Raw genomic sequence first — 57,671 nt, forward strand, 5'->3', positions numbered from 1 at the left:
GGCAAGGCCGAGTTAATAAAACCCAGCTTCAGATAATGCAGCCAGTTTTGCCGCCAATGCAGTTTTTTATGCAACAGCAGGGCTATCACCGACAAAAAGAGTGCAGCAAATAGCACCCGGCCAGACATCAACAGTGAAGGACCCAGAGCCGGCACTGCAATGCGGATAAATAAAAACGAAGCGCCCCAGATAGCAGCCAGTAACAACAAACGCCCGATATTGATTAACGACATCCGTTAACTCCGTGACCAGCAGCTCCTCGATGCTCAGAGGCTGCGCAGTTTGTGGTAAATATGCAGTAAAACTGCAATCTTCTGCAAAAACCCACTTGCATGACTTCGCAGTTTTATTGCATAATCACCACGCTTCATTTTTGCTTTATTGCTTCCGCCCATGCATTTTTGCATGGGCTTTTTCATTTTGGCCTGGCGCTAAATAAACTCAGCGGCCGGTTTTATCATCCTGATTAATCCGACTGGCCACTGCACCGGTTTGTTGCTGATACTTGGCATCTGTTCTTTTGTTGTAAGGGCGGTCTGCTGCGCCCGTCATCAGCTCAAAATTCAATGCACCAATTTTCATACCAGGGCGCAGCGCCAGCGGTAAACGGCCGCTGTTATAAAATTCCAGCACTATATTGCCAGACCAACCCGGATCAATACGGTGTGCAGTGACATGCACCATTAAACCAAGCCGCGCCAGGCTGGAACGACCATCCAGCCAGCCCACAATATCCGCCGGTAAAGTGACAGACTCGAGCGTGACAGCCAGTGCCAGCTCACCGGGGTGCAGATAAAAGGCTTCATCGTCAGCAAGCACCAGTTCTTCACTCATCACTGAATCCAGTGCTTGTTGTACTTCTTCCCTCGGGCCGCTTAAATCAATAAAAGGTGCGGCGTAAGCGGTAAAACTTCTGAATTTATGGCCCAGGCGGATATCTACGCTCACCCCACTGATCATGTCGCGGGACGGCATAGGTTCAATACAAATTTTGCCTTCAGCCAGGTAGCGTTCAATGTCGCGGTCACACAGTCTCATGTTAATCGTCCGTTATAATAATTTGCGGTTGTTGGGCAATTTTGTGCTGGGCTTGCCAGTATAAAGCGAAGATCAGTTGCCTGGCTATTTTCTGATAAATTTCAGCACATTGTTCACTTTCATTCAGCACTATTGGCATACCTTCGTCACTGTGCTGCCGGATTTGTTTTTGCAGTGGCAACTGGCCAAGCACCGGCACCTGATAACGTTCTGCTAACGCAACACCACCTTGTGAGCCAAAAATATCGTCGATATGACCGCAGCTGCTGCACTGGTAATAACTCATATTTTCCACAAGGCCCAGTAGCGGAATATTCACCTGACGGAACATGGCTATGCCTTTTTGTGCATCAGCCAGCGCCACGTCCTGCGGTGTTGTCACTATCACAGCACCGGCCACCGGCAACTTTTGCGACAACGTCAGCTGAATATCGCCGGTGCCCGGCGGCATATCGACCACCAGATAATCAAGCTCAGGCCACAGGGTTTCATTTAAAAGTTGCAGCAGCGCCTGGCTGGCCATAGGACCACGCCAGACCGATGCGGCCTGTGGGTCAACCAGAAAACCGATAGATTGCATAAAAATGCCAAATTTATGCACGGGGGCTAAGTGTTTGTCATCAGGTGAGGTAGCTTTGGTGCCAACCAGTCCCAGCATAGTCGGAATGGAAGGACCATAAATATCGGCATCCAATAATCCTACTTTGGCGCCTTGTTGTGCCAGCGCTATGGCGAGGTTCACAGCGGTGGTGGATTTACCTACGCCACCCTTGCCGGACGCTATCAAAATCACCTGACGGATGTTACCAAGGCTTGCTGGTAAGGGGTTTTGATACTTCAGCACCACTTCCCCGCTAAAACCTGCCCCAGCCAACGCCTGCTGTAATGAAGGCAACATTGCATCGGCGGCAAAAGGTAACTGGATAATAAGACGGTTATTATCAAAGGCTATATCAGTGGCGAGCTGTGATAAGGCCACCGGCATTTCTTCGGTTTGAAAATTTTCCAGCACCTGTTGTTGGGCACTGCTGAGCTTTATTGTGTTTTTGTTTTTCCACCAACCAAACATCGGATACCTGCGTTTAAAAACCAGTTTATGCTCTGGAGTTTTTGCCTGTGCCACAGCTGTGACAGATAAAAACTAAAAATGCGACTTGCTGCCTGCAGAAAAGCCGGTAGAACTACCGCTGCGGGAGTGCGCTTTAACGGCCGTTATTGTATCATGTTGTCATCTCTTTTCAGTTATTTATGCATTCAGAGTTCTATTTGATGACACAACGTAAAATTTTGATCACAAGCGCCCTTCCATACGCCAACGGCCCTATCCATTTAGGCCACTTATTGGAATATATTCAGACCGACATCTGGTCGCGTTTTCAAAAGGCGCGCGGTCATCAGTGTTTTTACGTCTGTGCGGATGACGCTCATGGCACCCCTATTATGCTCAAAGCGCAGCAATTGGGTTTAACACCTGAGCAAATGATTGCACAAACTTCAGTAGAGCATCAGGCTGATTTTAAAGACTTTCTGATTGGTTTTGATAACTACCACAGCACCCACAGCGACGAAAACCGCACTTTTGCCAGTGAAATTTATCAAAAGCTGGACGCCGGTGGTTATATCAAACGTAAAACCATCAGCCAGCTGTTTGACCCGGAAAAACAAATGTTCCTGCCGGACCGTTTTGTCAAAGGCGACTGCCCAAAATGTGGTGCTGTGGATCAAAACGGTGACAGCTGTGATGCCTGTGGTGCGACGTACAGCCCGACTGAACTGAAAAACCCACGTTCTGTGGTATCAGGCGCCACACCGGTATTAAAAGACTCCGAACATTATTTCTTTGACTTACCGGCCTTTGAGCAAATGTTGCAGGACTGGACCCGCGGTGGTTCGCTGCAAAGTGAAATGGCCAACAAGTTACAGGAATGGTTCAAAGAAGGCCTGCAGCAGTGGGATATCAGCCGCGACGCGCCTTATTTTGGTTTTGAAATTCCAGGTGCGCCGGGCAAGTTTTTCTACGTTTGGTTAGATGCGCCTATTGGTTATCTGGCCAGCTTTAAAAACCTCTGTGATAAAACCGGTATCAACTTTGATGATTTCTGGAAACTCGATTCTGACGCCGAGGTCTATCACTTTATCGGCAAAGACATTATTTATTTCCACAGCCTGTTCTGGCCTGCCATGTTAGACGGTGCCGGTTACCGCAAACCAAGCAGCGTCTTTGCGCATGGTTTTGTTACCGTAAACGGCGCCAAAATGTCCAAATCGCGTGGCACTTTTATTAAAGCCCGCACTTACCTGGATAACTTAAACCCTGAGTATCTGCGTTATTATTTTGCGTCAAAACTCACCTCTGGCATTGTTGACCTGGATTTGAACCTCGAAGATTTTTCGCAAAAAGTGAACGCCGATTTAGTGGGCAAAGTGGTGAATATCGCCAGCCGCTGCGCCAGCTTTATCAGCAAAAAATTCGACAGCACCTTATCTACTGACATTGCCGAGCCTGAATTACTGGCTGACTTTGTGGCACAAGGTGAAAGCATTGCAGCTTCGTTTGAACAACGTGAATACGCCCGTGCCATTCGCGACATTATGGCGCTGGCTGACAAAGCCAATCAGTATATTGACGCTAAAGCACCCTGGGTGCTGGCCAAGGATGAAAGCAAACAGCTGGAAACCCATCAGGTTTGCTCTATGGGGATCAACCTGTTCCGCGTGTTGATGCATTATTTAAAACCTGTACTGCCGGCCATGGCCGCTGAAGTAGAGGCCTTTTTAAATATTGAACTGCGCTGGGATAATTATCAGGCAGCGCTTAAAAATCACCGGATCAATACTTTTAAAGCGCTGATGCAGCGGGTTGACCCGGTAAAAGTGCAGGCCATGGTGGATGCATCCAAAGAAAATTTACAAGCCGCTGAGCCTGAAAAAACCACAAGCAAAAATGCGGCAAAAGCCGATGCAGCAGTAACAGCGGCAGATGCAGCAGCTTATGAACCTTTAGCACCGATGATTCAGTTTGATGATTTTGCCAAACTCGACTTAAGGGTCGCACGAATTGTCAGCGCCGAACATGTCGAAGGTGCCGACAAACTGGTGAAACTGCAACTGGATTTAGGTTTTGAAAGCCGTCAGGTGTTTGCCGGTATTAAATCTGCTTATGACCCAGCCGATTTAGTCGGTCGCTTAACAGTGATGGTGGCCAATCTGGCGCCGCGCAAAATGCGTTTTGGTATGTCAGAAGGCATGGTGATGGCAGCAGGCCCTGGCGGCAGCGATATTTTCCTGCTGACGCCGGACGATGGTGCAACACCTGGCATGCAGGTAAAATAAATGAATCGGGGCGCTGCACAACACAGCGCCCTTTTTTATTAGCTTATTGTTGATTTTATTGATGTAAATTCAGTTCCCCAAATTTGTTTTTGTTAGAATAAGCAAATTCCGACAGGCTTAAGGACAGCAGATGTCTGCCACTATCCGCTCATTTTCTTCGTTATACCTCGCCACTTTACTGATGGTACTGGCGGCAGGTTTGTTAACCACTTATCTGGGTTTACGCCTGGCGGCTATTGATGTGTCCAAAATCTGGATAGGTGCCATGATGTCGGCTTATTACCTTGGTCTGGTAGCTGGCTCGAAAATTGGTCATCGCCTGATTGCCAGAGTGGGTCATATCCGCGCTTTTGTCGCCACCGCAGGCATAGTGACGGCCTCGGCGCTGGGTCACGCATTAATTGATGATTTAAACGTCTGGCTGCTGCTTCGGCTGATGGTCGGTATTTGTATGATGTGCCAGTACATGGTGCTGGAAAGTTGGCTGAACGAGCAGGCCGATAGCAAAAACCGCGGTACTGTGTTTGCAAGTTACATGATTGTGTCGTATCTCGGCCTGGTACTGGGTCAGGGCGCAATGAGTTTAAACCCGGAACTGACCATTAAACCCTTGTTACTGGTCGCTATTTGTTTTGCACTTTGTATTGTACCTTTGGCACTGACCCGCCGTATTCACCCGCAGCCAATGCGCCCTGCACCATTAAAAATTAAGACGTTCTGGCTGAAAGTGCCACAGTCCTTAACCACTATTGCGCTGGCCGGCATGATTGTTGGTTCTTTTTATGGCCTCGCACCGGCTTTTGCCGCAGCACAAGGCATGAATACGGAGCAAGTCGCAGCTTATATGGCAACCACAGTGGTTGCAGGCCTACTGGCGCAGTGGCCGATGGGTAAATTATCGGACAGAATACGCCGCTCGCGTCTAATCCGCACCAACACAGTGCTGCTGGGTATATTGGTACTGGCGATGGCCGCACTGCCGCTGTCAGGATACCTGCAGCTTGCTTTTACCTTCTGTTTTGGGGTGTTGGCTTTTACGCTATATCCGCTGGCGACTGCACTTGCAAATCAGAATATTGAGCAGGATGAACGGGTGGCGCTGTCGGCAACTATTTTGCTGACCTTTGGCCTTGGCGCCAGCACGGGCCCGCTGATTGCGTCTGCTTTTATGCAGTTTGGCGGCAGCCGCATGTTATATGCCTTTATGGCGTTGGTCGCTGCTTTGTTGTTCCTTCGCTTAACCCAGGTGAATTATCAGCAAAAACAACAGGAAAAATCCCAACCAAAAGATTATGTGATGGCATCGGGCGACTTAGTGTCGTCGCCGCTGGCGGCTGCTTTAGATCCAAGGGTTGATCAGGCCACAGCTCAGCAACAACTGATGGCTGACCCTGAGCTGGTGGTTGTTGAACCTGGTCAGGGCGTGCAGCAGGAGCTGGTATTTGAAACTGAGCCTGTTGCCGAAGCAGATGAACAGGTCCCGTCCCAGAGTGGACAAACAACAACATCTGTCGACAGCAAAATATCCTGAACCAGGCAGCGCACAATAAACCTCAGCCCTGCTGCGGGCTGAGACTTAATACCAGTTTACCAACCACCGCATTGCTGGCGAGTAACTGATGCGACTGCTCTGCCTGTTGCCAGTCCAATACCTGAGCTAATACGGGTTTGATGGTCCCGGAAGCCAAAGCTTCGCCAAACTGCTGGTGAAAGGCACGGCAAAGCGCGGTTTTATAATCGTCACTGCGGTTTCTGAGGGTTGAACACAAAAGCTGGCCACGCTTTTTAAACATCGGCGCCAGATCAAAAGCCGGCACCTGCCGCCCGCCCATCATCGCCAGCACTACAATACGGCCGTCCTGCGCTAACAGCTGCACATTTTTAGGAATGTAGTCACCTGCTACCGGGTCAATGATCACATCAAACCCCTGAGGCACAGCTGCTTTAAGCTCAGTAACAAAATCTGCTTTTTTATAATTGATACAAAAGTCTGCGCCAAGTTTATAACAAGCATCAGCCTTGTCGTCTGAACCAACCGTCACAGCAACAACGGCATTTTGCAGTTTTGCCAGCTGAATTGCAGCTGTGCCAACACCACTGGCACCGGCATGAATAAGTACACAACTCTGCGCTTGTGAACGTCCGTGCTCTGTTAAACCACCGAGCTCAAACATCGCCTGATAAGCAGTTAAAAAAACTTCGGCTGTTGCAGCCGCTTCTACTGTGCTCAAAGTTTCCGGACGTTTTAGTAAATGACCACTGTGAAGCAGCGCATATTCAGCATAACCGCCGCCCGGCACCAAACCAAACACCTCCTGCCCCAGCCAGTGCGCCAGGGTGCTATCGCCAACAGCCACTACAGTGCCGGCCACTTCCAGCCCCAAAATCGGACTTTCACCCGCTGGCGGCGGATAAATACCGGCGCGCTGGGCTAAATCGGCGCGGTTTACCCCTGCAGCCACAACTTTCACCAGCACCTGACTGGCACCCGGCACAGGCACCGGCAGTTCTTTAAAAACCAGCCTGCTGTCAGAGCCCTGATTTTCTACATCAATGGCGCGCATTAAGGCGCTGACTGCACTTTTCTCAATCTTTGGTTCAGAACTTAAAACGGACATCAGAACTCCCTGGTTCACACTGGTTTTTTGCAACAGCTTCAGACTGTTATTAATTAAAACTGATCGCTGTTTGTGCTGATATATGGCCTAACATAAGGCCAGAGTGAGCAAACACCAAGCGACATCAGCGCTACCTCATAAGTTTTACTTTAGCTTTGTGCTTTTCGTGCTTAAAATGCGCGTCTTTTCTTTTCAGCCGGAAGCACCATTATGACCGCCAGTATCATTTTACAAAACGATCGTGACAAATCGTTAAAACGCCGCCATCCCTGGGTGTTTTCACAAGCCGTCAAACAGGTGCATGGCACGCCTAATGCCGGCGATACTGTGGATATTCTGACTGCAGATGGTAAGTTTCTGGCCCGCGGTGCTTATTCGCCTAATTCACAAATCCGTGCCCGTGTCTGGACCTTTGACCAAAACGAGCAAATAGATGCGGATTTTTTCCTGCGCCGTATCGCTCAGGCCTGGGCGGTGCGTCAGCAACTGTTTGATTTAAGCCAAACCAACGGCATCCGGGTGGTCGCGGCTGAGTCAGATTCATTACCAGGAGTGACCATCGATTTATACGCCGATGTTCTGGTCTGCCAGCTGCTCAGTGCCGGCGCTGAACGTCAGCGCAAACATATAGTCGCTGCGTTAAAACAACTGTTTGATGGTTATAGCATTTACGAACGTTCCGACGTGGACGTGCGCAAAAAAGAAGGTTTGGAGCCGCGCACCGGCTGGTTACATTTACCACGCGACAGCGGCGAAGTCGTGATTAAAGAAAATGGTCTGAATATTCTGGTGGATGTGGTCAATGGCCATAAAACCGGTTTTTATCTTGATCAACGTGACAGCCGTGCCGCTGCCGGCCGTTATGCCAAAGGTAAAACTGTGCTGAACTGTTTTAGCTACACCGGAACCTTTGGTCTGGCAGCTTTAACAGGTGGCGCCGCTCATGTGACTAATGCCGATTTATCTGAGCTGGCGCTGGAAACTGCCCGTCGTAATATGGAGCTGAACCAGCTGGATTTATCCAAAGCGACTATGACCAAAGCCGATGTATTTAAATTGCTTCGCCAGTACAAAGATGAAGGTAAACAGTTTGATATGGTGATTTTAGACCCACCTAAATTTGCCGAAAACAAAAGCCAGCTGGTAGGCGCCTGCCGTGGTTATAAAGACATTAACCGGGTGGCGATGCAAATTGTGAGGCCAGGTGGTTTGTTATTAACCTTTTCCTGCTCAGGTTTGATGGAAGAAAGTTTATTCCAGAAAGTGGTCGCGGACGCTGCTCTTGATGCCAACCGTGGTTGTTTATTTATTGAACGCTTAAGTCAGGCCACAGATCACTCTATCGCCAGCTTTTACCCTGAGGGTCATTATTTAAAAGGTCTGGTTTGTATTATCCAGTAAGCAGCTTGTTCTGCTGTCAGTGAAGCTGGAGCGCGCAACCTGCCACTCCGGCTTTTTTATCTCAGCGGTGGGACCAGCCACTCTTCATCACAGCGCCAGCACTTCCTTACCTACCTTTGATCTATCCATCGCAACAAATTGTACAAAACGGCAATTTTACTGGTTGTTGGCGACTGACTTGGTTACCATCAGCCAGCAATTGTTTCATTCTTGCCGACACAGGCAATTTATCATCTGACAGGAGTTGTTATGCGCTTACTTATCGCCGCTATTGCCCTTTCCACCACTTTTGCAAGCCAGGCCGCCTGGCAGCTGGAGCCAGCTCAATCTCAGCTTCGTTTTGTCTCTGTTAAAAATGGCACTGTGGCTGAAGTGCATAAATTCAGTCAGCTGTCTGGCAGCTGGGCAGATGATGGCAAGGTTATGGTGCAAATTCCGGTAGCAACTTTGGATACGCTGATCCCTATCCGTAACGAGCGGATGCTGGAACATGTACTGAACGCCAAAAGTTTCCCAAACATCAGCGCCAGCGCGCAAATTGAACCGAAATTACTGTCAGATTTAACTGTTGGTGCCAGCATGCAACATCAGACAGAACTGAGCTTAACGCTGCTGGATAAAACCCAGACTTTACCAGTGCAACTGACGCTGACTAAACTCAGTAACAACAAAATTCAGGCCAGCACCACAGCACCTGTTCTGGTGAATAGTGCAGCTTTTCAGCTGGATGCCGGTGTACGTAAGTTGCAGGACATTGCCAAGTTAAACGATATCAGCCTGCTGGTGCCTGTGACCTTTAACGTTGAATTTAGCCGCAAATAACACAGCGTTCCGGCGCTGAAGTGCAAAAAAAGACAAGCTTTGCTTGTCTTTTTTTGCTGCGCTTATATAACAAGGTCAAAATAATAGATGCGCCATACCGGCAATCACCGGCAAGGTTACCAAAGTGCGCAGCAGGAAAATCAGTAATAAATCCAATAAGGTGACCGGTATTTTACTGCCCAGTAATAACGCGCCCACTTCTGACATATAAATCAGCTGAGTCACCGACAAAGCTGCGATCACAAAACGGGTCATTTCACTGGGGACTTCGGCAATCAGAATCGAAGGCACAAACATATCGGCAAAACCCACCATCACAGCCTTTGATGCGTCCACGGCAAAAGGGATTTGTAACAATTCAAATAAGGGCACAAAAGGTGCGCCCAGCCAGCTAAAGATAGGGGTGTATTCAGCCACAATTAAAGCGCAAGTACCCACCGCCATAATCACCGGCAATACCCCAAACAACATATCTAAAACCGTTTCCACCCCTTCTTTGGCAGTGGCTTTGACACCAGGCGCCATACTTGCGCGGTGTAAACCATGGGAAAAGGCACGGCTCCAGACCGAAGTGCGGCTAAAATGGCCACCTTCGGCTTTCATATGATCATAACCGTCGATAAAAGTATCGGGTTTGTGGCGAAGCGGCGGCAGATAAGGCAGCACTATGGCTGCGACCACACCGGCCAGACAAATAGTGCCGTAAAACTGCACAAACATATGCTCAAGTTTTACCTGCCCCAGTACCACTAAACAAAAGGTTACTGAAACGGCGGAAAAGGTCGTACCAATCACAGCAGCTTCGCGTGCGGTATAAAAACCGGCTTCATATTGTTTACTGGTCAGTAGAATACCCACACTGCCATCACCCAGCCAGGAGGCAATACAGTCCACCGCCGAACGCCCCGGCAAGCGGAATACCGGACGCATAATTTTGGTCATCAGAGTGCCTATCATTTCCAGCAGACCAAAATTCAGCAGTAAGGGTAAAAACAATCCGGCAAACACAAACACACATAAAAGCACCGGCAATAAGTCATGAAACACCAAACCGCCGGTAGCACTGCTATGAATAGCAGCTGGCCCTGTGGCAAAAAGCGCCAGTACTATAAACACAGCCCCCATTAAACGCACCCAAAGCCAGACAGGGGCGGGTTTAAATAATTTTTGCCACAGTGCATGTTGCATAAAAGCGGCTGGTTTTAGCCGGGTCCAAACAGTACATAAAGCAGACGTTGTGACAATAAAAGCCAAAACCCAGGGCATAGCACTGCCCAATGTGGTTTTTAACCAGTTGGCCATTACAGCGACCGGAATGGTCAGGCCTTTTTCCGCCGGAATAGGGGTCATAAATAAAAAAAGTCCAAGCGCTGAGGGAATCATAAGAATGGCGAGATGACGCCAGCTGAAATAATTGATGGCTTTGGACTCTGACATAAAGGTTCTGGTTAACTCGATTAAAATTGCGGCAAGGGTAAAGGCTTTCGGGCTGGCTGTCATCCATAAAACACGTTCTTAACGCACAACTGCTGATTTTTTAACAGCATCAGGTCAGCGGTTTTATCACAAATTGGCCGTACAAATGTGGGATGCACCCCCACAATCAGCCAGCCGAATCGCTAATTCAGTTCAATAAACAGTAAACCCAACAGGTATAAATCTTCACCTTCCTGAGCGCAACGCACCACTTTGGCATGAGCGTCGAGCGGCGCCACACTGGGGTTATTCGAATCCAGCCGTACATGCAACATCATGCCCATTTCCAGTGGCTCGTCGACTTCAACCGACATGCCGGTGGCGCTTAAATCACGGCAGATGCCGTCAAGTTCCCTGCCTGACTCCGGATCGTTGATCAGGATCTGTACATCACAATTAATCATCATCCTAAAATAATTGCGTTTGTCGTTTCTGCTCAGCATACAATCCTCGGGCTTTGCGTGGGCTCTGCATTGTTATAATGCCAATAGCAGATGCTGTAAAGGCAATATTCCGCCACCAGGGCGATGCAAATTCCCTGTGCGGTTTATTTCAGCTCCTGCACCGCCAGCAATACCCTTTTGCCGGAAATCGGATAAGGCGTGCCCAGTTGCTGGGCAAATAACGACACTTTCAGCTCTTCCAGCATCCAGCGAATGGCCTCTACTTCGACTGGCACTGGCTTACCGGCAAATTTACCCAGCAGATTTTTATAGGCGTCTTCTGCTTTTTGATACTCGTGCATCATTAACCTGTCGCGCTGCGGGTCAACCGGTAACTTTTCCAGTCGTTTTTGCAGCGCCTGCAAATAACGACGCACATCATCCAGCTTTGCCGCGCCATGGGCTGACACAAAACCTTTAAATAACAGCGTATCAAGCTGCTGTTTTATATCGGCATTGGCATAAGCCAGGGCTAAATCCAGCCGGCCACGTAATTTTTTTGAAATCTCATGACCTATGGTAAGAATTTGCTCTACTTTGAGTGCAATTTGCAGAACAGTATCGCCAATCTCGGCGCGCACTTTGTCGCGCAGCTGTAAAAACTGTTCGTTATTTTCCGGCCAGGGGTTATTGGCGATTAATAAATCCACACCGGCGGCGATACAGTCATCAATCAGCTCCAGTACCTTACCAAAAGGATTAAAATACAGCCCCAGTTTGGCTTTATTCGGCAGTGAGTCCTGCAGGTATTTCACCGGTGACGGGATATTCAGCAGCAATAAACGGCGAAGCCCGAGTTTTGACAAAGCCTGTGCTTGCTCGGGGTTATCCAGAAGTTTGATAGCCACACTGTCTTTTTCATCGACCAATGCCGGAAAGGCTTTGATCTGATAACCGCTTTGTACCTTGATATATTCGCGTGGCAGCTCGCCAAAACTCCATTCGGTCAGCCTGTCCTGCTCTATACCCTGCTCTGCCACCGCACTTAAAGTTTGTTGAACTTTGCCCTGCAGCTGTTGTTTTAACAAAGCCAGCGACCGGCCTTGTTTGAGCGTGTTGCCTTTATCATCCACCACTTTAAAGTTAAATTTTAAATGTGCGTCTAATAAGTTCAGCTCCCAACTTTCATCAGGAATGGTGACTCCGCTCATTCGTTTTAACCGCTGTGCCACCACTGTCAGCAAAGGGCCATCTTCCGGCTTGATACTTTGCAGCAAAGCGTCGGCGTAGTTTGGAGCCGGCACAAAATTACGGCGCAGGCTTTTGGGTAAAGATTTAATCAATGCGACCAAAAGTTCATGGCGAAGCCCTGGGATCAACCAATCAAACCCTTCGTCTTTCAGTTGATTGAGTAAAGTCAGCGGCACTATCAGGCTGACACCATCATCGGGCGCGCCAGGAGAAAAATGATACTCCAGCGGCAGGGTTAAATTGTCCTGGCGCCAGAACTCCGGATAACTGTCGGCGGTAATGCTGTCAGCGCTGTGTTTACGCAACTGCTCCGGGTCAAAATTCAGATACTTCGGATCTTTTTGTTTTTGGGTGCGCCACCACTTTTGAAAATCCACTCTGTTATTGGCCCAAAGCGGCACTTTGTCGGCATAAAAACCGGCCAGGGTTTCTTCGTCGACCAGAATGTCACGCCGGCGCGATTTATCTTCAAGCTCAGTGACTTCGTCAATTAAGCGGGCGTTGTAAGCTAAAAAGGCTTCATTAAGGCCAAGCTCCTGATTCACCAGCGCTTCACGGATAAACAGCTGATGACACAAAGCTTCATCAATTTTGCTGTACAGCACCGGCCTTTTGGCAACGATCACCAGACCATACAAAGTGACCTGTTCGTAGGCAATCACAGCACCACGCTTTTTCTCCCAGTGCGGCTCGGCATAACTGCGGTTCACCAGATGCTGCGCCAGCGGTTCTATCCATTCAGGCTCAATTTTGGCCAGAGTTCTGGCATATAAACGGCTGGTTTCCACCAGCTCAGCGCTCATCACCCATTTTGGCTTTTTCTTAAATAAAGCACTGCCCGGGAATACGTAAAACCGGCTTTGCCTTGGCCCCAGATAATCGGCTTCAGTGTCACGCTGGCCAATTTGTCCGAGTAAACCGGTCAGAATGGCGCTGTGAATGCTGTGATAATCGGCATTTTGGCTATTGAGTTTAAACTGCAGCTCCTGACACACCTGCGACAACTGGCCAAATAAATCCTGCCATTCCCGCACCCGCAGATAATTTAGCAGCTCCATTTTGCACATACGGCGGAACTGATTATTACTCAGCGTATCTTGCTGCGCCTGCAGGTAATCCCAGAGTTTCAGCATTGAGGCAAAATCAGAATCCGGCTCGGTAAAACGGCCGTGTAATTCATCGGCTTTTTGCTGTTTATCCAAAGGCCTTTCGCGTGGGTCCTGAATTGACAAGGCAGCCGTGATCACCAGTACTTCGCGCAATGCGCCGTTACCGGCTGCTGCCAACACCATCCTTGCCAGTTTAGGGTCGACCGGCAGGCGGCTGAGCTGCTGACCAAGCGGCGATAATGTCAGTTTACCCTGCTGTGCAGTTTTAAGAGCTCCCAGCTCTTCGAGTAAACGAATACCGTCGTTAATAAAACGACTGTCCGGCTTTTGTAAAAACGGAAACTGCTGAATATCACCAAGCCCAAGCGCCAGCATTTGCAAAATAACGGACGCCAGGTTGGTGCGCAGAATTTCCGGATCGGTAAACTCAGGCCGGCCTAAAAAGTCTTCTTCACTGTAAAGGCGGATACAAATACCGGCCGCCACCCGGCCACAACGGCCTTTACGCTGATTGGCGCTGGCCTGACTGATAGCTTCAATAGGCAACTGCTGCACTTTGGAGCGGTAGCTGTAGCGCGATAACCGTGCTGTGCCCGGGTCTATCACATAACGAATGCCAGGCACTGTCAGCGAGGTTTCAGCCACGTTGGTGGCCAGCACAATACGCCGGCCGGCGTGACTTTGGAAAATACGGTTTTGCTCAGTGGCGCTTAACCTGGCGTACAACGGCAACACTTCGGTGTGCGGTAGTTTCAGCTTTTCCAGCGCGTCGGCAGTGTCGCGGATTTCACGTTCACCGTTTAAAAAAATCAGAATATCGCCTGGCGGTTCGCGGTACAGCTCTTCTACGGCATCAAAAATGGCCTGCAGCTGATCGGCATCTTTGTCATCGTTATCCACCGGCGCTCTGTATCTGACTTCCACCGGATAAGTCCGGCCCGATACTTCAATCACAGGGGCGTTGTTAAAGTGTTTGGAGAAACGCTGTGGGTCAATAGTGGCCGAGGTAATGATCAGTTTTAAATCGGGGCGGCGCGGCAACAGCTGCTTTAAATACCCCAGCAGAAAGTCGATATTCAGGCTACGTTCGTGCGCTTCGTCGATGATGATGGTGTCGTATTGATTTAAAAATCTGTCCTGCTGAATTTCTGCCAGCAAAATACCGTCTGTCATCAGCTTGATATGTGAAAGTGGCGAGCTGTGATCGCCAAACCGCACTTTATAACCAACCTGATCACCTAGCTGGCAGTTAAGCTCGTCGGCAAGGCGTTGTGCCACACTGCGCGCCGCTAAGCGTCTTGGCTGGGTATGACCAATAAAGCCTTCCACACCACGGCCAAGCTCCAGGCAAATTTTCGGCAGCTGCGTGGTTTTGCCCGAGCCTGTTTCGCCGGCGATAATCACCACCTGATGGGCTGCTATCGCAGCTTTAATATCGTCCCTCTTACCAACCACCGGCAGCTCGGCCGGATAACTGATATTAGGCACAGTGGCAAGGCGTCTTAATTTAAGCGCAGCAGAGCGGTCTATGTCTGCGGCAATTTTTTCCAGCACTTTTGGCAACGCATCGGCGGCGAGTTTTTCAGCGCCATGCAAACGCTTTTTCAGACCAAAACGGTCTTTTGGCATACAAGCGGCTAATTGGGAAAATAAAGCAGATACAGTTACAGCAGCAGTCAAAACAACGCCCTCACGACAAAGAGGGCGTTATGCTAACAAGTTTTATCAAGGCAAATCCAGCAAACTCAGCCCCAGGCTGCAAGATAAGCGTTCAGCCAAAGCCGAAGTGCCGAAAAAGCAAACAACAGAGCTTAACTAACGGCACGATAATGCGAATGTAATTCTTGATCGATGGCCCTTAGTACGTCGGTGCGGCTAATGACGCCAAGCAATACACCATTATCATCCACCACAGGATAAATTTTTGGTTTAGCCCCCAGCATCTGCTGCGCTAAATCAATAATGCCGGTATAAGGTTTAACCGTCAGCACTTCAGTACGCATCACGTCGCTGACATGGGCGCTGACCTGATCGTGATAAGACGACAACAACATCCGCGCCAGACAATCCTGCTCAGATAAAAAACCAACCACTTTATGATTTTTGTCAATTACAGGGCCACCTAACTGGCCGGATGCGGCCAGCCGGTCTACTGCAGTTTCTAGCGTCATGTCGGCAGCGAAAGTGACGGGATGGTGATTCATCTGGTCTGCCACTTTTAATAAGTTCATGCTTCCCCCTCAATTACAACACCACTGGCTTTTTAACAGCAGCAATGATTGTGCTGCTGTTAAAAAGCGTAGTGCATAATCGAAAGTTCAGCCTTGCTATTGTGACTTTTTCGCAAGGTCCTGAAAAATAGCTACTTCTGCCGGCTGACCTGCAGTTCGTTTTGCCCGGTACATACCTTCAGTATTAAATGGCCAACTGATATTACCTTTGTTATCCATCACTATGACACCACCCGTGCCACCGGCTTTAACCAGCTCCTGATGGATCACCTGATGAGCTGCCTCTGCTGCACTGACTCCGCTATATTTCACCCTGGCACAAATATCTGCAGCAACACGGTAACGGATAAAAAACTCACCATGGCCGGTGGCAGAGACGGCACAGCTTTGGTTATCGGCAAAATTACCGGCGCCAATAATAGGCGCATCCCCAATACGGCCATATCTTTTGGCGGTCATACCGCCTGTTGAAGTTGCAGCGGCCAGGTTACCGCTTTTATCAAGCGCCACAGCGCCCACTGTGCCCATATTCCAGGCTGGGTTCCAGCCCGGCAACAGACGAATTGAGGCCTGATGCGGGGTTTTGGGCTGCGCTTTTTCCATTGCTGCTTTGGCTTTGAGCAGTGCTTCATATCTGAATTGGGTATCAAAATGACGGTTATCCACCAGGGTTAAGCCCTGCAGTTTGGCAAACTCTTCAGCGCCTTTGCCGGATAACATCACATGATCCGACTTTTCCATCACAGCCCGTGCCAATAACACCGGATTTTTCACTGTGGTGACACCGGCCACAGCCCCTGCCGCAAGATTGTCGCCACGCATAATAGATGCATCCAGGTCATGGCCACCTTCATAGGTATACACTGCCCCTTTGCCTGCATTAAACAGTGGCGAGTCTTCCATCACCAACACCGCTTTTGTGACCGCATCAAGGCTGCTACCACCCTGTTCCAGCACCTGATAACCGGCATTCACCGCTTCGGTGAGCGCAGCTTCATAAGCTTGTTGCTGGGAAGCTGTCAGCGCTGCTTTGTTAATAGTGCCGGCACCGCCGTGGATCACAATGGCGTAAGGAGCTTTCGCCATTACACAGCTACTGACAGCTAGAGCAGTCAACGACAACATCAAAGTACAAAAACGCATATTTTCACCCGGGAATTGGTTATCAATAGCGCAGTGATACCCTGAACCCGTTCACAATTGCAATCGACGCACAAGCTGTTGCGGTCAATCAGCAAAAGCTTGCGTTAAATCAAAACAGTGCCTAACCAGGTTGTTAGCATGATGTCAGTACAACATCAACAGGCAGCCAGCCTGAATTAAGGGGTAAACACATGACATTAGAAAAACATAGTCTGGTGCAGGAGTTTCCGGAATATCGTGAACGTATTCATCAGTTAAAAACCACAGACCATCATTTTGCGCGATTATTTGCTGAGTACCACGATGTTGATCACGAAGTATTTCGAATTGAGCAAGGCACTGAAGTGAGCTCAGATGATTATCTGGAAGAGCGTAAAAAGCTGCGACTGAAATTAAAAGATGATTTATTTAGCGCGATTCAGAGCTAAAGACCGGCGTTCGCAGTGGGAGCATCCTCCGCACTCTGGCCAGAAAAAGCAAAAGGCGTATAAAAACGCCTTTTACTTTTTTGTGTTATGTCCGATGAAAGACTAATCCATACGTTTTTGCCAACAGACTTTTGCTAGTCACAATTTTTTGCTTTACGAAATCCAGCAGCAAGCGCTTGTTGTTCGTCACTAAACCACCGCTGATTTTTGGCGCTGACCTGGCTAAAACCGGGGCAAGTGGACAAGTGGTAAATTTTGCTGTTCTGATTCCCAAGTACCTGACGCTGAATATCCAGATTGCCCTGCAAGCTATCCTCTGCAACCTGCTGTGTTAGCGCTGAACCTGTCGTGTTTGCTTGGTGCTGAGTCGAGAACTCAGGCGGCAAACCATAGCCTGTTGGCTGATAACCCGGCAGCCAGTTGCGGGCGCCGGTCACAAAATAATTCGGATGCCCCATGTGCTGGGCAATCCGGCGGTTGATAAGTAGCTCTCTATCATCCACAGGGTCTTCTTGATGCCAGCTGATCAATAACTGCTGCTGCGCTTTTGACAGATTGAGCTTGTATTTATCCGCCATATAAAAATAAATCCGCGCTATATCACCGCGCACTTCCGAACGTGGCTCTGCCAGCTGGCGTTTAAAATCGACTTTAAATGGACAATCGCCGTACTGTGACGCTTGCGAAGGCAATAGCGCAAAAGCGAAATTGGCCCTGTCGCCATTTACTTCGCCAATAGCCGGTTTTAAGTTAAATAAATCCGCTTCCATCAGACGGAACTGCTGATCTGACTGTTGGCACTGATCGCGTCCGCCTTGCTGCCAGCAGCTCAGGCTTTTACCAAAATGATGGGCAGGCACCACATGCTCCCATTCAATCCGGCTGGCCCTTGGGCCGTTTTTTCTGACCTCGTAACCACAGGCTTTTAAATCCGGTATACCTTTGCCACCTTGCCAGCGCAGCGGACAAGCACAATAAAAGGTTTCAGTTTCATCGGCATAAATGCGCTGGGCTATTTTTTTTGCTTCGCTAAAATCATCAGGGGCGGCCATTAAGGGTGCACAGAGCATCAAACCAAATACAACAAAGCATAACCGCAACAACATAATACCCACTCTTGTTCAATCACAGACGACAGTGTCTTGCTAAAAAGCCCCGTATTATGCCACAGCAGCACCGGGTCAACAAAATCAAGGCATTGCATTTGCGACTGCGGCACTTTGCCTTATACTGCCGCCAGTTTTGCCTGTTACCGGGGTGTATTTTGCCAGCTACTTTTTATTTTCACGATTATGAAACCTGGGGCGCGGATCCAAAAAAAGACCGGCCGGCGCAGTTTGCCGGTATTCGTACCGATCTTGAGCTAACCCCCTGTGCAGAACCACAAATGTGGTATTGCCAGCTGGCACCAGACTATTTACCCCATCCGGTAGCCGCGCTCATTACCGGTATCAGCCCGCAGCTCTGTCAGAAAAAAGGCCTGCCGGAAGTCCGCTTTATGCAGCACATTCTCACTGAATTCAGCACTGCCGAAACCTGTGTGGTGGGTTATAACAACCTGCGGTTTGATGACGAAGTCACGCGTTACAGTTTATGGCGTAACTTTTATGATCCCTACGGCCGTGAATGGCAACAGGGAAACAGCCGCTGGGATCTGATTGATGTGGTGCGCGCCTGTTACGCATTGCGACCAGACGGCATCAACTGGCCAATGCATGACAACGGCAGTCCGAGTTTCCGGCTCGAGGATTTAACCAAAGCCAATGGTCTGGCGCACGAGCAGGCACACGATGCGTTAAGTGACGTTTACGCCACTATTGCCATAGCGCGGCTTATAAAAGAAAAACAGCCAAAACTGTTCCAGTATTTGTATGAACTTCGCAAAAAAACACAGGTACAGGCGCTGATTGATGTGGCGGCCATCATGCCGCTGGTGCATGTTTCGTCCAAATTTCCGGCCTTGCAGGGGTGTTGCAGCTGGATAGTGCCGTTGGCTTATCATCCAAATAATAAAAATGCGGTGATTTGTTTTAATCTGCAGGCAGACCCAAGACCGCTGTTGGAATTGCCTGTAGCCGAGTTGCATCAACTGCTGTATCGCAAAACAGCAGATCTGGCACCAGATGAGCAGCGCCTTGGGTTAAAACTGGTACATCTGAATAAATGCCCTGTGCTTGCCAACGCCAAAACCTTATCTGAGCAAAGAGCGGCTGAACTTGGTATCGACCGGGCTGCTTGTCTTGCGCATCTGGAATGGTTGCGCCAGCACCGGCAACTTCAACAAAAAGTTGTGGAAATTTATCAGCTCGAAAGCGACTTTAAAGCAGAAACCAACCCTGATTACGCCCTCTATCAGGGTTTTTGCAGCGATCAGGACAAACAACTGATGCTATACCTGCATCAGCTGAGCCCGGAGCAGCTGGCGGTCACCCCACTGTTGTTTCAGGACGACAGGCTTAATCAGTTATTGTTCAGATTCCGGGCAAGGAATTATCCACACAGTCTGAACTATGACGAACTGCAAAAATGGCAGCGTTATTGTCACGACAAGTTAACTTTGGGTCTGGATAATCCGCCGTTAACGCTGGAAGAATTTACCATAGCGCTGGAAAATGCGGTTGAGCAGCATCAGGGCAACGAGAAAAAACTGCAACTGCTGCAGGCGCTGTATCGTTTTGTTGCTGCTGGTTAGGGAATCTAACAGCGTTCAACTGGACTCAGACGCAGATCAGGCGTACGATAACTGTCAATTCAGTTTACAAAGATAATGTTTTTTTTGCCGGAGTTGGCAAAAAACCTATATGCGACAACAGCATAATATAATGGCATGAATTATGCTTGATTCAGTGCTGTTGTATCAGGAGGAAGTTATGCAAGAGCAACCCGAAAACAAGTCAATCGAATCAACCGTTTCTCCGGTCTCTGCGCATGCCACAGGATCTGGCAAGTCGCGTCGCCAGTTTTTGACTAAAGCAACTGCAGGTTTAGTGATTGCAAGTCTGCCGGCGCGCTCAGTCTGGGCCAGTGGTGGCGGTGTTGCTCAGTCTATTGTTGCATCAGGTCATGGTTCCGACTTTGCAGGTGGTGATCCTATTGAGTTGTTATCACCAGGCTATTGGTCAAACCACGAGTTGCATCAGCATAAATACAATTTTTATAATATTTTCGGTGGTCGCGCCTTCACCAAGAGCGGTTTTCCATCTCTTAAAACCGGCCTGACTTTTGGTGATATTCTGGTTGGCGATCCTAAATTTAAAGGTTGTGGTAACTGTAACTTCCATATGGTCGGCATCTATCTGAACGCAATTAACCATGGTAAGTTTGGTATTAACTACCCTATCATTGGTTTTGGTCAGCCATTTGCGACCGCCAGTGACTTTGCCAAATATCTTTACAACAAAGCTTTGCTTGATCCAAATGGTGTTGGCAGCGAACTGAGTTCAATTATTGACAATTACCACGCTTAATCCTTAGTTGTCTGTAATGACAGAGTGGTTGGGGTCAGCAGTCGTTGTTCATCATTTTGCCGATAATTCCGGCACTGTTTTTTTCCATTTATACAGCGGCGAAACTTTAGCTTTAAGTTTGCCGCTTGTTGTTATTGCCCGGCAACTGCCAGATGCCAACTCCGAATTAAGACAAAATCCACTGGTTATGCAGCGCCTGAAGCTGTTTCTGTCAGAAACGGCGTTGAATTCCCTGAGTACTGCCGATGACATTTGACGTCAGATATCTGCATTTAGCGCCTTTTTGCTTTGAAATCCGCACCGATATCAATAAAGTTGCCAATAATTTGCAGCAAATTTATGGTGATTTGTTTTCCACAACCCCAGGGGTCCCCGATTATTATCTGACCTTGCGTTCAGGCAGCGGGCTGCGTAAATACCTGCGGCCACAAGCGCGATTTCTCGCCGATCAGCAGGAACCCTTTAAGCCAATTGACATCAATAATGGTTTTGCCTTGCTGGAATGGGGCATGAACTGGTGTATTGCCACCTCGGAAATGCGTTTTGTGATAGTGCATGCAGCCGTGCTGGCCAAAGATGGCAAAGCGGTGTTGTTCCCGGCGCCGCCAGGTTCAGGTAAAAGTACCCTCACCGCCTGGCTGGCGTTTAACGGCTGGCGTTTATTGTCGGATGAAATGGCGCTGCTTATTCCTGGCACCAATCAGGTGATCCCTTTTGTACGCCCTATTTGCCTGAAAAACCAATCGATTGATCTTGCCCGAAATTGGTTTCCACAAGCGCGGTTCTCGACAGTGGCTAAAAACACCCATAAAGGTGATGTGGTGCATTTATCTCCGCCGGCCCAAAGTTGGCAGCAAAATACTGAGCCTGCACAAGTGGTTGCCATTGTTTTCCCAAAATATCAAAAAGTGCAGCCACTTGAAGTAACAGCCTTAAACCAGGCCCAGGCCTTTATGGCGCTGGCGGAAAATGCCTTTAATTTTAGTCTTGCCGGTAGCGAAGGATTTCACACCATAGTACAGCTGGTAGAAAATTGTCAGAATTACGAAGTTACTTACGCTGATGTGGCAGAACTGGCGGATTTTTTAGAGCAGGATGTATTGCCTTATGCACATCCATAATCTGATTATTCAGCTGTTTTTGGGCAAAGTCTCTGGCCCAATCCCACTTGAGGATTGGGCGGACATTGTACGCATCCTGCGTGACCAACAATGTCTGGCCCGTGTCGGCTGGCGTCTGCAACGATATGGGCTTGGCTCAACACTGCCCCCTTTTGTACAAAATCATCTGAAAAATGCTGAGCTGATTGCACAAAAACAATACCATCAGGTGCAATACGAAGCCAAATTGCTGCAATCTTTGCTGCAACCTCTCACACAACACCTGCTGTTTTTAAAGGGCGCCGCCTATTCATTACAGGACAACGCAGATGTCGGCCGTGGCCGCACCTACAGTGACATTGACCTGTTGGTGGACAAACAAAGTTTGCCCCAGATCGAACGCGAACTGTGTTTGTATGGCTTTTTCGCCGAAGATCTCGATGAATATGACCAGAAATACTACCGTGAATGGTCACATGAAATTCCGCCACTGCGTCATGGCAGCCGCGGCACTTTGCTGGATGTGCACCATAATTTATTGCCACCTATGACAGGCAGAGCGCCGGATATTCAGCTGTTTTTCAGCCATACCCAACAAAACAGTGCTGGTTATACCGTATTCAGCCCGGCGGCGATGTTGTTACACAGCGCTATTCACTTAATGCTCAGTGAAGAAATTAAACATGGTTTTCGCGATCTGACCGACTTGTATTTAATTATTGAGCAATATCAAAGCTCTGAGTTCTGGCAAGAGTTGCTTGAGCTTGCAATCCAGACTGGTTTTGCCGGCGAGCTATTCCTTGCACTGCGCTATAACCAAATAATTCTGTTGTTGCCAGTGCCTGAGCATGTGCTAACGAGTCTGCAGCCTTATAAGCCAGGCCGGTTGCGCATGCGTCTGCTCGATTTTATTTTTATGCACAAGTTAGTGCCGCAACATCCGGCTTTTGCCAGTAGCGGCGATACCCTGGCTGATTTTTTGTTATTGCTGCGCGGCCATTACCTGAAAATGCCGTTGTGGTTGTTGTTAAAGCATCTTGGCCGTAAAGCTTACAGACAAACACTCAGCGCCTTTTTTGGCAGTAGTGTCCTTGACAAGAACACCGACCAGCATAACAAAAAGTAAATGTAGCTTGAATTTAACGTAACCAAATCATTATACTCAGCGCCACTTGTCGGAGTGCCCATTTGGGCTGAGACCGCGTAATGCGGGATCCGTTGAACCTGATCAGGCTAGAACCTGCGAAGGGAAACAAGGGTAATGTGCATTCATTTCAGAGTTGCCTTGGCTTTAAATAAAGTTTTTGGCACAGCTTTGTGCAGCGGCAGAGTTTTATCCACAGCCGTCATTACTCCAACTCACTCCAGATAAGCAATTTAATTTAACCCTTTTGGTTTATTAAGGATTGCTATGTCTAAACCACAAAACCGCCGCGCCGCCCGTGCACAAGCTCAGCAAAACATTCATACCCTGACACCTCATTTATTTAGTGGCTCCAGCCGGGTTTATCTCGATGCAGGGGACAATATTCAGGTGCCCTGCCGAGCTGTACAGCTTACCGATAAAGCAAAAAGCCAGGTGCTGCTGTACGATTGCAGTGGTGCTTTTGGTGATCCGGCACAAAGCCCGGACGTTCGCCGTGGTTTGCCACAACTGCGCAAAAAATGGTTAGAGGAACGTGCTGATACTGAGTTGGTCGAGCGCAGTTATCAGGACAACAGTATTGAACTGGATGCCTGGCCAACTGAATTTGACGTGCCTTGCCGCGTGGCCAAACAAGGCCGCAGGGTCACTCAGCTGCATTATGCACGCGCCGGTATTATCACGGCCGAAATGAAGTTTATTGCCTGTCGCGAAAATATGGCCCTTGCCGATTTAGCCCGGCAGCAGGACGAACGTTTAGCCCCGCAACATCCCGGTGAAAGTTTTGGCGCTGCTATTCCCAAACAAATTACCGCTGAGTTTGTTCGCGCAGAAGTGGCCGCAGGTCGCGCCATTATTCCAGTGAATATCAATCATCCTGAAGCTGAGCCGATGATCATTGGCCGAAACTTTCTGGTGAAAGTAAACGCCAATATCGGCAACTCAGCGGTGAGCTCCAGCATTGAAGAAGAAGTGGAAAAGCTGATTTGGTCGGTGCGCTGGGGTGCTGACACCATTATGGATTTATCAACGGGCCGGCGTATTCACCAAACCCGTGAATGGATCATCCGCAACAGCCCTGTGCCTGTGGGCACTGTGCCTATTTATCAGTGTTTAGAAAAAGTCGGCGGCAGGGTCAATGAGCTGAGCTGGGAGTTATTTAAAGAAACCCTGATAGAGCAAGCCGAACAAGGGGTGGATTATTTTACGATTCATGCCGGCGTGCTCCGGGCGTTTTTACCCCTTACCGCCAAAAGGTTAACCGGCATAGTCTCACGCGGCGGCGCTATTATGGCGCAGTGGTGTGAACTGCATCAGCAGGAAAACTTCGCTTACACTCACTTTGAAGAAATTTGCCAGCTTTGTGCCAAATACGATATTTCGTTGTCCCTTGGGGATGGCCTGCGCCCAGGCTCTATTGCCGATGCCAATGACGAAGCGCAGTTTGCTGAACTTCGCACCTTGGGCGAGCTGACTAAAATTGCCTGGGCTTATGATGTGCAGGTGATGATTGAAGGCCCGGGCCATGTGCCTTTGCATCTTATTCAGGCCAATATGACAGAGCAGCTTAAACACTGTCATGAAGCGCCTTTTTACACTTTAGGCCCTTTAACCACCGACATTGCACCGGGTTATGATCATATTACTTCGGGCATTGGCGCTGCGCTGATTGGCTGGTTTGGCTGCGCCATGCTTTGTTATGTCACCCCTAAAGAGCATCTGGGTTTACCTGATAAAGAAGATGTAAAACAAGGGCTTATTACCTACAAAATTGCAGCGCATGCTGCGGATTTAGCCAAAGGCCATCCGGCTGCACAGCTTCGCGACAATGCCTTGTCAGCGGCCCGTTATGATTTTCGCTGGCAGGATCAGTTTAATCTGGCGCTCGACCCCGACACAGCACGCAGTTATTACCAGCAAAGCAGTCCGCAAGCCGATGAACATGCCGAATTTTGCTCCATGTGTGGGCCAAAATTCTGCTCTATGAAACTCAATCAACAGTTGCGTGAGCTGTCGGTGCCGGTGGATGCAGTGCGGCCTGAAACTTCCACGACAGCAAACCAGACCAAAGCTGAAACGGAGCTTTTATGAACAGCGACAAAGCTATTGTCTGGTGTATTGGTGGCAGCGACAGCGGTGGTGGTGCCGGTATTCAGGCAGATTTATTAACGGTCAGTGATTTTGCTGCCCATGGTTGCACTGTGATCACTGCTGTAACCGCACAGAACAGCGTGGCGGTGGTCGATGTGTTTGCGCTGTCTGCCGAAGTGATGTGCAGCCAACTCAATGCCTTGTGGCAGGATTTACCGCCGGCCGCCATTAAAATTGGTTTACTGGCTGATGATTTACAGATTGAAGCTTTGGCGTTGTGGCTGGCGACACATCAACCGAAGTGTCCGGTGATCTGGGACCCTGTGTTGGTGGCAAGCACTGGCCGCTGTTTATCTGATATCAGCGCTCAGGCGTGCCTGGCGCTTTTGCAACAAGTGCAGCTGTTCACGCCAAACCTGCCGGAACTTGCGTATTTTGCCCGGAAAAACCAACAAGCCAGCGCTGCTGATACTGACGAAGCTAATGCACAGCTTAAAGCGCTCAGGGAAATTTATCAGGGAGCCATTTTATTAAAGGGTGGCCATGGCGCCGCGAATGAATACAACAACATCATCGACCTGTTTGTGCCAGCAACTGAGCAAGATAATGCAGTTCAGGGTGCAATAAAACTTTGCAGCAACAGACTTAATAACCCGCATCAACACGGAACAGGCTGCACCCTGGCATCAGCCATCGCTGCGCTATGGGCGCAAAACTACGATCTGACGGATGCAATAGTATTAGGCCGGGCATATTTACAGCAAAGCCTGCGCGCCGGTTATGCCACAGGTCAGGGCGCTGGCTCTCTGGCGCGATTGGGCTGGCCATTACAACAACAGGATTTTCCGGCGCTTTATACTGCCCCTGTGCCCCCCATAACGGATAACGCAGCCAGTTATACCAACAGCACCACGACCGGCATCACAACCAATTCAATACCGCAGGATAAAACGCCCACATTTGCGCGCTTAAGCCAAAGTATTGGCCTATACCCTGTGCTGGACGATATCAGCTGGCTCAAACGGTTATTACCCCTGGGTTTACAGACAGTGCAATTACGACTGAAAAACAAAACCGAACAAGAGCTCAGGGCGCAAATTTCGGCCGCTGTGGAATTTTGCCGTGATTATCAAATCCAGCTGTTTATTAATGACCACTGGCAGCTGGCTATTGAATATCAGGCTTATGGCGTGCATCTGGGACAGGAAGATTTACAGCAAGCCGATTTAGCGGCCATTGCCGGCGCGGGTCTGCGTTTAGGTGTGTCCACCCACGGTTATGCTGAGCTTGCTGCAGTGCTACCGCTAAAACCTTCTTATATTGCCCTTGGTCATATTTTCCCAACCCAAACCAAACAAATGCCGTCCAAACCCCAGGGGTTAAAACGTCTGGCTGATTACGTCTGGCTTTGTGACGATATTCCAACTGTGGCTATTGGCGGCATTGGCGAGCACAACATCAGTGCTGTGCTGCAAACCGGTGTACGCGGCGTGGCTGTGGTGTCGGCAATTACACAGGCAGCGCAACCTGAGCTGGCGCTCAAACAGTTGCATTCATACTGTCAGACCTTGTACCAGCCTTTTTCTGATGTACGTCATGGTGTTGCTGCTTATCCAGGGAGCTCATTATGTCGCTGAATAACAATACTGCCGGTATGCAGCAAAAAGCTGCAGGTACGCTCAAAGACGAAGAGTTTTTATATTACAGCCGCCAGCTGCTGTTGCCGGATTGGAGTGAAACGCAGCAGCTGTTATTAAAACAAAAAAAGCTGCTGGTGATTGGTTTGGGTGGCTTAGGCTGCCCTGCCGCTACTTATCTTTCTGGCGCTGGCGTTGGTGAGTTATGGCTTTGTGACGGCGATAAAGTGGAGCTGAGTAACCTGCCGCGCCAACCTTTGTATCGCCCCGCTGACGTTGGCCAGAATAAAGCAGAAGCCGCCAAAGCAGCCCTTCAGGCTTATAACCCCTATATACGGCTGACGGCGTTTGCTCAGTATGCTGACGAAGCCTTATTGCATCTGCTGTTACCCAAAGTGGACTTTGTGCTGGATTGCTCCGACAGTCAGGCAACAAAATTACTGCTTAACCTGTTGTGCCGGCAATATCAGAAAGCCTGGGCCGGCGCCTCTGTGGTCGCTTATCAGGGATATAGTTGGTTGATGCCACCAACGACAACAGGGGGAGCACAGAATACAGATCACAACATTCAACACAGCATTGCCCCCCCCACTGAAAACAAAGGCGCGGATCGTGCTGAAAATCAGCAGATTGCGCCTGTGATGGGTTGTCTGCTGTGTCTGGGCCAGGATCTACCTTTGACGCCTGGCGGCTGCGCCAGTCAGGGTGTTTTTGCGCCCCTGGTGGCAACGCTGGCAATGCAGCTCAGCAGTGGCGCTCTGCATTATTTGCGCGGTGCACAACAAAAAGGCTGGTTTTTACTGTATCAGCATCAGCAACAAAACTTTGTGCCTTTAACCATAACCGCAGATGAAAACTGTGCTGTTTGTCAGGGCGGCGCCCTACCAGCTTTGCCCGCTTACAGTTCTGCTGCTCAATCAAAAACACCTCAATCATCGCTGCCACCCCAAGCTTTTATCGCAGTGTGTCAACACACTGCTCAGATCACCAGGAGCTTCTGATGCACGGACATCAAATAATAGAACTCACCGTGAACCAACAACCTTTTGTGATTGATGCAAAGGCCACAGTGTCAGAGCTGTTAACAGCCTGGAGCGGCGAGCCTGACGGGCAGCTTCAAGTTGCGGTAGCGCTGAACCAGCAGGTAGTACCACGTAAAAAGTGGCCAACACAACAACTTCAGCATCAGGACGAGTTGCTGATATTTAATCTGGTGGCAGGAGGTTAAGATGTTTGAAATCGCACAACAACAATTTTCCAGCCGATTATTGCTGGGTAGTGGCAAGTTTGCCAGTGCACAACAGATGCTGGATGCAGTTCAGGCCAGTGGTACAGAGATGGTCACGCTGGCACTAAAACGGCTAAAGCCAGGCCAGGCTTCTGCTGATTTAGTGACGCCACTGCAGCAGGCAGGAGTGCGGTTATTACCCAATACTTCAGGCGCAGTAAATGCAAAAGAGGCGATTTTTGCTGCCGAACTTGCCCGTGAATTGCTGCAAACCAACTGGCTGAAACTGGAAATTCACCCTGATCCCCGTTATCTGTTGCCGGATCCCCACCAAACTTTGTTAGCGGCACAAGAGCTATGCAAAAGAGGTTTTATTGTCTTGCCTTATTGCAGCGCGGATCCGGTGCATTGTCAGGCATTACAGGATGCCGGTTGCGCCGCGGTAATGCCACTGGCATCCCCTATCGGCTCTAATCAGGGCCTGCAAAACCGCCTGATGCTGGACATTATTATCAGTCAGGCCAGGGTGCCGGTAATTATCGACGCCGGCATTGGTAAAGCCTCAGATGCCTGCGCCGCCATAGAAATGGGCGCAACCGCAGTGCTGGTCAATACCGCCATTGCTACAGCACAAAATCCGCTGCAGGCCGCCAGCGCCTTTAAACTGGCGGTTGAAGCCGGCGCCGCAGGGTTAACAGCGCGTTTTGCTCCGGCGCAGCATGGTGCCAGCGCCACCAGCCCGGTAGAAGCATTACTGGATTATTTAACATGAGTCATCATCAGGCTGAAACCGCAACTAACGGCACTGCAAGCACAACTTTTCATCATCCGCCATTTAGTGAAGTGCTGGCACACACTGATTTTGCCGCGCTGCAGTTAGTGACAGCCGATAAAACCAGAGTGTTGCAGGCGCTTTATGCCAAAACACCGGATCTGACCGATTTGGCCGTGCTGTTAAGCCCACAAGCCAAATTAATGTTGCCAGAGTTGATAGCACGCGCTGCAGAACTCACCCGGCAGCACTTTGGCGCTGCCCGGCAGTTATTTGCACCACTTTATATGTCGAACCTGTGCGCCAACGAATGCACTTATTGTGGTTTTTCGCTAAGCCAGGCGGTAAAGCGGCGGGTGTTAAACAGCGATGAGCTTATGCAGGAAGCCATGGCCGTCAAATCTCTTGGCCATGATCAGCTGCTATTGGTCACCGGCGAACATGAACGCAAAGTTGGCATGGCCTATTTTCGCCGGCAAATTCCGCTACTGCGACCCTTATTCAGCCGTCTGATGTTAGAAGTACAGCCGCTTTCAAGCATTGATTATCAGGAACTAAAACAGCTCGGCGTCGACACTGTGCTGGTTTATCAGGAAACGTATCAACCGCAGGCTTATCAGCTTTATCATTTAAAGGGCACTAAAACTGATATGCGTTGGCGGCTTGATTGCCCGGACCGGTTGGGTGCAGCCGGATTGGACAAGATTGGCCTCGGCATTTTATTAGGCCTTGCCGACTGGCGGCTAGATGCTTTAGCGCTTGGTTTACATTTGCGCCATTTACAGCAGCACTACTGGCGCAGTCAGTATAGTGTCGCCTTTCCAAGGTTAAGACCCTGCAACGGTGGCGTTGAGCCTGCGGTACTGGTGGGTGATGCCGAACTGGTGCAGCTGTATTGTGCTTTTCGTCTTTTTGCGCCTGAGCTTGAACTAATTTTATCCACCCGGGAAAACGCCAGACTGCGTGATTTGTTATTGCCGCTGGTGATCACCAGCCTGAGTGCCGGCTCCAAAACCCAGCCCGGCGGTTATCAGGTGGCACCAGAAGCACTGCAACAATTTAGTATTGATGATGAGCGAAGCCCGGCTGAGATGGCAAAGGTATTGACCAGCCTTGGTTTACAGCCAGTCTGGACCAACTGGCTGCCGGCTTTTGGCAGAAGTTGAATAAAAGCAAAGCTGCTGATGGAAAAACCTTTGGCTTGCCGCTTTGCCCGGCCACCGCAGTAATGGTAAGAACGCCCCACTCTGGCCGTTTAAGCCTTGCTGTGGTAGCCTGTCGGCCATATTTTATTCAATCAGATCAGGACTATTCGCGTGTTTGCATTCATTCGCCGATCACGGCAGCGTTCATGGATTTTTGCCATCAGCATATTATTGGCCGGTTGTGTTGCACCAGCACTGTTGTTGTCTCCTCAGGGACAGCTGATGTGGGCCTTGCTCAAGCCGCTGGTTGGGCTTGATCCCAATGAAATGAACCTGCTGGAGCAACCGCTGATCAAAAACCGGATGCAACCTTTGTTAGGCGAACATTATGACACCGCCGTCACCCTGTTAAAAACAGCCGATAAGTTACAGCAGGAAGGACCGTTATTTTATCTGGTGTCCAACCATACTCCGATACCACAACTGGCTGAAAAAGCTGGTTTTGTCTGGAACTCAGAAACCAACCAAATGGCGGTGATGCTGGTTTCCGGTGGCGCCCCGCAGATTTTTGCTGAGCAGCTGAATAATCAGGCCGCCAAGGTGGTGCCGAGCTGGCCGGCAGATTTAGCCGACTATGCGGATCCGGTGAAGCTAAAACAAAAAGCACTGCAAAAAGCCAGCAGCGAGGCTTCAGCCCAACTTGGCCTGAGCGTACAGCAACAACAGCTTGCAGGTGCCGTACTGGGCGGTGCCAGGGTGGAAGATGTTGCCAAAGCCCAGCTCGAACAGCAAAAACAACAGCTGATCAATACCGCAACAGAGCCTGTTGCTGCCAAAGTGAATGCAGTAAAACAGCAGGTGAACGTGGTAAAAACGCAGGTAAAAGCGGCAACTGATGTGCAGGCCGCCGTAAAAACCTCTCTGGAAACAAATGTAAAAACCCAACTGCAACAGGCAGTGCAACCTGCCTTAGAGGTGGAAACACAAGTAAAAGAACAGGCACAAAGCCAGCTCGAAACTTTGGCTGAGCCTGTGACTACCCTCAAAACAGAAGCTAAAGCTGCGGTAAATGCCCCAGTACAAACCGCGGCGCAACAAGGCCAGCAACTCAAAACTCAGGTTCAGGCCCAGCTGAAAGATGAGGCCCAAGCACAAACCAAAACGTTGACTGAACCTGTAACAGACATGAATACCCAGCTAAACACTGCTGTTGATACCAATGTAAAAACTGCTGTGCAAAGCGTGAATTCTCTCGAAGCCGCGCCTGCAACGGGGAATGCCGACGATAATGATTTGGCAGCAGAAATGGCGGCTGAACAGGCAAGTCTGTTACAGAGCACACAACAAACCGCAGTTGCAGATAAAGCCGCCCGGTTAGATGCAGTAAATGCAGCAGTCGCCAAAGCACAGGCCGAAGTACAGACCGCCGCTACACTGCTCTCACAAGCCAATAGCCCAGCCGAAGTTGCAGCAGCCAAAGCAAAACTGGATGCCGCCAGCAAAACACTGGCTCAAGCCAAAGCTTTGCAACAACAGCTCAGCCAACCTTAACCAAGGCCACCATCAGCAAAAAGCCCGCTATTGCGGGCTTTTTACCGATTTAAAGTAACTTTAACCAAAGCGTTTTTTTACTGCAATAAGCTTTAGCTTCAGGCTGCAACCAGGTTTAACGCTGCAGTCGCCACGTCCTGCGGTGCTTCTGCGTCAGTTTTTACATCAGTCTGTGTTTCATTTTGCTCAGTGATTTTATCTTTTTTAACTGTTTTTGCTTTGGCACCAAGAGCCTGTAACACTTCGTCTTTATGCTGCGCTAAATACAAGGCCAGTGTTTCCTGCATCTGTTCATCCTGCAGCAGCTGACTGGCGCCAAGTAATACAAACAAGTCATCGGCCATATCCAGCATTTTGTCATAAGCATCGGCTTCGTTTTTTGCAGCAAAAGTCATTTTTTCTACTCCGTTGCGTTCAACCACATATTTTACGATCACGGCCATGTTGTGTTGCCTCTTGTTGTAAGAACAGGGATATTTATCCGAACTATATCCGAATTAAACGGTACTGGTTATTTATACAGTATTTATAAAATCTTTGTCCAGCATTTTTTAAAAGACCTGAAACAACCCTTTGCCATGCACTGCAAACTTTCATTTAATCACTCAGTGTACTGCGCCATCCGGCTTCACTTGCAGCAGTCGCAAGCTGCTGAAAAATGACGTAGCATAAGGCACCTTTGCAGTACAGGAACTGATATGTCGGCATGGAATGAAAGACGCGAACCCAGTGCAACCCAAAGGCCACTGGATCATCGCAGTGCCTGGCAACGTGACAAAGCCAGAATTTTACACAGTGCGGCTTTTCGCAGGCTGCAAGCCAAAACTCAAATTATGGGGGTTGGTTTAAACGACTTTTATCGCACCCGTTTAACCCATTCACTGGAAGCTGCCCAAATTGGCACCGCTTTGGTTGCTCAGCTGAAATTAAACGCGCCCAACCAAATGCTGCAAGCCTTATTGCCGGAAGACAGTCTGATGGAAGCATTGTGTCTGGCACACGATATCGGCCACCCGCCTTTTGGTCATGGCGGTGAAACTGCATTAAATGCCGTAATGGCGGATTTTGGCGGTTTTGAAGGCAATGGCCAGACGCTGAGGATTGTCGGCAAACTCGAACCTTATACTGCAACTGGCGGCATGGATTTAGCGCGCCGTACTTTGTTGGGGTTATTAAAATACCCGCTGTTGCAGCCGGTGCGCATTGATAAACACAAACCCTGTAAAGCCATTTATCGCGAAGACGAAGATGTACTGAACTGGATCCTGGCTCCACTGACGGCATCTGACAGAGATTTATTTTGTCAGACTGAACAACTCAGTCAGGCGCCTTTTATCCGTTCGCGCTTTAAATCACTGGACGCTTCAACCATGGAGCTGGCTGACGATATTGCCTACGGTGTACATGATTTGGAAGATGCTGTAGTAACAGGCACAGTGCAACAGCATATCTGGCAACAGGAGCTGCCTGAGCTCTGTCGTGACTGGCCACCAGAAGCAGCGCAATTTTTACGGCAAGTCGGCGACAAGCTGTTTCATCAGGCGCATCACATTCGTAAAGATGCCATAGGTGCGCTTGTAAACCGGCTGATTACCCATGTGCAATGGGCAGAGGTGTTGCCTGACGCTCAAGAGCCATTAATTCGTTATAACGCCGTGCTGCCCAAAGTGGAACAGCAGATGCTCACCTTGTTAAAGTCATTTGTGTACCGCCATGTGATCCTGCACCCAAGCTTACAGCAGCTGGAATTTCGTGGTCAGCGTATCGTACAACAACTCTTTAGTGCTTTTCACAGCGATCCACTGCGGTTATTGCCCTTTAATACCCAGCAGCGCTGGCAACTGCAACAACAAAAAGGCTCAGGTGAGCGCGTGATTGCCGATTATATTGCCGGTATGACCGACGAATATGCCGAGCGGATGCATCAGCGATTATACGGCCGGATTTTATAGTCCGGTTTCATTTTTTGTTTTAGGCACAGTCATTTATACAACAGCAAGGAGTAGCTTTGGCTTCACCCCTTATTATAAAAGCAGGCCCGACCGCCCTTTTACACCTGCAGCAGCATGGTTTAACCAGCGACGCCGTTGAAGTATTGGTTGGCGCCAGCGGCGGCCCCAAATGGTTTAGCTTATTCGGACTTGATCAGTACCTTTGCAGCGAATTTTTTAAAGGCCGGCAAAAGCCATTACAGCTTTTAGGCAGCTCCGCCGGAGCCTGGCGTTTTGCCTGTTATGGTCAACAAGATCCGGCAGCCGCCTCCAGACGTTTTTGCGACGCTTACCGCAACCTGTGCTACCCGCCCAAAGCTGATATCCGCGAAGTCACGGCAATTTCTGCCACAGTGATGGATGCGGTATTTCCAACAGCCGGGCATGTGCGCCAGGTGGTGGAAAACCCGGTATTTCAGCTGAATTTTGTGGTGGCGCGCGCCAAAGGCATCAGCAAATTGCAGCCCAAAGCGGCCCAGCTTGGCGCTTTATCGCTGGTGGCAGCGGCTAACCTTGTGCACAGACGCAGCCTGGGGTTGTTTTATCAAAGATATTTGTTTCAGCACCCACACTCAGCTTCTGCTTTTGCCAGCCTCAACGATCTGCCCACCCAAAGGGTGCTGCTTGGCGAAGACAATCTAAAAACCGCATTGCTGGCTACGGGCGCCATACCGCTGGTGATAGCCCCGGTAACGCAGATAGCCAAAGCAGGCAGTGGTGTTTTTGTTGATGGTGGCATTCTGGATTATCACTTTGACTGGCCTTTTAGCGAGCAAGGCCTAGTGTTGTATCCGCATTTTTACCCGCATTTAAGCCCGGGCTGGTTTGATAAAAGCCTAAAGTGGCGCCGTGGTAACAAGCGTAATTTTCATAATCTGGTGTTGTTATGCCCAAGCGACAGCTGGGTGAAAAGTTTGCCTTATGGCAAAATTCCGGACAGAACCGACTTTAGCAAATTAACAGACGCTAATCGTATTGCTTATTGGCAAGAAGTCACAGAACGTTCTTTTGAATTGGCGCAGGCGCTGAAAACAGGCAACTATCAGCTGGAACCTTTATAAAAACGGGCTTTAGAGGGCGCTGCGCGCTCTTGTTTACGGCATTCGATTGTAAACGACCAATGCGCAGCTGATTTGTGAAGCGCCGTTCAACAGCAAAAAATCCAACCTGGTCTGAACAAAAAAAGGACAAGCCTTGGCTTGTCCTTTTTCCGATGCAGTCTATTTAACTTTGCTTAAAAACCTAAACTCAGCGTCAGACTGGCGGAACGTTCAGCCCCTAATAAATAGGCGCCTTCCTGGCCACCGGCAATATATCTTTTATCCGTCAGGTTATTGATGACAAAAGATAAATCCAGAGTTTGCGCAAAACCTGCCTGCGCCATTTCCGCATGATAGCCTGCATACAGGTTCAGCAAAGTGTGGGATGGAATATCGTCACGGTTCCAAAACGCAACTTTGTTAATTTCAGTGCGTTTTGCCGCGCCATAATATTCAGCTGTGTACTTGGCACCTAAACCTGCACGGTAGTTATCATGCTGGTATTTTAAAGTTGCGCTCAGCATTTGCTCCGGAATTGCAGCCACTTTATCACCCGCGCGATAACCGTTGACGTTCTGAGTGTACTCGGAATTATTCAGGGTTAACGACGAATTGAGGCTCAGACTGTCAGCAAAACGCCAGTCGATATTGGCTTCCAGACCTTTGGATTTCACACCACCGACGTTAACAAAGGTACCGTCCAGTTCTGTCAGATAATCCGGCGCGCCATCCACTTCCTGATACGCCAATAAGGTAATACGGTTATCAAAGTTGATTTGATATAAGGTGGCCGACGCATTGATGCTGTCGCCCTGATAACGCAGACCAAAGTCCATATTATCCGCAGTTTCCGGTTCTAACTTAGTAAAGTCCTGACCGACGGTGTTTAATAAAGTGTCTGGAATGGCTTTAAAATTCTTAGAAAAACCAGCAAAAACTTCAAGATTTTCGGTTAACGGATAAACAATACCCACACTTGGCAATAAATCAGAATCTGAATTGAGCTTGCCACTGTTGCTGCTGTTAAAGTTGTCAGTTCGCTCCACATCCACCAGGTATTGTTGTACACCCAGTGTCAGCTCCAAATCCCCCAGGCTGATTTTGTCCTGCAGATATAACTTCATTACATCGTTCTGGTAGTCGTCGTTAAACTGCACCCAGTAAGGTCTTTCATCAAAATAGTGATAGACCTTAGCGTCTAACACCTGATGCCAGTCGCGGCTTTGATTACGCTGTTGCTGTTCCAGCCAGATACCGGCGCGGATCAGCTGGCTGTCCAACTGCCAGTTCAGATTGGCCGTTACGCCAAAACGGTCTTTGTCATAGTGGGTATGACGATAAGACGACACTCTTTTTGCTTTACTGACATCGGCTTTTGGATCCAGAATTGGACGGCCCTGAGCATCGACGTAGTTAAAAGTGGTACGTTTAGCGCCATTGCCCTGACTAATTTGCTGGCCATTGGCATCTGTGGCATACACCTGATAAGGCGGTAACCAATCACCACGGCCTTCCTGCAAATGCAAATAGGGGCTGACATCCAGCTGCATACTGTCAGATAAAGTGAACTCAGCTTTGACATAAGCCAGAGTGTTTTCACGTAAGGTTGACCAGGCTTCAGCAAAGTTCTGATCAATATCCGGGTTGCCGGTCCAGACGTTGGTTAAACCATCAAATTTCGGGTTCTGTTTAAATTGTTCAAGGCTACGGTAGTCGTAGTTATCTTCATGGGCGTCATCGTATGAAAAACGCGCGGTAATGCGGGTATTTTCAAGCTCAGTCACAGACTTGGCTTCAGCGTGCAGACGATTGGAAAAACCGTTGCTGCCGCTGCCAATCCAGCGATTATTGTAGCTGTCTGACAAACTGAAATATGAAGTGGTGTTACCAAGTACTTCACCTGAGTCAAAACGGGCAAAATAACGGCGGGCATTAAAACTGCCGGTGCTGTAATCGAGTCTTGCCTGTTGTTCCGCCATTGGGTTGGCCGACACAAAGTTGATGGTACCGCCCAGCGCATCTAAAGATGCAGAGCTGATATCACCCGAGCCCTGACCGACTTCCACAAAAGCAGTGTTTTCACTGTCCAGATAACGGTTCGCTTTACTGCCGCCGGCATAAGCCGAACCGCCATTTGGCAGGCCGTCAATGGTAATGCCCAGTTGCTGATCTGCTCTGTCAATGACAAAACCACGCATACTGACTGTTGTTGTGTAGTCATCACTACCAAAAGCGTCACCCTGCGCTACATTCACCCCAGGTAATTTGTTGATTAAATCCAGCACATTGCTGATGGCAGCCTGCTGTAATTTCGCACTTTCGTCCGTGGCGTTATTGGCATAAGCCACTTTTTTGCCAGTGACCGAAATTTTTTCAATCGCGGCTTCAGCAGCAACATTGCTCGCCATTTCTTCAACCGGTACTGCAGCAGCTGCCGGTAACGCCAGTAATAAAGCCAGTGACAAAGGATGTAAAGGGGTTGATAACACGTCAAATCTCCCAAAGATTGCGCCTGAACATAAGATGCGCCTGAAATAGTTGTTTGTTTTCATCGTTGTAGTGGGTCGGAGCAGTGGCCGACGGCGGCTAATACTGAGGCTCAGAAATGACGGTGTTGTGAAAATAAAGTGACAAATTGAATATTTGTTATTACATCAAACGAGGGTGTTTTTGGTGTAGTGAAAACAACTGCTGGCAATAAAATAAATAAATTTTTACCGGTAAAACAACAACGCCTGCAATTGCAGGCGTTGTATTCAGTGTGATCTGATGACACTTTAAGGCGTAGTTAACAGCGGTTTTTCAGGTTCAGCCTGAGCCACCTTACTGCCAAAACGACGGCGCCAGCGGGCTTTGAGCTTACGCTTAAAGGTTTCCAGACTGTCATAGAAAGTCGGCACCACTAACAAGGTTAAAATGGTTGAAGTGATGGTACCGCCAATGACGGCAATACCCAGCGGCCGGTAGAAACCAGAACCTTCGCCGATACCGATAGCAACAGGCAACATACCGGCTACCAGTGCAAAAGTGGTCATCAGAATAGGACGCAAGCGTTCACGGCCTGCCGCGATTAACGACTCATCCAGCGATAAACCCTCTTCCAGTTCTTTTTTACGGGCGCAGTCAATCAGCAGGATAGCGTTTTTCACGACTATGCCCATCAGCATCACAACGCCAATCAGACTCATCAGGTTCAATGTTGAGTCAAATGCCAGGAGCGCCAGTACCACACCAATCAACGACAGCGGCAATGACATCATAATAGACACTGGTGCCATAAAACTATGGAACTGCAGTACCAGGATCAGATACATCAGCACGACGGCCAGACCCAGGGCACCAAAGATGCTGCCAAATACTTCGTTCTGATCGCGGCCTTCACCACCCACCACTAAGTCGTATCCCGGCGGGAAGTTAATTTGTTTCGCCAAATCCATAGCATCTTTAAAGACTTCACCAAAACTACGACCTTCGATATTGGCGCTGACCGCCATCATGGTTTCGCGATCCAGGTGTTCAATCAGCGCCGGGCCTTTGCCCAAGGTCACTGTGGCCACTTGCTCCAACGGGATCATGGCGCCGGTTTTACTGGATAACAGCGGTAATTGCTCTAAATCCTGCACTGTGGCGCGCTCTTCCGGACGGATCCGCACAAACACATTACGGGTTTCGCCCGTTGGGTCGACCCAGTCACCAATTTCTGCACCAGCAAAGGCAAGTCGCAGCGCACTGGCAGCGTCACTCATTGATAAGCCCAGGCTGGAGGCCAATCCCCGGTCAAATTCAACCTGCAATTCAGGTTTTGGATCCTGCGCCGACAAACCCACATCCACCGCACCAGGTACTTGTTTTAACTTAGCCAAATAGTCCATGACGATGCCTTCAAGCACGCGGGTTTCAGGGCCACGGAACTGAATTTGCAGTTTTTTACCGTCACCACCACCGCCGCCGCTTAAATCGGCTGACACAGTAAATTCAGCACCAATCAATGATTTGATCTTGGCCCGAACTTCAGTAGCAACTTCCTCGGCCGAGCGGCTGCGATCTTTTTCCGGCACCAGACGCACAAATACCTGGGCTCTGGTGATATTGCCCTGAGTACCTACTGTGGTTTGAGTGTAACGATGCTCTGGCAATTTTTGTGTAATTTCAGCCACCTGCGCCGCTTTTATCCGGGTGTACTCCAGACTGGATTCAGACGGCGTGCGGATACTGACGATAAAACCACCATTGTCTGTTTCCGGCATAAAACCAGAACCACCAAAAGCGCCCTGTAGGTAAATGGCACCAAAAAAGCTGCCAAAAGCAAGTGCCCACATAGACTTACGGTGCTTCAGTGCCCAGCCAATCAGTTTGGAATAACGTTCAGCCTGATGATCAAACCAGTTATTAAACTTCTGGAATACCAAACCTAAACCACGGCGTTTAGCGGTTTTGTCGTGATCCGGATCGTGCCAGTAGGCTGACATCATAGGGTCAATAGTAAATGAGATAAAAAGTGACACTAAAACAGAGCAGGCTACTGTTAAACCAAAAGGTTTAAACCACTGACCTGTCATACCGTCCAGGAAAGCAATAGGAATAAACACCGCCATAATCGACATGGTGGTGGCTGTGACCGCCATACCAATTTCTTTGGTACCGTCACGGGCCGCTGTCATATTGTCTTTACCCATTTCCATATGGCGCACGATGTTTTCCCGCACCACAATGGCATCATCAATCAATACGCCTATCGCCAGCGACAGGCCTAGTAACGACATAAAGTTCAGGGTAAAACCACAGGCCCAAACCGCAATAAACGAAGCCAGTACTGAGGTGGGTAATGCCAGTGAGGTAATTAAAGTCGAGCGCCAGGAGTTCAGGAAGACAAACACCACCACTATGGTGAGCAACGCGCCAAGACCAAGGGCTTCAGTCACATTGCGCATACTGGCGGCGACGTCTTCACCCTGATCCTGCACTATCACCAGCTCCACTTCTTTGGGCAGCTGTTTTCTGATCTCTTCGATTTCGGCTTTGATGGCGTCTGTCACACTGATGGTTGACGCTTCGCGGGCTTTGACGATATCGATACCCAGCGCTTTTTTGCCGTTAAAAAACGACAACCGGCGCTGCTCTGCACCTCCATCGACAATATCGGCAATCTGGCCTAACCGAATGGCCTGATCGCCATTCTGTTTTACCACCATCTGTTCAAATTCACTGATGTCTTTGAGCCTGCCTTGCAAACGAATACTTTGCTCCTGCAAACCATCCATCACCCGGCCAACAGGCGCCGCCAGGTTCTGACTGCGAAGGGCATTGGTTACATCCACCGCCGATACCTTGGCTTCACGCATGGCGTTGCTGTTGAGGAATATCGTCATTTCCCGTTCCAGCTCACCTTCAAGCGTGACTAAAGCAACACCAGGAATCGACCTTAATTTGCGACCAATATCCACATCAGCCAGACGCGAAATTTCCAGCGGGCTTAAGGTGTCTGAGGATAACGCCAGCGACATCACCGGCTGAGCATTAGGGTCTGCCCTGTTGATAAAAGGCTCTTTCATTTCGCTCGGCAGCTTGTCGCGCACCGTTGAAATACTGTCGCGCAGCTCTTGCGCCGCTGCAGTTAAATCTTTATCAAAATCAAAAATAACCACTATAGTTGCGCTGGAATCGCGTGCATAAGAGCGGATATCCCGAATACCCTGAATGGTCGACATCGAGTCTTCCACCCGGTTTAAAATTTCGCGCTCTACAGTTTCAGGGGAAGCGCCCGGATAAGGCACATTCACCACCAGCACTGGGGGCTGCACATCCGGAAACTGGTTGGTTTTGAGCTTGGTTAAGGCAAAATAGCCAAACAGCATCAGGGCAATGGTAACGACCACCACCACCATCGGTCTTTTAATACTGAAATCTGACAAAAACATAGTTAGTTCCCCACTACAGCTGTCTGAGCAGTCGCAGTTGCATCAGGTTTTTTGTCGATATCAGCGGTTCTGTTTAAAGTGACAGTGGCACCTTCTTTAATAGCGCCCAATGGCTGCAATAACAGCTCATCACCAATGTTTACACCCGACAGCAGCTGTACTGTGCCCCAACGTGGATCTTTGGCACCCACCTGCACTTTCACTTTATGCAGCGTATTGTTGGTCAGCTGCCAGACAAAATGGTTGTCACCTTCCTGTACCAGCACCGAAGGTGGCACCATCAGGCTCTGCTGATTGGCAACGGCAATATGGCCTTCGGCATACAAACCGGCCACCAGCGGTTCTTCACTGTTAATAGCCACAAACACCTGAACCTGACGGGTGGTTTCTGCGGCCTGCGGGTTGATACGTTCAATCACCCCATCAAAACGCTGGTTGCTGTAACCATTCACTTTAAAATTCACCGCCTGACCGACTTTGACCTGTCCAACCTGATCAGCCGCAATAAAACCTTCGAATCTCATGCTGGATGGGTCAATCACCACCATCAGCGCTTTACCGATTTGCGCTGTATCACCGGCAGAGGTTTTGCGAAGTGCCACCACACCATCAAAAGGTGCCCGTACTTCTGTGCGCTCGAGCTGCTGTCTTGCTTCTACCAGACGGGCTTTAGCTGATGCCAGTTCAGAATGCGCCTGATTGGCTTTAATTTCGGCAGACTCCAGCACCTCGGCAGTCACCAGATTCTGTTTATGCAAAGACTGCATGCGGCGTAATTGTTTTTGCGCCTGATCGGCTGTGACCAAAGCTGAACGTTCAGCTTCCTGCGCCGACATGAGCTTATCTCGAAAAGTGGTTTGATCAAGCTGCACTAAAAGCTCACCGGCTTTAACCAAATCGCCGTTGTCTTTTAAAACCTTAGTGACGATACCGGCGACTTCGGCATTTATTTCGGCTTTTATCACAGGTTGCAGTGAACCCGACACCATAGGGCCGCGCGCTAACTCACTGGCTTTTAGCTGCAGAATATCTGCACTGACCAGCGATAAGGGTTTTGTTTCGGGTTTTGTGTCTTCAGTGGATTCAGGTTTACCGCAGGCCGTTAAAAATGTTGCGAAAAGAGCAACATAAAACAAGTTTTTCTGGAATTTCATAAGCAGGTCCGTCAACTTTATACAATAAGGTTTTTTATATTGTTCTTAGTGTACTGTATTTGTTAACGGAGCTTCTGTGCAAAACAGTAACAAGTTATGACAGGTTTCAGAACTTGATACTTTTCAGATAATTAACGTCCATTTTTACATACCTCAGCACGGATTTTTACGGCGATATCAGGAAAATCAGTAAAAACACCCTGAATCCCCTGACGATAGATCCAGCTCAGTTCATCTTGCATCGACGTCTGTTGGCCTGATCCATCCCGCAGCAGATAGTCTGCTTCCGCCCGATAGGTATAAGGATGCACCACCAGAGCGGCTTTTGCGGCTTCTGCTAACAAAGGCAGAACACCGCCAATTTGTGGGTACAAGTCTTGCCGCCAGGGGCCTATGCCGTCGGCATAGCTTGCCACTGCACTCAGTCCCTCTGTTGTCTGCAGCAAGCCATAATGCGCCCTGCTGCCGGCAAGGGCTTTTAACCCGGATGGTAGTTCAGACAACTGAAGCTGACCCTGACTTGCTGCATAAAAATCATAAGGTTCGGAAAAACTGTCTTTTGGCTGCATAAACTGCTGGCGGCTGTCGCCAAGTAGCTGCACCAGCTTAACCCGTGTTAAGCCGACGTGAGGCAGCAACTGATGTTTCAGCCGCACCAGGTTACTGACTTCAAAGGACTGAATATACATCTGGCCCGGTAAAGCAGAGGTTTTGCCTAACTGCTGTACCAGTAAAGCGGTAATATCTGTCGCTATCGGCTTACCATCATGCCTTTTACCAATATGGGCAAAATAACTGGGGTGTTTGGTTTCAATATAAATGCCAACGTCACGACCGGTTTGTTGCTGATGCCGGCTCAGCAGCTCCAGAACCTCTGCCAGGGTAACAATGCTATAAACACCATCCTGCACTGCACTTTGCGGCCTGAGCCTGGGCATACTTTCTTTGAGTTTCAGCGTGCGAAGTTCGGCCAGAGTAAAATCTTCGCTAAACCAGCCTTGCTGCCAAATACCGTCAACCTGCTTTTTAGTATAAAGGTGGGCAAATTCGGCTCTTTTGGCCACGTCTGTACTATGACTTAACTCGTTTTCATGGCGTATTATCAGGACACCGTCACGGCTTGGCACCAAATCTACTTCAATAAAATCAGCGCCTTGCTCTAAAGCCAGTTGATAAGCGGCTAAGCTGTGTTCAGGCAAATAACCGCTGGCCCCACGATGAGCTATCACCAGAGGCCAATAGGGGCAAACTTCTGTGGCATGCGCCCGGGCGGTAAAACCCAGCACAATAGTCAAAATACCCAAGAGCACACGCATAAAAAACTCCGGCTGTTAAAAAGCCAGAGTGTAAAAAGCATCAATGATATTTTGATGACAGTGCAGCGGCTTACAGTGTTTTTGTCAGATACAAAGCTTGTTCACCATTATAACTGGCCAGGTTCTGCTGCTGTGTTGCAGTTAAAGAAGACAAAATTTCAAAACCACGCTGTTGCCAATAAGAAGCAGAATTTTGCACAGCCACTAACGCAAGCGTATTTAAACCTTGAGCCACGGCATATTGCTCTGCCGTTGTGAGCAGATGTTGTGCTACACCCTGCCCGCGCGCATCTGTGCTTACAGCCATATCGTGTAAGTACAAGCAATCAGGTGTTGTCACCTTGGCAAAATCAGCGGCCAACGCATTGATTTTGCCGAGCTGCCCGGGGTAACTAAACAGATAACCCCAGAGTTTATCCTGATAACAGGCGACCCAGCAGCTTTGTGGAAAGGCGGAAAAACGGCGTTTTAACAGTTCAGCAGGTTCAAATAACTCAGCGGAGTAACAGCGGTCTTGCAGTTTTACGACAGCAGGCAAATCAAAAGCCTGCATCTGGCGGATCATCAACATAAATAACAGCCCACCTGCTGGTGGGCTTTCCTTTTTGCGGTCGGAATTTATTCCAGATTTTTTAACAGGGTTTTGTCTAAACCATCGCCGGCCAACAACTTAATCACGGCCTGGCAATGCTCCAGCGTAAAATCACCTTCATTAATTTGTGCATTAAGCGCATTACGGCGTTTTTTCACCACGTCGCTGATCACGCTGGCATCAATACTGTTTTTGGTGCGGGCGTCTAATTTTTCCAGCCAGGGATATAACGACTGCTCTGCATCAAAAGCAGCTTTGCGTACCTGTGGGTGGAAATCTTCGCAGGCATTGAGGTTCAGCAGATAAAAATTCAGGTAACCGGCAACTGTAACTAACTTGTAATCCTGATCTGCAGCCTGCACTGAGCAACTCAGGCTGGCGGCAATCAGGCTGGTAAGCAACCATTTTTTCATTGTGTGATCCCGCTGTTTTGACCTTCGACTGTACCAATCTAAACAGAAATATTTTAATTTGCAATCAATGCAAAAAAAAAGGAAGCGCTGTACAAGCAATAAGTTAAGCCGATAGCACAAGCCCTATGACGGCTGCGGTGCCAGAAAAAAACAGTCCGTACAGCAATGACGACAACCTTGTACTTCTTGTACTTTTTTACTGACACCTCATTGAGAAGCACTGCAGTTAAGCTGGCACCCGAACCCACCCTTCCATAAGCACCCTGGCGCTTCGGCTCATAATGGCTTTTTTGACTTGCCATTGGCCATCCACCAAAGCAGCTTCTGCGCCCACTCTTAAAGTACCGGACGGATGGCCAAACCGCACTGCTGTGCGCTCTCCGCCGCCAGCGGCCTGATTGACTAAAGTACCGGGAATTGCCGCTGCTGTGCCGATAGCCACTGCAGCCGTGCCCATCATAGCGTGGTGTAACTTGCCCATCGACAGCGCCCGCACAGATAAATCAATGTCGCTCGCTGCAATAGATTTGCCACTGGATGATAAATAAGCAGCAGGTGGTGCCACAAACGCAATTTTGGGTGTGTGCTGACGGCTTTTGGCTTCATTCAGCTCACTAATTAACCCCATTTTAAGCGCGCCATAAGCACGGATAGTTTCAAATTTTTTCAGCGCTTTGGCATCGCCATTAATGGCGTCCTGCAGCTCGGTACCGCTATAACCAATATCGGCCGCATTCACAAATATGGTTGGGATACCGGCATTGATCATAGTGACAGCAAAAGTACCAATGCCTGGCACTTCTAAACTGTCCACCAGATTGCCGGTTGGGAACATAGCACCACCACCGCCGTCTTCGTCAGCGGCCGGGTCTAAAAATTCAATCACCACTTCAGCGGCGGGGAAAGTCACCCCATCCAGTTCAAAGTCGCCGGTTTCCTGAACTTCACCCTGAGTGATTGGCACATGGGCAATAATGGTTTTACCAATATTGGCCTGCCAAATCCGCACAGTGCAGATGCCGTTTTGTGGAACACGCGAAGCGTCCACTAAACCATTGCTGATGGCAAAAGAGCCCACTGCCGCTGTTAAGTTGCCGCAGTTGCCACTCCAGTCGATAAAGGCTTTATCGATGGCCACCTGACCAAACAGATAGTCCACATCGTGGTCTGCTTTTTGGCTTTTACTTAAGATCACCGTTTTACTGGTGCTTGAAGTAGCGCCGCCCATACCGTCTGTGTGTTTACCATATGGATCCGGGCTGCCAATCACCCTAAGCAGCAGCTTGTCGCGCGCGTCCCCAGGCTGCTGCGCAGCCAAAGGTAAATCGGTTAAATTAAAAAACACACCTTTACTGGTGCCACCACGCATATAAGTGGCGGCAATTTTGAGTTGTGGTGCAAAAGTCATGATTTCACCTTGTTAAAAAAGCCGGTTCTGCAATGCAGACACCGGCTTGTATTTAATTATTGCAGCTGTTAAACAGCACCACCCAAAAAGTCTTTGGCAAAACGCTGCAGTACACCGCCCGCGTCATAAATAGACACTTCTTCTGCGGTATCTAAGCGGCAAGTTACCGGCACCTGCAATGTTTCACCACTGCGGCGGTGGATCACCAAAGTTAAATCCGCTCTTGGTAAACGCTCACCAATGACGTCGTAACTTTCTGTGCCATCAAGCGCTAAGGTCTGGCGGTTGGTGCCGGCTTTAAATTCCAGCGGCAATACCCCCATACCCACTAAGTTTGTACGGTGAATACGCTCAAAACCTTCGGCAACAATGGCTTCCACACCGGCTAAACGCACGCCTTTTGCTGCCCAGTCACGCGATGAACCCTGACCATAATCAGCACCGGCAATAATAATCAGCGGCTGTTTACGTTCCATATAGGTTTCAATGGCTTCCCACATCCGGGTGACTTTACCTTCTGGCTCAATCCGGGTTAACGAGCCTTGTTTCACCTTGCCATCTACCACTGCCATCTCGTTAATCAGTTTAGGGTTGGCAAAAGTAGCGCGCTGCGCCGTTAAATGGTCGCCCCGGTGGGTGGCATATGAGTTAAAGTCTTCTTCCGGCAAGCCCATTTTATGCAGATATTCACCCGCGGCACTGTCCATCATAATGGCGTTGGACGGCGATAAATGGTCTGTGGTGATGTTGTCACCCAGCACAGCCAGCGGCAGCATGCCTTTGAGTGTACGCTCGCCGGCTAAAGCACCTTCCCAATAAGGCGGACGGCGGATATAGGTGCTCTGTGGCCGCCAGTCGTACAGTGGGCTGATTTTTTCGCCAAAATCAACCGACACCGCAAACATCGGCTCGTACACTTTGCGGTATTGCTCAGGTTTTACGCTCTGTGCAACAACAGCGTCAATTTCCGCGTCCGTTGGCCAAATGTCTTTTAACCGTATCTCTTTGCCATCGACCACACCCAGCACATCTTTTTCGATATCAAAACGGATGGTACCGGCAATGGCATAAGCCACGACTAAAGCAGGTGATGCTAAAAAGGCTTGTTTGGCATAAGGATGAATACGGCCGTCGAAGTTACGGTTACCGGACAGTACCGCAGTGGCGTATAAATCACGCTCTATCACTTCCTGCTGAATGATTGGATCTAAAGCGCCGCTCATACCATTACAGGTGGTACAGGCAAAACCGACAATACCAAAACCTAAAGCTTCTAAATCGGCCAGTAAATTAGCTTCTTTTAAATACAGTTCTACCGCTTTGGAACCAGGCGCCAATGAGCTTTTTACCCAGGGTTTGCGGCTTAAACCAAGTTTATGGGCGTTCCGGGCCAATAAACCGGCAGCAATCACATTACGCGGGTTGCTGGTATTGGTGCAGCTGGTGATGGCAGCAATAATCACAGCACCGTCCGGCATTAAACCAGGGGTATTTTCCACCACACCACTGATGCCTTTGGCCGCTAAGTCGGTGGTAGCAACACGGGCATGTGGGTTGGAAGGTCCGGCGATATTCCGAACAACTGTCGATAAATCAAACTTCAGCACCCGAGGGTACACTGCTGTGGTTAAACTGTCGGCCCAAAGCCCGGCGGTTTTAGCATAGGTTTCCACCAGTTTAACCTGCGCTGCATCACGTCCGGTTAAGGTTAAATAATCCAAAGTTTGCTGGTCGATATAAAACATCGCCGCAGTTGCGCCGTATTCCGGCGTCATATTGGAGATAGTTGCTCTGTCGCCAAGGCTTAAGCTGCTGGCGCCTTCACCAAAAAACTCTAAATAGCTCGACACCACTTTTTGTTTGCGTAAAAATTCCGTCAGCGCCAGGACGATGTCGGTGGCCTGAATACCAGGCTGGGCTTTACCTGTCAGCTCCACACCAATAATGTCTGGCAGACGCATCCAGGACGCACGGCCAAGCATCACACTTTCAGCCTCTAAACCACCCACACCTATGGCAATGACACCCAAAGCATCCACGTGCGGGGTATGGCTGTCGGTACCGACTAAAGTGTCAGGGAAAGCCACGCCGTCTATGGCATGAATAACAGGTGACATCCGCTCTAAATTGATTTGATGCATAATGCCGTTGCCAGGCGGTATCACATCAACGTTTTTAAAGGCTTTTTTAGTCCAGTTAATAAAGTGGAATCTGTCGTCGTTGCGCCTGTCTTCAATAGCACGGTTTTTATCAAAGGCGTCTTTTTCAAAACCGCCATGCTCAACCGCCAGTGAATGGTCAACAATCAGCTGGGTTGGCACCACAGGGTTTACTTTGGCAGGGTCGCCGCCCATTTGGGCGATGGCATCCCGCAGGCCGGCTAAATCAACCAGCGCAGTTTGGCCAAGAATGTCATGACAAACCACACGGGCCGGAAACCAGGGGAAATCAAGCTCTTGCTTGCGTTCAATCAGCTGGCTTAAGTAAGCATTTAACTGTGCAGGTTCAGCGCGGCGCACCAGGTTTTCCGCATGGACACGGCTGGTATAAGGTAAGGTATCCCAGGCGCCCGGGCTGATGTTATTCACCGCCTCACGGGCATCAAAATAATCTAACTGCGTGCCGGCAAGCGGCTTGCGATATTGAGTGTTCATTTTTAGCTTCCAGAGCAGCAACTGTTGCTACCCAAAAAATTGAGCGATAAGCAGCATCAAGCAAAAAGGACGCTTTGCGTCCCTTTATGGTTGATTAGCCGCGCTGTGCAATAGGCGTAACTTCACGCGGCTCCACACCGGTATATTCAGCACTCGGCCGGATAATACGGTTGTCAGCGCGCTGTTCCATCACGTGAGCGGCCCAGCCGGTTAAACGTGAGCAAACAAAAATCGGCGTAAACAACTTGGTTGGAATGCCCATGTAGTTGTAAGCCGAAGCGTGGAAAAAGTCGGCATTACAGAACAGCTTTTTCTCGCGCCACATCACCGCTTCACAACGCACTGACACGTCATACAGTTTGGTGTCGCCGTTGGCTGCTGCCAGTTTTTCTGACCAGGCTTTAATCACAGCATTGCGTGGGTCTGATTCTGCGTAAATCGCATGGCCAAAACCCATAATTTTATCTTTACGCGCCAGCATACCCATTAAGGTTTCTTCGGCATGATCCGGGTTGTGCATCTTTTCAATCAGTTCCATCGCGGCTTCATTGGCGCCGCCATGCAGCGGGCCGCGTAATGAACCAATAGCGCCAGTGATGCAGGAATGCATATCAGAAAGCGTTGATGCACAAACACGGGCGGTAAAAGTTGAGGCGTTAAATTCATGCTCTGCGTATAAAATCAGCGAAGCCTGCATCACCTGGGTATGCAGCGCCTGCGGTTTTTCACCATGTAAAGTCCAGAGGAACTGCTCAGCGATAGAATCAGCTGCAGTTTCCACTTCAATACGTTTGCCGTGGTGGCTGTAGTTGTACCAGTAGTTAATCAGGCCAGGGAAAATCGCCAGCATGCGATCTGTCGCGTCCTGCTGCTGTGCAAATGATTGTTCTGTTTCCAGGTTACCCAGCATTGAACAGCCGGTACGCATCACATCCATCGGATGGGCAGAAGCAGGAATACGTTCCAGCACTTCTTTGAGTGCCTGTGGCAGGCTGCGCATATCTTTCAGTTTGCTTTTATAAGCAGCAAGCTCTGCTTCTGTTGGTAACTCACCTTTTAAAATCAGATACGCCACTTCTTCAAATTCACAATGCGCCGCTAAATCTTTGACGTCATAACCGCGGTACGTCAGGCCTGAACCAGTTTTACCCACTGTGGATAAAGCGGTTTTCCCTGCGATTTGACCACGCAGACCTGCGCCTGTTAACTCTTTTGCATTTGCCATGGGTAACTCCCCTTTGAATGTTGATGCTTAAAATTTTTGAACTTGCACCGGCTGGTACAGAGATAAATTTATAACCTGCCGTCAATCTGGTTAATTGCTGCGAATAAACGCAACTTGCAGATATTTGCTGTTATTTGTTTTTATTTTCAGCAAACAGCGCATCAAGTTTTTGCTCGTAGCTGTGGTAGTTCAGAAAATCGTACAGCTCCATCCGCGTTTGCATGCTGTCGATCACCGCTTTTTGGTCGCCATCAGCCAGAATATGCTGATACACATTGAGTGCTGCTTTGTTCATCGCACGGAAGGCACTGAGCGGATATAACACCATCTTCACGCCCACATCGGCCAGCTCTTGTTTATTAAACAGCGGCGTCTGACCAAACTCAGTGATATTGGCAAGCACCGGCACTTTAATCACATCGGTAAAAGCCTTGTATTGCTCCAGCGTGTACACAGCTTCGGCAAAAATGGCATCAGCGCCTGCTTCAACACAAGCCTGGGCCCGTTCAATGGCCGCCTGTAAACCTTGCTGCTGCAGCGCATCAGTGCGCGCCATAATAAAGAAGTTTTCGTCGGTTCTGGCATCCACCGAAGCTTTCACCCGGTCAACCATTTCTTCTAACGACACAATTTCTTTGTTGGGTCTGTGGCCACAACGTTTTTGCATCACCTGATCTTCAATATGAAAACCGGCCGCGCCGGCACGGGTCATCTCTTTAACGGTACGGGCAATATTAAAAGCGCCCCCCCAACCTGTGTCGGCATCGACCAACAGGGGTAAAGATGTGGCGCCTGTGATGCGGCGAATGTCTTCGCAGACGTCGTTCAGCGATGTCATGCCTAAATCCGGCAAGCCAAAAGAGGCGTTTGCTACGCCGGCACCAGATAAATACAGGGCCTGGTGACCAACACGTTCGGCCATCATGGCGGTGTAAGCGTTAATAGTACCCACCAGTTGCAGTGGGTGATGTGCGGTAATGGCCTGACGAAGTTTCAGACCAGCGCTTGCTGTTGCCATGTTAATTCCCCTGTTGCTTAAAGTGATTTTCAATATTACGTCTGGATGCACCTATATGACGGCGCATCAATAAATCGGCCAATTCACCATCGCGGTTGGCAATGGCATTGATAATAGCCTTATGTTCATCAAATGCCCGCGACACACGCGGACCATTCATGCCCAGCTGCACCCGGTACATCCGCACCAGAAAATACAGCTCGTCACATAACAAATTGATTAAATACGGGTTTTTACTACCCAGAATAATCCGGTAGTGAAAGTCGACATCGCCGGCTTCCTGATAATAACTTTCGCCTTCACGTACCCTCTGTGTCGACAAATGCTGGTCGAGCAGCTCCTGCACCTGAGCAATTTCGTCATCCGACATATGTTCGGCCGCAAGACGGCAAGCCAGTCCTTCCAGCGTTTCGCGAAGCTGGTATAACGAAACCAAGCCCGCCACCGACAACTTCACCACTCTGGCACCAGCATTTGGTGTGCGTTCAATTAAATGGCAACGCTCCAGCCTGGCTAAGGCTTCGCGCAGCGGCGCCCGGCTCAAATCGTACCTTTTGGCGAGTTCAGGTTCGGAAATTTTGCTGCCCGGCGCTATCTGGCCTTCAACTATTGCTTTTTGAATTTCCAGCAGCACACGGTCTGCTGCGGTTACAGGATCACGCCATATCGGACTCTGCATGATATTGTCGACAATTTGTAATGAATGCTGCCTTTTTACCTGTGCAATAGATGCTAGTCAACATAATTGTCGACATAAAATGCAAAATACTGTTTGTTTGTGTAGTGAATAGCGGGAAGGATATGTAAAAAAATACTGCCGTTTTATCTGAGACCTAACTTTAAGAAAGTTTTTTTAGATTATTTTAGGCTAATAGTTAAGTAATCAATAACTATGCAATATAAATAATAAGACTTTGATTTGAGCCTTAAACAGGGACTATCGCGCCGTTATTGGCTTAGATTGAATAAGCTGGGGATAACCCTTGCATAAGTTGGTAGCAACTTTGGGGAAACTTACAAATTGTTCACCTTTTCAACGCTCTGTCGACGAATTCACCACTGAGCATTTTTTGCGCGCTTGGCTACACTGAAGCCTATGTCACACTGCAACATTGGCAGTGTTCCTCCGGTAGCGCACGGCTCAGTTAATGAGCCATTCCCCTAGGCCCAGAACAATGCGGATTGGTTCTGGGCTTCTTTTCTTTCAGAGCTAACTTATTCAGTTAATTAGGTTTTTTTGCCAGAGGAAACAAACGGTAGAAGTTTTCCGTCGTTTGATGGGCAAGCTGTTCCACACTCACGCCTTTCAGCTCTGCCACAGCAGCGCCTACGGCTGTCACATAAGCCGGCTGATTGGTTTTGCCGCGATAAGGCACAGGGGACAGGTAAGGAGAGTCAGTTTCAATCAATAGCCGGTCGAGCGGCACCTGCTTCACAACCTCACGCAGTGGATCGGCATTTTTAAAGGTCATAATGCCGGAGAACGAAATATAAAAACCAAGATCAAGCGCCGCTTTAGCCATCGCCCAGTCTTCAGTAAAACAATGCAACACCCCACCACAACGTTCAGCCTGATATTGCCGTAAGATGGCCAAAGTGTCAGCTTTGGCATCCCTGGTGTGCACAATCAGCGGTTTGTTGACCCTGTTGGCCACCTCAATGTGCCGGATAAAAGCATCCTGCTGCAGTTGTTTGGTATCCGGGCTGTAAAAATAATCAAGCCCCGTCTCGCCCACAGCCACAACCCGGGGATCTGCCGCCAATTGCGCCAAAAGCTCAGCGTCCAGCACGTCCGTTTGATGTAGCGGATGTTCACCACAAGAAATCGACACCTGGGGATAGTCCTGCACCAACGCCGCCATGGCCGAAAACTCCGCAAGGCTCACCGACACACAGAGCATATGTTCAACCCGCTGCGCCTTAGCTGTGGCAAGCACTGCAGGTAAGTCCATGCCTAACTTTTCCAGTTCCAGGCGATCCAGATGACAATGGGAATCAACAAACAAAACAATATCTCCGTGCGCTATGGGCAAAATAAAACAGACTGCAGATGTTATTCAAAAGAAACCAATATTCCGGCAGGTTTGATGATTTTAGGATGGCGGAACGGGCGCAATCTTAGCTGAAGAGGCGCCACGCTGTCACTGTTACAATGTGTAGGTAGGATCGGTTGATTCCTGCAAACCGCTGATCAGTTTTTCGATTTTGTCGCGAAGACCAAGTTTGTCGTCAATAAAAGCCACACCTATACCGGCCGGGCTGTTATTTTGCGCACCATGTGGTGTGAGCCAGGCTACTTTACCAGACACAGGCGTGGCTTCCAGCGCATCGGGTAAAGTGACCAACAGCGCCAGCGACTGACCAATTTTATATTGGCGTGCGGTACGGACAAACAACCCACCTTGTTTCAGAAACGGCATATAAGCACGATTCAGTTCTTTGATGTCTAAAAAGTCCAGTGGGATTTCTTCCATTTATTCCTCTCTCAGCGCAGTAATACGGGCAAGTCCAATAACAAGGCAGTGAGTGCTAAGTTCTTATTCTGCCCCAAAATTTGCTGTTCGTCACGGCACCATTGTGCCAGGCGTTCAAACAGTGCCTGCGGTTTTGCCAGTTGTGGCGCGGATAACAGCTGCTGGCGCACAAAGTAGCTGAATAACGCCGCGGTATCGCCAAACTGTTCCAGCCTTTTAACGAGCTCCGGCAATGGCTGTTCAGCACGAAGATAAGCGCTAAGCTGTTGGAGCAAGGCGGAAATTTCTGCTGCGCTACCCGACTCTAACAATTCAAGCGCTTTTAGCGGTGCTCCTTCACAAAAACTCAGTAAAAAATCAGGAACAGCTAAGTTAGTTTGCGCCGAAAGCCATTGCATGGCAACCGGCGCCGCCACTGGCGCTATCAGCCATTTTTGACAGCGACTTAAAATAGTGGGCAATAACTGCTGCTCATAAGCCGTTTGTAATAATAAAAAACTATTGGCGCCCGGCTCTTCCAACGTTTTTAATAATGCATTGGCCGCTGCTTCGGTCATTTTGTGTGCCTGTGGCAATAATACAACCCGTGCTCCACCTTGTTGCGGCGAACCCTGCATAAAATGGCTGAGTTCGCGCACCGCATCTACACCCAGACTGGTTTCACTTTGTAACTGCAGTAAATCCGGATGATGCCCGGCTTTCACCAGCAAACAGCTTTTACATTGGCCACAACCTCCTGCAGCCAATGGCTGATTGCAAAGCAGCTGCTGCGCCAGATGTGAAGCCAGCAGATGTTTTCCGACACCAGCAGCTCCGGTCAGCAACAGCGCATGATGTAATTGCCCTGCTAAAGCCAATGTGCCCAGCTGTAACTGTGTTGTTTCAAGCCAGGGCGGAAGCTGCCGGTTCACGCAAAATGCTCCGTGAGTGCCTGACGGATGGCTTGTTGTACCTGCTCCAGTGGTTGACTGGCATCAATCACACAAATATTGGCTTCAGTGCCGGCTATTTGCAGATATTTGGCTCTGGTGCGCTGAAAAAAAGCCAGTTGCTCAAGCTCAATCCGGTCAAGTTCACCCCGTGCTTTGGCTCTTGCAAGACCAAGTGCCGGGTCAATATCCAGATAAAGGGTAAAATCAGGCCTGGTGTTACCCAGCACCGCAGTACGGATTTGATTGATTAACTGTTCATCCAGCTGACGTCCGCCGCCCTGATAAGCACGGGAAGATAAATCATGTCTGTCCCCCAGTACCCAGTCGCCGCGCGCCAGTGCTGGCTTGATGACCTGACTGAGTAACTGCACTCTGGCGGCGTACATCAGCAGCAATTCGGTTTCCGGCGCCATGGGTTCCTGCTGCACCGATTTGACCAAAGTTCTGATCTGCTCGGCAAGCGGTGTGCCGCCGGGCTCACGGGTTTGTACCACTTTATGCCCTTGTGCGGTTAGCCACTGATACACCGTATTGACTGCTGTGGTTTTGCCAGCGCCTTCCAGACCTTCAATCACAACAAACTGGCCTCTGCTCATCATTTTTTCCCGAAAATATACTGCTGAACCGCCTTGTTATGGGCATCAAGACTGGCTGAAAACTGATGTGAACCATCACCTTTTGCCACAAAGTACAACATCTTGCTGACTTCTGGTTTGGCAGCTGCCTGCAACGAAGTTGCGCTGACCAGCGCTATAGGGCCAGGTGGCAAGCCAAAATGGACATAAGTGTTATAAGGATGTGGATCTTTTAAATGCGCTCTGGTGATGTCACCCTGATAACGCTCCTTTAAGCCATAAATAACGGTTGGATCCGTCTGCAACTTCATGTTAAGCCTGAGCCTGTTCACAAAAACCGAAGCAATTAATGGTTTTTCTGCCAAAACTCCGGTTTCTTTTTCAATAATAGACGCCAGGGTTAACAGCTCATAAGGCGTTTTCAGCGGTAATGACGGGTCACGCTGCACCCAGGCTTTTTCCAGCTGAGCTAATAACGCCTGATGTGCGCGCTGATAAATCGATGATGCTTTGCTGTGGGCATGGTAATAATAAGTTTCAGGGAAAAATAAAGCTTCCGCGTCCGAAGGTGCCGGGCCCCATTCCGCTGGCCAGCGCACCAGCGCCTGCAGCTCAGCCACTGACTGAATATCGTTTTGTATAAATTCTGCCTGACTTAACGCCTGCAAACTTTGTTGTAAAGTTTCGCCCTCGCGCAACATAAAACTAAACTGCGCCACTTTGCCACTTCGAAACAAAGCCAGTTGTGACAACAGCAAATCTGGGTCAACCCGGTAGACGCCGGCTTTAATATCACGCAGCTCTGAATGAAATACACTGAGCATTCTCAGCTGAGTACACTGAAAACGGCTTAATAAACCCTGCTGCTGCCAACTTTGGCATAACGCCGACAAAGAACTTCCGGCTTTCACTTCAAAATAAGGACCCGCGAGCGCCAGCCTGGTCTGACTAAACTGCTGCACCTGATTACGCAGGCCAAAAGCAACTACAGCGCCTAATAGCAGCAGTACCACAATTTTTTTAAACATCCTGCGTTAACAACCTTCTTCAGAATAATTAGCCAGCAACTGCTGCACCGGCCGCACCGGCGCAAGCGACAGTGGCCGCTGTAAATAATGATGAACCGGTACCACCCCCATCAGGGCGTTACAGGCAAACATAGCCTCACAATCAGCAATATCCCGGGCCATAAAACGACCCTCTGTCACTGCCAGTTGTTTCATTAAAAATGCCCGCATGACGCCGGCAACACCGGCTTGACTAAGTTCAGGCGTAAACCATTGGTCGTTTTGATAAAAAAACATATTGGCGGCACTAAATTCAATGGCAAAACCTTCACTGTCAAATGCCAGCAACTCGTCATAGCCGCTTTGTTCTACTTCGTTTTTATGCAGCACAGTCTCAAGCCTGCTGGTATGTTTAATACCGGCCAGCAGCGGCTGAATACCTAATCGCAAACTGGCATTGGCCACAATGATGCCCTGTTGTTGTTGCACACCGTAGTCTGGTAAAGGGCTGGCCGTACAATAAATATCAGGTGCGGCCAGTGTTTTGGTGCTGTAACCACGACCACCATGGCCACGGCTGACCAACACTTTCACCACCTGCTCTGGCGCGCTGATCTGCGCCTGTGCCTGTGCTTTTACCTCTGCTTCGGGCATCAAACCAAAGCCGAGGCGTTGCATCGACTGCTGCAATCTGAGCCAGTGCAAGGGCCAGAATTGCAAAGCGCCATTTTTCACTCTGATAGTGCTGAAAATGCCGTCGCCATACTGAAAACTCCGGTCAGAAACAGAGGGTTGCTGCACACGCATGGCTTCAAGATGCCTAAAAGCGGTTAAAACGGCAGTATGCCTGAAATTTTCCGGCCTGAAAATGACAAGACCGCCAAAGCGGCGGTCCTGAATTACATGCAAAGGGTCAGTTTGCAGTTTTTCTGTACTTTAGCGAAATCAGACCTTACGGAACAAAATAGAGCCGTTAGTACCGCCAAAACCAAAAGAGTTACACAGTGCATACTCCATGGAAACCTGACGTGCTTCGTGTGGTACATAATCCAGGTCGCAACCCTCACCCGGGTTATCCAGGTTGATGGTTGGCGTCACCAGTTGATCCTGCAATGACAGAATAGTGATAATGGATTCAACCGAACCTGCAGCACCCAATAAATGGCCAATCATCGACTTACTGGAGCTCACCATCAGTTTATCGAGCGAGCCGGCAAATACTTTTTTAATCGCCATAGTTTCGGCAATGTCGCCGGCAGGTGTTGAAGTGCCGTGGGCATTAATATAAGCCACCTGATCAGCTGAAACACCGGCATCACGCAGCGCGTTGGCCATGGCATTAGCACCACCCCGACCATCTTCCGGAGGTGATGTCATATGATAAGCATCACCACTCATGCCAAAACCAACCAGTTCAGCATAAATTTTTGCGCCACGGGCTTTAGCGTGTTCGTATTCTTCCAGCATCACCACACCGGCACCGTCACCCAGCACAAAACCGTCGCGGTCTTTGTCCCATGGCCGGCTGGCTTGTTGTGGAGCGTCATTGCGGGTAGACAATGCGCGGGCGGCACCAAAGCCACCCATACCCAAATGGGTTGAGGCTTTTTCAGCGCCACCGGCTAACATGGCATCGGCATCACCATAGGCAATCATCCGCGCTGCATGGCCGATATTGTGCACGCCGGTAGTACAGGCTGTGACAATACTGATATTCGGTCCTTGCAAACCCAACATAATTGACAGATGACCGGCAATCATATTGATGATGGTTGAAGGCACAAAAAACGGAGACAGTTTGCGGGGACCACTGGCCAGCAGCTTTTCGTGATTTTCTTCAATCAGACCCAAACCGCCGATGCCTGAACCAATAGCGGCGCCGATGCGGCCGGCATTTTGCTCTGTTACTTCAATACCGGAATCACGGAAGGCCTGAATGCCCGCTGCCACGCCATATTGAATAAATAAGTCCATTTTCCGCGCCTCTTTGGCCGGGAAAAACGACTCGACATCAAAATCTTTAATTAAACCAGCAAACTTGGTGCTGTAGGCTTCGGTATCAAAATGGGTAATATAACCAATGCCACTTTTGCCTTGTTGCAGGCCCTGCCAGGTAGAAGCGACATCATTGCCAAGTGGCGTCAGCATCCCCAATCCAGTTACAACGACTCGACGTTTAGTCACTATGTCCTCCGCAAGGAAATTATCTTTCTCTGCTTTACTGCTACAAACCGGTTTCAGATCATCGGTTTGCCTGTGCCAGAAATGAAAACGGGTAGCTTAGCTACCCGTCTGCATCGCGCTTTGCTTATTCAGCGTGCGCCTTGATGTAGTCGATAGCAGATTGTACCGTCGTGATTTTTTCTGCTTCTTCATCAGGAATTTCTGTATCGAATTCTTCTTCCAGCGCCATGACCAGTTCAACTGTGTCTAAAGAATCGGCACCCAGGTCATCAACAAAAGAAGCTTCGTGTTTTACGTCTTCTTCTTTAACGCCTAACTGCTCAATGATAATTTTCTTAACGCGTTCTTCGATGTTGCTCATCTTTTCTTCCTTTTTCTCATATAAATCGCAACAATTCGTGC

Annotated in this window: 49 protein-coding genes and 1 riboswitch (1 of these 50 running past the window's edge); of the genes, 19 read left to right on the forward strand and 30 right to left on the reverse strand. The window is 49.2% G+C overall.

Features of this window, described 5'->3' with window-relative positions:
* The 3 genes from N3Z11_RS07520 to apbC form a co-directional block, all read right to left on the reverse strand.
* Positions 1–233, reverse strand: the start of a protein-coding gene (locus N3Z11_RS07520) for a DMT family transporter (RefSeq protein WP_260656545.1). It extends 649 nt beyond the left edge of the window; the window shows 233 of its 882 coding nt (coding positions 1–233); the start codon lies at positions 231–233; the stop codon falls past the left edge of the window.
* Between the two features lie 208 nt (positions 234–441).
* The gene (gene dcd / locus N3Z11_RS07525; protein WP_260656546.1) at positions 442–1,038 is read right to left on the reverse strand and encodes a dCTP deaminase; all 597 of its coding nucleotides are present in this window, start codon (positions 1,036–1,038) and stop codon (positions 442–444) included.
* Between the two features lies 1 nt (position 1,039).
* A complete protein-coding gene (gene apbC / locus N3Z11_RS07530) occupies positions 1,040–2,107 on the reverse strand; it encodes an iron-sulfur cluster carrier protein ApbC (RefSeq protein ID WP_260656547.1) in 1,068 nt (355 codons plus the stop codon).
* Between the two features lie 200 nt (positions 2,108–2,307).
* Between apbC and metG the strand changes: the two genes are divergently transcribed.
* A complete protein-coding gene (gene metG, locus N3Z11_RS07535) occupies positions 2,308–4,371 on the forward strand; it encodes a methionine--tRNA ligase (RefSeq protein ID WP_260656548.1) in 2,064 nt (687 codons plus the stop codon).
* 130 nt (positions 4,372–4,501) lie between these two features.
* Positions 4,502–5,902 (forward strand): MFS transporter, encoded by a 1,401-nt coding sequence (locus N3Z11_RS07540; RefSeq protein ID WP_260656549.1) that lies wholly within the window; start codon positions 4,502–4,504, stop codon positions 5,900–5,902.
* A gap of 22 nt (positions 5,903–5,924) precedes the next feature.
* Here the strand turns inward: N3Z11_RS07540 and N3Z11_RS07545 are convergent, their stop codons facing one another.
* Entirely contained in the window at positions 5,925–6,989 is a 1,065-nt protein-coding gene (locus N3Z11_RS07545; protein ID WP_260656550.1) for an NAD(P)H-quinone oxidoreductase, read from the reverse strand.
* Positions 6,990–7,199: 210 nt separating this feature from the next.
* Here N3Z11_RS07545 and N3Z11_RS07550 point away from each other — a divergent pair, with 210 nt between their 5' ends.
* Both N3Z11_RS07550 and N3Z11_RS07555 read left to right on the forward strand, forming a co-directional pair.
* Complete coding sequence (locus tag N3Z11_RS07550) at positions 7,200–8,390, forward strand: class I SAM-dependent rRNA methyltransferase (RefSeq protein ID WP_260656551.1); 1,191 nt, start codon at positions 7,200–7,202, stop codon at positions 8,388–8,390.
* Between the two features lie 249 nt (positions 8,391–8,639).
* Positions 8,640–9,212, forward strand: a complete 573-nt coding sequence (locus N3Z11_RS07555; protein ID WP_260656552.1) for a YceI family protein — start codon at positions 8,640–8,642, stop codon at positions 9,210–9,212.
* A gap of 75 nt (positions 9,213–9,287) precedes the next feature.
* Here N3Z11_RS07555 and N3Z11_RS07560 read toward each other — a convergent pair whose 3' ends face one another.
* From N3Z11_RS07560 to N3Z11_RS07580, 5 genes are all read right to left on the reverse strand, one after another.
* Entirely contained in the window at positions 9,288–10,649 is a 1,362-nt protein-coding gene (locus tag N3Z11_RS07560; protein WP_260656553.1) for a YjiH family protein, read from the reverse strand.
* A gap of 182 nt (positions 10,650–10,831) precedes the next feature.
* Positions 10,832–11,131, reverse strand: coding sequence for a PilZ domain-containing protein (locus tag N3Z11_RS07565; RefSeq protein WP_260656554.1), 300 nt, complete (start codon positions 11,129–11,131; stop codon positions 10,832–10,834).
* A gap of 104 nt (positions 11,132–11,235) precedes the next feature.
* Positions 11,236–15,111 carry an ATP-dependent RNA helicase HrpA gene (gene hrpA / locus N3Z11_RS07570; RefSeq protein ID WP_260656555.1) on the reverse strand — a complete coding sequence of 1,292 codons (3,876 nt, stop codon included), beginning with the start codon at positions 15,109–15,111 and terminating at the stop codon, positions 11,236–11,238.
* A gap of 131 nt (positions 15,112–15,242) precedes the next feature.
* Positions 15,243–15,662 carry a CBS domain-containing protein gene (locus N3Z11_RS07575; protein ID WP_260656556.1) on the reverse strand — a complete coding sequence of 140 codons (420 nt, stop codon included), beginning with the start codon at positions 15,660–15,662 and terminating at the stop codon, positions 15,243–15,245.
* Positions 15,663–15,758: 96 nt separating this feature from the next.
* Positions 15,759–16,748 (reverse strand): isoaspartyl peptidase/L-asparaginase family protein, encoded by a 990-nt coding sequence (locus N3Z11_RS07580; protein WP_260656557.1) that lies wholly within the window; start codon positions 16,746–16,748, stop codon positions 15,759–15,761.
* A gap of 248 nt (positions 16,749–16,996) precedes the next feature.
* On the opposite strand from N3Z11_RS07580, the gene N3Z11_RS07585 reads away from it, so the two are divergent.
* Positions 16,997–17,233 (forward strand): YdcH family protein, encoded by a 237-nt coding sequence (locus N3Z11_RS07585; RefSeq protein WP_260656558.1) that lies wholly within the window; start codon positions 16,997–16,999, stop codon positions 17,231–17,233.
* A gap of 134 nt (positions 17,234–17,367) precedes the next feature.
* Here the strand turns inward: N3Z11_RS07585 and N3Z11_RS07590 are convergent, their stop codons facing one another.
* On the reverse strand, positions 17,368–18,339 hold the full coding sequence (locus N3Z11_RS07590; RefSeq protein ID WP_260656559.1) for an endonuclease: 972 nt from the start codon (positions 18,337–18,339) through the stop codon (positions 17,368–17,370).
* A 158-nt stretch (positions 18,340–18,497) separates the two neighbouring features.
* Between N3Z11_RS07590 and sbcB the strand changes: the two genes are divergently transcribed.
* From sbcB to N3Z11_RS07650, 12 genes are all read left to right on the forward strand, one after another.
* Positions 18,498–19,925 carry an exodeoxyribonuclease I gene (sbcB, locus tag N3Z11_RS07595; RefSeq protein ID WP_260656560.1) on the forward strand — a complete coding sequence of 476 codons (1,428 nt, stop codon included), beginning with the start codon at positions 18,498–18,500 and terminating at the stop codon, positions 19,923–19,925.
* Between the two features lie 154 nt (positions 19,926–20,079).
* The gene (locus N3Z11_RS07600; protein WP_260656561.1) at positions 20,080–20,700 is read left to right on the forward strand and encodes a hypothetical protein; all 621 of its coding nucleotides are present in this window, start codon (positions 20,080–20,082) and stop codon (positions 20,698–20,700) included.
* Between the two features lie 16 nt (positions 20,701–20,716).
* Positions 20,717–20,956 (forward strand): hypothetical protein, encoded by a 240-nt coding sequence (locus N3Z11_RS07605; protein ID WP_260656562.1) that lies wholly within the window; start codon positions 20,717–20,719, stop codon positions 20,954–20,956.
* Positions 20,946–21,821, forward strand: a complete 876-nt coding sequence (locus tag N3Z11_RS07610; protein WP_260656563.1) for an HprK-related kinase A — start codon at positions 20,946–20,948, stop codon at positions 21,819–21,821. The genes N3Z11_RS07605 and N3Z11_RS07610 overlap by 11 nt, the downstream gene beginning before the upstream one ends.
* On the forward strand, positions 21,808–22,926 hold the full coding sequence (locus N3Z11_RS07615; RefSeq protein WP_260656564.1) for a nucleotidyltransferase family protein: 1,119 nt from the start codon (positions 21,808–21,810) through the stop codon (positions 22,924–22,926). Before N3Z11_RS07610 ends, N3Z11_RS07615 begins: the two co-directional genes overlap by 14 nt.
* A 40-nt stretch (positions 22,927–22,966) precedes the next feature.
* A riboswitch (TPP riboswitch) is annotated at positions 22,967–23,069 on the forward strand.
* A gap of 142 nt (positions 23,070–23,211) precedes the next feature.
* Positions 23,212–25,035, forward strand: a complete 1,824-nt coding sequence (gene thiC / locus N3Z11_RS07620; protein WP_260656565.1) for a phosphomethylpyrimidine synthase ThiC — start codon at positions 23,212–23,214, stop codon at positions 25,033–25,035.
* Complete coding sequence (gene thiE, locus N3Z11_RS07625) at positions 25,032–26,672, forward strand: thiamine phosphate synthase (RefSeq protein ID WP_260656566.1); 1,641 nt, start codon at positions 25,032–25,034, stop codon at positions 26,670–26,672. Before thiC ends, thiE begins: the two co-directional genes overlap by 4 nt.
* Positions 26,663–27,673, forward strand: coding sequence for a ThiF family adenylyltransferase (locus N3Z11_RS07630; protein WP_260656567.1), 1,011 nt, complete (start codon positions 26,663–26,665; stop codon positions 27,671–27,673). The genes thiE and N3Z11_RS07630 overlap by 10 nt, the downstream gene beginning before the upstream one ends.
* Entirely contained in the window at positions 27,673–27,900 is a 228-nt protein-coding gene (thiS, locus tag N3Z11_RS07635; protein WP_260656568.1) for a sulfur carrier protein ThiS, read from the forward strand. The genes N3Z11_RS07630 and thiS overlap by 1 nt, the downstream gene beginning before the upstream one ends.
* 1 nt (position 27,901) lies before the next feature.
* Positions 27,902–28,672: a thiazole synthase gene (locus tag N3Z11_RS07640; RefSeq protein WP_260656569.1), complete on the forward strand. Its 771-nt coding sequence runs from the start codon at positions 27,902–27,904 to the stop codon at positions 28,670–28,672.
* Entirely contained in the window at positions 28,669–29,838 is a 1,170-nt protein-coding gene (gene thiH / locus N3Z11_RS07645) for a 2-iminoacetate synthase ThiH (protein WP_260656570.1), read from the forward strand. The genes N3Z11_RS07640 and thiH overlap by 4 nt, the downstream gene beginning before the upstream one ends.
* Before the next feature lie 150 nt (positions 29,839–29,988).
* Entirely contained in the window at positions 29,989–31,368 is a 1,380-nt protein-coding gene (locus tag N3Z11_RS07650; RefSeq protein ID WP_260656571.1) for a hypothetical protein, read from the forward strand.
* 98 nt (positions 31,369–31,466) lie between these two features.
* Here N3Z11_RS07650 and N3Z11_RS07655 read toward each other — a convergent pair whose 3' ends face one another.
* Positions 31,467–31,811, reverse strand: a complete 345-nt coding sequence (locus N3Z11_RS07655) for a YebG family protein (protein WP_313771344.1) — start codon at positions 31,809–31,811, stop codon at positions 31,467–31,469.
* 255 nt (positions 31,812–32,066) lie between these two features.
* On the opposite strand from N3Z11_RS07655, the gene N3Z11_RS07660 reads away from it, so the two are divergent.
* Positions 32,067–33,320 carry an anti-phage deoxyguanosine triphosphatase gene (locus tag N3Z11_RS07660; RefSeq protein WP_260656572.1) on the forward strand — a complete coding sequence of 418 codons (1,254 nt, stop codon included), beginning with the start codon at positions 32,067–32,069 and terminating at the stop codon, positions 33,318–33,320.
* 56 nt (positions 33,321–33,376) lie between these two features.
* Positions 33,377–34,420, forward strand: a complete 1,044-nt coding sequence (locus N3Z11_RS07665; protein WP_260656573.1) for a patatin-like phospholipase family protein — start codon at positions 33,377–33,379, stop codon at positions 34,418–34,420.
* A 173-nt stretch (positions 34,421–34,593) separates the two neighbouring features.
* Here N3Z11_RS07665 and N3Z11_RS07670 read toward each other — a convergent pair whose 3' ends face one another.
* From N3Z11_RS07670 to acpP, 19 genes are all read right to left on the reverse strand, one after another.
* Positions 34,594–36,888 (reverse strand): TonB-dependent receptor domain-containing protein, encoded by a 2,295-nt coding sequence (locus N3Z11_RS07670; RefSeq protein ID WP_260656574.1) that lies wholly within the window; start codon positions 36,886–36,888, stop codon positions 34,594–34,596.
* A 288-nt stretch (positions 36,889–37,176) separates the two neighbouring features.
* On the reverse strand, positions 37,177–40,317 hold the full coding sequence (locus N3Z11_RS07675; protein ID WP_260656575.1) for an efflux RND transporter permease subunit: 3,141 nt from the start codon (positions 40,315–40,317) through the stop codon (positions 37,177–37,179).
* Between the two features lie 2 nt (positions 40,318–40,319).
* Positions 40,320–41,471, reverse strand: a complete 1,152-nt coding sequence (locus N3Z11_RS07680) for an efflux RND transporter periplasmic adaptor subunit (protein ID WP_260656576.1) — start codon at positions 41,469–41,471, stop codon at positions 40,320–40,322.
* Positions 41,472–41,602: 131 nt separating this feature from the next.
* On the reverse strand, positions 41,603–42,787 hold the full coding sequence (locus tag N3Z11_RS07685; RefSeq protein ID WP_260656577.1) for a glycerophosphodiester phosphodiesterase family protein: 1,185 nt from the start codon (positions 42,785–42,787) through the stop codon (positions 41,603–41,605).
* Positions 42,788–42,857: 70 nt separating this feature from the next.
* Entirely contained in the window at positions 42,858–43,358 is a 501-nt protein-coding gene (locus N3Z11_RS07690; protein ID WP_260656578.1) for a GNAT family N-acetyltransferase, read from the reverse strand.
* Positions 43,359–43,405: 47 nt separating this feature from the next.
* The gene (locus tag N3Z11_RS07695; RefSeq protein WP_260656579.1) at positions 43,406–43,792 is read right to left on the reverse strand and encodes a hypothetical protein; all 387 of its coding nucleotides are present in this window, start codon (positions 43,790–43,792) and stop codon (positions 43,406–43,408) included.
* A gap of 226 nt (positions 43,793–44,018) precedes the next feature.
* Complete coding sequence (gene prpF / locus N3Z11_RS07700; protein ID WP_260656580.1) at positions 44,019–45,200, reverse strand: 2-methylaconitate cis-trans isomerase PrpF; 1,182 nt, start codon at positions 45,198–45,200, stop codon at positions 44,019–44,021.
* Between the two features lie 68 nt (positions 45,201–45,268).
* Complete coding sequence (acnD, locus tag N3Z11_RS07705) at positions 45,269–47,854, reverse strand: Fe/S-dependent 2-methylisocitrate dehydratase AcnD (protein ID WP_260656581.1); 2,586 nt, start codon at positions 47,852–47,854, stop codon at positions 45,269–45,271.
* 94 nt (positions 47,855–47,948) lie between these two features.
* Positions 47,949–49,079 carry a 2-methylcitrate synthase gene (prpC, locus tag N3Z11_RS07710; RefSeq protein WP_260656582.1) on the reverse strand — a complete coding sequence of 377 codons (1,131 nt, stop codon included), beginning with the start codon at positions 49,077–49,079 and terminating at the stop codon, positions 47,949–47,951.
* 130 nt (positions 49,080–49,209) lie between these two features.
* Positions 49,210–50,097, reverse strand: a complete 888-nt coding sequence (gene prpB, locus N3Z11_RS07715; protein WP_260656583.1) for a methylisocitrate lyase — start codon at positions 50,095–50,097, stop codon at positions 49,210–49,212.
* 1 nt (position 50,098) lies between these two features.
* On the reverse strand, positions 50,099–50,776 hold the full coding sequence (locus N3Z11_RS07720; protein WP_260656584.1) for a GntR family transcriptional regulator: 678 nt from the start codon (positions 50,774–50,776) through the stop codon (positions 50,099–50,101).
* 544 nt (positions 50,777–51,320) lie between these two features.
* Positions 51,321–52,103 (reverse strand): TatD family hydrolase, encoded by a 783-nt coding sequence (locus N3Z11_RS07725; RefSeq protein ID WP_260656585.1) that lies wholly within the window; start codon positions 52,101–52,103, stop codon positions 51,321–51,323.
* Positions 52,104–52,244: 141 nt separating this feature from the next.
* Positions 52,245–52,571, reverse strand: a complete 327-nt coding sequence (locus N3Z11_RS07730) for a PilZ domain-containing protein (protein ID WP_260656586.1) — start codon at positions 52,569–52,571, stop codon at positions 52,245–52,247.
* Positions 52,572–52,582: 11 nt separating this feature from the next.
* Positions 52,583–53,482, reverse strand: a complete 900-nt coding sequence (gene holB, locus N3Z11_RS07735; protein WP_260656587.1) for a DNA polymerase III subunit delta' — start codon at positions 53,480–53,482, stop codon at positions 52,583–52,585.
* Positions 53,479–54,102 carry a dTMP kinase gene (gene tmk, locus N3Z11_RS07740; RefSeq protein WP_409566857.1) on the reverse strand — a complete coding sequence of 208 codons (624 nt, stop codon included), beginning with the start codon at positions 54,100–54,102 and terminating at the stop codon, positions 53,479–53,481. The genes holB and tmk overlap by 4 nt, the downstream gene beginning before the upstream one ends.
* Entirely contained in the window at positions 54,099–55,106 is a 1,008-nt protein-coding gene (gene mltG, locus N3Z11_RS07745) for an endolytic transglycosylase MltG (RefSeq protein WP_260656589.1), read from the reverse strand. Before mltG ends, tmk begins: the two co-directional genes overlap by 4 nt.
* Before the next feature lie 6 nt (positions 55,107–55,112).
* A complete protein-coding gene (gene pabC, locus N3Z11_RS07750) occupies positions 55,113–55,892 on the reverse strand; it encodes an aminodeoxychorismate lyase (protein ID WP_260656590.1) in 780 nt (259 codons plus the stop codon).
* 138 nt (positions 55,893–56,030) lie between these two features.
* Entirely contained in the window at positions 56,031–57,269 is a 1,239-nt protein-coding gene (gene fabF, locus N3Z11_RS07755; RefSeq protein WP_260656591.1) for a beta-ketoacyl-ACP synthase II, read from the reverse strand.
* A gap of 124 nt (positions 57,270–57,393) precedes the next feature.
* Positions 57,394–57,630, reverse strand: a complete 237-nt coding sequence (acpP, locus tag N3Z11_RS07760; protein ID WP_031564929.1) for an acyl carrier protein — start codon at positions 57,628–57,630, stop codon at positions 57,394–57,396.
* Between the last annotated feature and the right edge of the window lie 41 nt (positions 57,631–57,671).

It is taken from the genome of Rheinheimera sp. 4Y26 (assembly GCF_025245835.1).
Classification (GTDB): domain Bacteria; phylum Pseudomonadota; class Gammaproteobacteria; order Enterobacterales; family Alteromonadaceae; genus Pararheinheimera.

Bases quoted from the DNA above. Each gene is read 5' to 3' on its own strand.
- dcd (WP_260656546.1), bottom strand. From the start codon at position 1,038: ATGAGACTGTGTGACCGCGACATTGAACGCTACCTGGCTGAAGGCAAA.
- apbC (WP_260656547.1), bottom strand. From the start codon at position 2,107: ATGTTTGGTTGGTGGAAAAACAAAAACACAATAAAGCTCAGCAGTGCC.
- metG (WP_260656548.1), top strand. From the start codon at position 2,308: ATGACACAACGTAAAATTTTGATCACAAGCGCCCTTCCATACGCCAAC.
- N3Z11_RS07540 (WP_260656549.1), top strand. From the start codon at position 4,502: ATGTCTGCCACTATCCGCTCATTTTCTTCGTTATACCTCGCCACTTTA.
- N3Z11_RS07545 (WP_260656550.1), bottom strand. From the start codon at position 6,989: ATGTCCGTTTTAAGTTCTGAACCAAAGATTGAGAAAAGTGCAGTCAGC.
- N3Z11_RS07550 (WP_260656551.1), top strand. From the start codon at position 7,200: ATGACCGCCAGTATCATTTTACAAAACGATCGTGACAAATCGTTAAAA.
- N3Z11_RS07555 (WP_260656552.1), top strand. From the start codon at position 8,640: ATGCGCTTACTTATCGCCGCTATTGCCCTTTCCACCACTTTTGCAAGC.
- N3Z11_RS07560 (WP_260656553.1), bottom strand. From the start codon at position 10,649: ATGTCAGAGTCCAAAGCCATCAATTATTTCAGCTGGCGTCATCTCGCC.
- N3Z11_RS07565 (WP_260656554.1), bottom strand. From the start codon at position 11,131: ATGCTGAGCAGAAACGACAAACGCAATTATTTTAGGATGATGATTAAT.
- N3Z11_RS07575 (WP_260656556.1), bottom strand. From the start codon at position 15,662: ATGAACTTATTAAAAGTGGCAGACCAGATGAATCACCATCCCGTCACT.
- N3Z11_RS07580 (WP_260656557.1), bottom strand. From the start codon at position 16,748: ATGGCGAAAGCTCCTTACGCCATTGTGATCCACGGCGGTGCCGGCACT.
- N3Z11_RS07585 (WP_260656558.1), top strand. From the start codon at position 16,997: ATGACATTAGAAAAACATAGTCTGGTGCAGGAGTTTCCGGAATATCGT.
- N3Z11_RS07590 (WP_260656559.1), bottom strand. From the start codon at position 18,339: ATGTTGTTGCGGTTATGCTTTGTTGTATTTGGTTTGATGCTCTGTGCA.
- N3Z11_RS07605 (WP_260656562.1), top strand. From the start codon at position 20,717: ATGACAGAGTGGTTGGGGTCAGCAGTCGTTGTTCATCATTTTGCCGAT.
- N3Z11_RS07610 (WP_260656563.1), top strand. From the start codon at position 20,946: ATGACATTTGACGTCAGATATCTGCATTTAGCGCCTTTTTGCTTTGAA.
- N3Z11_RS07615 (WP_260656564.1), top strand. From the start codon at position 21,808: ATGCACATCCATAATCTGATTATTCAGCTGTTTTTGGGCAAAGTCTCT.
- thiC (WP_260656565.1), top strand. From the start codon at position 23,212: ATGTCTAAACCACAAAACCGCCGCGCCGCCCGTGCACAAGCTCAGCAA.
- thiE (WP_260656566.1), top strand. From the start codon at position 25,032: ATGAACAGCGACAAAGCTATTGTCTGGTGTATTGGTGGCAGCGACAGC.
- N3Z11_RS07630 (WP_260656567.1), top strand. From the start codon at position 26,663: ATGTCGCTGAATAACAATACTGCCGGTATGCAGCAAAAAGCTGCAGGT.
- thiS (WP_260656568.1), top strand. From the start codon at position 27,673: ATGCACGGACATCAAATAATAGAACTCACCGTGAACCAACAACCTTTT.
- N3Z11_RS07640 (WP_260656569.1), top strand. From the start codon at position 27,902: ATGTTTGAAATCGCACAACAACAATTTTCCAGCCGATTATTGCTGGGT.
- thiH (WP_260656570.1), top strand. From the start codon at position 28,669: ATGAGTCATCATCAGGCTGAAACCGCAACTAACGGCACTGCAAGCACA.
- N3Z11_RS07655 (WP_313771344.1), bottom strand. From the start codon at position 31,811: ATGGCCGTGATCGTAAAATATGTGGTTGAACGCAACGGAGTAGAAAAA.
- N3Z11_RS07660 (WP_260656572.1), top strand. From the start codon at position 32,067: ATGTCGGCATGGAATGAAAGACGCGAACCCAGTGCAACCCAAAGGCCA.
- N3Z11_RS07675 (WP_260656575.1), bottom strand. From the start codon at position 40,317: ATGTTTTTGTCAGATTTCAGTATTAAAAGACCGATGGTGGTGGTGGTC.
- N3Z11_RS07680 (WP_260656576.1), bottom strand. From the start codon at position 41,471: ATGAAATTCCAGAAAAACTTGTTTTATGTTGCTCTTTTCGCAACATTT.
- N3Z11_RS07685 (WP_260656577.1), bottom strand. From the start codon at position 42,787: ATGCGTGTGCTCTTGGGTATTTTGACTATTGTGCTGGGTTTTACCGCC.
- N3Z11_RS07690 (WP_260656578.1), bottom strand. From the start codon at position 43,358: ATGTTGATGATCCGCCAGATGCAGGCTTTTGATTTGCCTGCTGTCGTA.
- N3Z11_RS07695 (WP_260656579.1), bottom strand. From the start codon at position 43,792: ATGAAAAAATGGTTGCTTACCAGCCTGATTGCCGCCAGCCTGAGTTGC.
- prpF (WP_260656580.1), bottom strand. From the start codon at position 45,200: ATGACTTTTGCACCACAACTCAAAATTGCCGCCACTTATATGCGTGGT.
- acnD (WP_260656581.1), bottom strand. From the start codon at position 47,854: ATGAACACTCAATATCGCAAGCCGCTTGCCGGCACGCAGTTAGATTAT.
- prpC (WP_260656582.1), bottom strand. From the start codon at position 49,079: ATGGCAAATGCAAAAGAGTTAACAGGCGCAGGTCTGCGTGGTCAAATC.
- prpB (WP_260656583.1), bottom strand. From the start codon at position 50,097: ATGGCAACAGCAAGCGCTGGTCTGAAACTTCGTCAGGCCATTACCGCA.
- N3Z11_RS07720 (WP_260656584.1), bottom strand. From the start codon at position 50,776: ATGCAGAGTCCGATATGGCGTGATCCTGTAACCGCAGCAGACCGTGTG.
- N3Z11_RS07730 (WP_260656586.1), bottom strand. From the start codon at position 52,571: ATGGAAGAAATCCCACTGGACTTTTTAGACATCAAAGAACTGAATCGT.
- tmk (WP_409566857.1), bottom strand. From the start codon at position 54,102: ATGATGAGCAGAGGCCAGTTTGTTGTGATTGAAGGTCTGGAAGGCGCT.
- mltG (WP_260656589.1), bottom strand. From the start codon at position 55,106: ATGTTTAAAAAAATTGTGGTACTGCTGCTATTAGGCGCTGTAGTTGCT.
- pabC (WP_260656590.1), bottom strand. From the start codon at position 55,892: ATGCGTGTGCAGCAACCCTCTGTTTCTGACCGGAGTTTTCAGTATGGC.
- acpP (WP_031564929.1), bottom strand. From the start codon at position 57,630: ATGAGCAACATCGAAGAACGCGTTAAGAAAATTATCATTGAGCAGTTA.